General features: G+C 65.5%; 34 protein-coding genes and 10 pseudogenes. 20 read left to right on the forward strand and 24 right to left on the reverse strand.

Features of this window, described 5'->3' with window-relative positions:
• Positions 1–1,163: Hint domain-containing protein (locus tag IZR01_RS14990; protein ID WP_228559508.1), on the forward strand; the 1,163-nt coding region annotated here is incomplete at its 5' end.
• A 39-nt stretch (positions 1,164–1,202) separates the two neighbouring features.
• Positions 1,203–1,769, forward strand: coding sequence for a hypothetical protein (locus IZR01_RS14995; protein ID WP_194924206.1), 567 nt, complete (start codon positions 1,203–1,205; stop codon positions 1,767–1,769).
• 94 nt (positions 1,770–1,863) lie between these two features.
• Here IZR01_RS14995 and IZR01_RS15000 read toward each other — a convergent pair whose 3' ends face one another.
• On the reverse strand, positions 1,864–2,931 hold the full coding sequence (locus tag IZR01_RS15000; RefSeq protein WP_194924207.1) for an integrase core domain-containing protein: 1,068 nt from the start codon (positions 2,929–2,931) through the stop codon (positions 1,864–1,866).
• Between the two features lie 33 nt (positions 2,932–2,964).
• On the opposite strand from IZR01_RS15000, the gene IZR01_RS15005 reads away from it, so the two are divergent.
• Positions 2,965–3,765, forward strand: a complete 801-nt coding sequence (locus tag IZR01_RS15005; protein ID WP_323746067.1) for a site-specific integrase — start codon at positions 2,965–2,967, stop codon at positions 3,763–3,765.
• A gap of 186 nt (positions 3,766–3,951) precedes the next feature.
• Here IZR01_RS15005 and IZR01_RS15010 read toward each other — a convergent pair whose 3' ends face one another.
• Both IZR01_RS15010 and IZR01_RS15015 read right to left on the reverse strand, forming a co-directional pair.
• Positions 3,952–4,350: an IS3 family transposase gene (locus IZR01_RS15010; protein WP_194924208.1), complete on the reverse strand. Its 399-nt coding sequence runs from the start codon at positions 4,348–4,350 to the stop codon at positions 3,952–3,954.
• Complete coding sequence (locus IZR01_RS15015; protein ID WP_194891437.1) at positions 4,344–4,670, reverse strand: transposase; 327 nt, start codon at positions 4,668–4,670, stop codon at positions 4,344–4,346. Before IZR01_RS15015 ends, IZR01_RS15010 begins: the two co-directional genes overlap by 7 nt.
• Positions 4,671–6,380: 1,710 nt before the next feature.
• On the opposite strand from IZR01_RS15015, the gene IZR01_RS15020 reads away from it, so the two are divergent.
• The 5 genes and pseudogenes from IZR01_RS15020 to IZR01_RS15040 form a co-directional block, all read left to right on the forward strand.
• A complete protein-coding gene (locus IZR01_RS15020) occupies positions 6,381–12,308 on the forward strand; it encodes a DUF6531 domain-containing protein (protein ID WP_194924209.1) in 5,928 nt (1,975 codons plus the stop codon).
• Positions 12,309–12,442: 134 nt separating this feature from the next.
• Positions 12,443–13,249 (forward strand): hypothetical protein, encoded by an 807-nt coding sequence (locus IZR01_RS15025; protein ID WP_194891434.1) that lies wholly within the window; start codon positions 12,443–12,445, stop codon positions 13,247–13,249.
• 13 nt (positions 13,250–13,262) lie between these two features.
• A pseudogene (locus IZR01_RS50515) lies at positions 13,263–13,781 on the forward strand (transposase); the annotation flags it as partial.
• Between the two features lie 86 nt (positions 13,782–13,867).
• Positions 13,868–14,569: pseudogene (locus IZR01_RS15035) on the forward strand (IS30 family transposase); the annotation flags it as partial.
• A 7-nt stretch (positions 14,570–14,576) separates the two neighbouring features.
• Positions 14,577–14,864: pseudogene (locus IZR01_RS15040) on the forward strand (transposase); the annotation flags it as partial.
• A 302-nt stretch (positions 14,865–15,166) separates the two neighbouring features.
• On the opposite strand, the pseudogene IZR01_RS54770 reads toward IZR01_RS15040, so the two are convergent.
• From IZR01_RS54770 to IZR01_RS15065, 6 genes and pseudogenes are all read right to left on the reverse strand, one after another.
• Positions 15,167–16,528 (reverse strand): annotated as a pseudogene (locus IZR01_RS54770) (ISL3 family transposase).
• A 107-nt stretch (positions 16,529–16,635) separates the two neighbouring features.
• Complete coding sequence (locus tag IZR01_RS15050; RefSeq protein ID WP_194924212.1) at positions 16,636–17,328, reverse strand: tyrosine-protein phosphatase; 693 nt, start codon at positions 17,326–17,328, stop codon at positions 16,636–16,638.
• Positions 17,329–17,333: 5 nt separating this feature from the next.
• Positions 17,334–18,431 carry an integrase core domain-containing protein gene (locus IZR01_RS15055; protein WP_194891433.1) on the reverse strand — a complete coding sequence of 366 codons (1,098 nt, stop codon included), beginning with the start codon at positions 18,429–18,431 and terminating at the stop codon, positions 17,334–17,336.
• A gap of 478 nt (positions 18,432–18,909) precedes the next feature.
• Positions 18,910–19,431 (reverse strand): hypothetical protein, encoded by a 522-nt coding sequence (locus tag IZR01_RS15060; RefSeq protein ID WP_194924213.1) that lies wholly within the window; start codon positions 19,429–19,431, stop codon positions 18,910–18,912.
• Positions 19,432–20,325: 894 nt separating this feature from the next.
• Entirely contained in the window at positions 20,326–20,457 is a 132-nt protein-coding gene (locus IZR01_RS52330; protein WP_267254815.1) for a hypothetical protein, read from the reverse strand.
• 553 nt (positions 20,458–21,010) lie between these two features.
• Complete coding sequence (locus IZR01_RS15065; protein WP_194924214.1) at positions 21,011–21,274, reverse strand: amidohydrolase family protein; 264 nt, start codon at positions 21,272–21,274, stop codon at positions 21,011–21,013.
• A gap of 255 nt (positions 21,275–21,529) precedes the next feature.
• Between IZR01_RS15065 and IZR01_RS15070 the strand changes: the two genes are divergently transcribed.
• A complete protein-coding gene (locus IZR01_RS15070) occupies positions 21,530–22,555 on the forward strand; it encodes an LLM class flavin-dependent oxidoreductase (protein ID WP_194924215.1) in 1,026 nt (341 codons plus the stop codon).
• Between the two features lie 106 nt (positions 22,556–22,661).
• Here IZR01_RS15070 and IZR01_RS52335 read toward each other — a convergent pair whose 3' ends face one another.
• The 7 genes and pseudogenes from IZR01_RS52335 to IZR01_RS15105 form a co-directional block, all read right to left on the reverse strand.
• Complete coding sequence (locus IZR01_RS52335) at positions 22,662–22,910, reverse strand: integrase core domain-containing protein (protein WP_267254817.1); 249 nt, start codon at positions 22,908–22,910, stop codon at positions 22,662–22,664.
• Positions 22,887–24,169: pseudogene (locus tag IZR01_RS15080) on the reverse strand (IS1182 family transposase); the annotation flags it as partial. The pseudogene IZR01_RS15080 and the gene IZR01_RS52335, both read right to left, overlap by 24 nt.
• 243 nt (positions 24,170–24,412) lie before the next feature.
• Complete coding sequence (locus tag IZR01_RS15085; protein WP_194924216.1) at positions 24,413–25,336, reverse strand: NADP-dependent oxidoreductase; 924 nt, start codon at positions 25,334–25,336, stop codon at positions 24,413–24,415.
• A 98-nt stretch (positions 25,337–25,434) separates the two neighbouring features.
• Positions 25,435–25,839, reverse strand: coding sequence for a MerR family transcriptional regulator (locus IZR01_RS15090; RefSeq protein WP_194924217.1), 405 nt, complete (start codon positions 25,837–25,839; stop codon positions 25,435–25,437).
• Between the two features lie 495 nt (positions 25,840–26,334).
• A complete protein-coding gene (locus tag IZR01_RS53245; RefSeq protein WP_323747011.1) occupies positions 26,335–30,054 on the reverse strand; it encodes a caspase, EACC1-associated type in 3,720 nt (1,239 codons plus the stop codon).
• Positions 30,051–30,416 (reverse strand): effector-associated constant component EACC1, encoded by a 366-nt coding sequence (locus IZR01_RS15100; RefSeq protein ID WP_194924219.1) that lies wholly within the window; start codon positions 30,414–30,416, stop codon positions 30,051–30,053. Before IZR01_RS15100 ends, IZR01_RS53245 begins: the two co-directional genes overlap by 4 nt.
• Before the next feature lie 107 nt (positions 30,417–30,523).
• Positions 30,524–30,697: pseudogene (locus IZR01_RS15105) on the reverse strand (DUF397 domain-containing protein); the annotation flags it as partial.
• 338 nt (positions 30,698–31,035) lie between these two features.
• Here IZR01_RS15105 and IZR01_RS15110 point away from each other — a divergent pair.
• Positions 31,036–33,279 carry an ATP-binding protein gene (locus IZR01_RS15110; RefSeq protein ID WP_194924220.1) on the forward strand — a complete coding sequence of 748 codons (2,244 nt, stop codon included), beginning with the start codon at positions 31,036–31,038 and terminating at the stop codon, positions 33,277–33,279.
• 34 nt (positions 33,280–33,313) lie between these two features.
• Here IZR01_RS15110 and IZR01_RS54775 read toward each other — a convergent pair whose 3' ends face one another.
• Positions 33,314–33,688, reverse strand: a complete 375-nt coding sequence (locus IZR01_RS54775; protein ID WP_194924233.1) for a DUF397 domain-containing protein — start codon at positions 33,686–33,688, stop codon at positions 33,314–33,316.
• Between IZR01_RS54775 and IZR01_RS15120 the strand changes: the two genes are divergently transcribed.
• The 4 genes and pseudogenes from IZR01_RS15120 (at position 33,659) to IZR01_RS52350 (ending at position 36,948) form a co-directional block, all read left to right on the forward strand.
• Complete coding sequence (locus IZR01_RS15120; RefSeq protein ID WP_228559512.1) at positions 33,659–35,980, forward strand: tetratricopeptide repeat protein; 2,322 nt, start codon at positions 33,659–33,661, stop codon at positions 35,978–35,980. The two genes, IZR01_RS54775 and IZR01_RS15120, sit on opposite strands and share 30 nt — an antisense overlap.
• Positions 35,981–35,982: 2 nt before the next feature.
• Positions 35,983–36,378: a hypothetical protein gene (locus tag IZR01_RS15125; RefSeq protein ID WP_194924222.1), complete on the forward strand. Its 396-nt coding sequence runs from the start codon at positions 35,983–35,985 to the stop codon at positions 36,376–36,378.
• A 242-nt stretch (positions 36,379–36,620) separates the two neighbouring features.
• Positions 36,621–36,806 (forward strand): annotated as a pseudogene (locus IZR01_RS54230) (hypothetical protein); the annotation flags it as partial.
• A gap of 13 nt (positions 36,807–36,819) precedes the next feature.
• Positions 36,820–36,948: a hypothetical protein gene (locus tag IZR01_RS52350; protein ID WP_267254816.1), complete on the forward strand. Its 129-nt coding sequence runs from the start codon at positions 36,820–36,822 to the stop codon at positions 36,946–36,948.
• A 462-nt stretch (positions 36,949–37,410) separates the two neighbouring features.
• On the opposite strand, the gene IZR01_RS15135 is transcribed toward IZR01_RS52350, so the two are convergent.
• The 5 genes from IZR01_RS15135 to IZR01_RS15155 form a co-directional block, all read right to left on the reverse strand.
• Complete coding sequence (locus IZR01_RS15135) at positions 37,411–38,628, reverse strand: CHAT domain-containing protein (protein ID WP_194924224.1); 1,218 nt, start codon at positions 38,626–38,628, stop codon at positions 37,411–37,413.
• Positions 38,629–38,848: 220 nt separating this feature from the next.
• Positions 38,849–39,397, reverse strand: a complete 549-nt coding sequence (locus tag IZR01_RS50530; RefSeq protein ID WP_228559514.1) for a hypothetical protein — start codon at positions 39,395–39,397, stop codon at positions 38,849–38,851.
• A 662-nt stretch (positions 39,398–40,059) separates the two neighbouring features.
• Positions 40,060–40,278 carry a hypothetical protein gene (locus tag IZR01_RS15145; RefSeq protein WP_194924225.1) on the reverse strand — a complete coding sequence of 73 codons (219 nt, stop codon included), beginning with the start codon at positions 40,276–40,278 and terminating at the stop codon, positions 40,060–40,062.
• Positions 40,275–40,925, reverse strand: a complete 651-nt coding sequence (locus IZR01_RS15150; protein WP_323747012.1) for a sigma-70 family RNA polymerase sigma factor — start codon at positions 40,923–40,925, stop codon at positions 40,275–40,277. The genes IZR01_RS15145 and IZR01_RS15150 overlap by 4 nt, the downstream gene beginning before the upstream one ends.
• Before the next feature lie 43 nt (positions 40,926–40,968).
• The gene (locus IZR01_RS15155) at positions 40,969–41,265 is read right to left on the reverse strand and encodes a putative quinol monooxygenase (protein WP_194924226.1); all 297 of its coding nucleotides are present in this window, start codon (positions 41,263–41,265) and stop codon (positions 40,969–40,971) included.
• A gap of 488 nt (positions 41,266–41,753) precedes the next feature.
• Between IZR01_RS15155 and IZR01_RS15160 the strand changes: the two genes are divergently transcribed.
• From IZR01_RS15160 to IZR01_RS54235, 3 genes are all read left to right on the forward strand, one after another.
• Positions 41,754–45,011, forward strand: a complete 3,258-nt coding sequence (locus IZR01_RS15160) for a glycosyl hydrolase family 18 protein (RefSeq protein ID WP_194924227.1) — start codon at positions 41,754–41,756, stop codon at positions 45,009–45,011.
• 1,528 nt (positions 45,012–46,539) lie between these two features.
• Complete coding sequence (locus IZR01_RS15165) at positions 46,540–47,340, forward strand: site-specific integrase (RefSeq protein WP_194924228.1); 801 nt, start codon at positions 46,540–46,542, stop codon at positions 47,338–47,340.
• A gap of 368 nt (positions 47,341–47,708) precedes the next feature.
• A complete protein-coding gene (locus IZR01_RS54235; RefSeq protein ID WP_369125485.1) occupies positions 47,709–48,479 on the forward strand; it encodes a hypothetical protein in 771 nt (256 codons plus the stop codon).
• A gap of 15 nt (positions 48,480–48,494) precedes the next feature.
• Here IZR01_RS54235 and IZR01_RS15170 read toward each other — a convergent pair.
• Positions 48,495–50,996, reverse strand: a pseudogene (locus IZR01_RS15170) (ATP-binding protein); the annotation flags it as partial.
• 659 nt (positions 50,997–51,655) lie between these two features.
• Between IZR01_RS15170 and IZR01_RS15175 the strand changes: the two are divergent.
• The 3 genes and pseudogenes from IZR01_RS15175 to IZR01_RS54880 all read left to right on the forward strand — a co-directional run.
• Positions 51,656–53,254 (forward strand): hypothetical protein, encoded by a 1,599-nt coding sequence (locus IZR01_RS15175; protein WP_194924230.1) that lies wholly within the window; start codon positions 51,656–51,658, stop codon positions 53,252–53,254.
• 12 nt (positions 53,255–53,266) lie between these two features.
• Positions 53,267–54,544 (forward strand): S53 family peptidase, encoded by a 1,278-nt coding sequence (locus IZR01_RS15180; protein ID WP_194924231.1) that lies wholly within the window; start codon positions 53,267–53,269, stop codon positions 54,542–54,544.
• 458 nt (positions 54,545–55,002) lie between these two features.
• Positions 55,003–55,294 (forward strand): annotated as a pseudogene (locus IZR01_RS54880) (tyrosine-type recombinase/integrase); the annotation flags it as partial.
• Between the two features lie 308 nt (positions 55,295–55,602).
• Here the strand turns inward: IZR01_RS54880 and IZR01_RS50535 are convergent.
• Positions 55,603–55,840: pseudogene (locus tag IZR01_RS50535) on the reverse strand (hypothetical protein); the annotation flags it as partial.

Genomic DNA, 55,840 nt, shown 5'->3' on the forward strand with positions numbered 1-55,840 from the left:
GTGGGGACGGAGGTTCCGGCGAAGGCGGAGACTCCTCCAGCGAACAAGGTAAGAGCGGCAACAGCGACGAGAACAGCGACGAAAACGATGACAACGTCCAGCCGGTAAGCAACGACGACGACGGAACCTCCGCAACCGAACCGTGGCGCAGCAACAAGAAGTTCCCCAAGACAGGAAGCAGTGGAAGCTCTGAAGAAGGACAGCACAGCGGGGAATCTGGCAACGACGAACAGAAGGGTAAAAGCGAGAAGAGCGACCCGACTGGGAAGCTCGACTGCGAAGAACCGAACAGCTTTGTAGGTGACACGCCTGTCCTTCTTGCCGACGGTTCCTCGGAGCCAATCAGTCAGGTGAAGGTGCGGGACAAGGTCGTCTCCGCAGTGCCCGATGGCTACGGCACTCAGACTCACACCGTCACGACGCTTCACGTCACCGACACAGACCGGGACTTCACTACCCTGACGATCAAGTCAGGCAAGTCGGTCGGGAAACTCACCGGCACATCGCACCACATCTTCTACGACCTCACCGCCAAGGCCTGGGTCCCTGCTGGCGATCTCAAGCCCGGCGACGTGCTGCAAACCCCGGGCGGCACCGCAGTCCTGCTGGCTGTGAACAACTTCACCCAGTCCGTCCGTACCTACAACCTCACCGTCGACGGACTCCACACCTACTATGTCGAAGCGGGCGCTATACCCGTCCTGGTCCACAACTGCGGTCCGGGCTCGACCATGGATAGGGCCGACGACCTAAATAAGACACGAGCTCCGAACTCAAAGGGCGAGAAGAAGACGACAGTGGCTGTAGCCAGGGTCAGCCCTGCTGTCGGAGGTGATACGGAAATATGGGTCGCCACGGAACTACCGGACCTTCCGGCAGAATGGAATCCAGATCTTGGCGGGATCGACCCGCTTGGAGAAGGCGAGGAGTACATTAACGGCGAAGGTCACGCCGAAGATACCCTCGCCGAGGAAATGCGCGAAAGGGGATATGTGCCCGAAGAAGTTGGCTCTTCGACTAATATGTGTGAGCCTTGTAAATCTAGTATTGAGGACTTTGACCTCGTTGATAGCGATGTTGGCGCCAGGCTCTCCTCTCGAGGCTATACTAACTATCGCCTAATGGTGGCCCCAGGGACCGAGTATGATGTGCCAAGATGGTAGATAAGTGTCGTTGGCCGGCGGGCATTAGAGAGGGATGGGATGGGTACAATTCCGCGCCTGGAGCTCATTGATGAACCGTGGAAGTTCAGGGCTTACAGTGCCCTGTGTGGAGCTCGGTTGTCGCGAGTCGGGCTATTGGGTCAGTTTCCAGTAGCCCTTGAGCTGGATCGCTACCTTGAGACAGTGATGTCGCGGCTGGATTCAGATTTATCCGTTCCGGAGGAGTTGAAGCGGTTTCTCTACGGCTATCACGTTGACGATGTTGGGCGGGTGGAGTATTTCCAAGGTGCGTCCGTAGCGCTCTCAACGTGGTCGATTTCCAGCGTCGATGATATTCCTAGCGAGGCGCGGCTCGTCATGTTTAACTCGTTCAACGCATGGACGAGTCTTGATGCGTTCTGTGACGGTCCAAATCCACCGGGCATCAGGGGGGCGCGATTGTCGCGGGAGATTGATTTCCAGCAGAGAGATATCGAGGTCATTGCAATTGTGAATCCCAGTGAGGCGGAACTTTGGGGTAGCCTCCTTCGCGGTGCCTGGGAGAATGGTGGGGTCGTAGCCGATGATCTGCGCGGGTTTGCTCATGATAGAGGTTGGCATGTGTGACGCCCCGTAACTGCTTAGGAAGTTACACGGCTGTGGGCCGTGTACTATGCCAAAACTCCGCTATAGCTGTTGACCTGGCGATTCATTCGGCCGGTCAAGCAGCTCTCTGATACTCATTAATGAGGCCTCCGAGTCTCTCGCGGCGGCGGATCGCAGCATCCAGAGGGATCACGACAGCCTCGTCGTGGTCGGGCGGCACGTTGCCGCGACCTTGGTGGGGCCGGTGGGTGTTGAAATGCTCGGCGTATTCGGCCAGGACCGTGACTGCGTGCCGTTCGTTGTAGATCAGCATCCGGTCGGTGCACTCCTCGCGGACGCTGCACACGAAGCGCTCGGCGTACCCGTTGGCCGCAGGAAGCCGGGGCGGACTCCGTTTCACCTCCACGTCCTCGGAGGCGAACACGCCATCGAAGGCGTCGGTGAACTGGCCGCCCCGATCGCGAAGCAGGTACGTGAACTCACTGACGCGATCGCCCAGGTCCGCCAAGAGATTTCGGGCGGCCTGGGTGGTCCAGGCGCCGTCGGGGTTCGCGGTGATACCAAGGATGTGTACGTGGCGGGTCCGGACTTCCATCACGAACAAGACGTAGAGCCTGCGCAGGTTGATGGTGTCGATGTGGAAGAAGTCGGTGGCCAGCAGGCCCTCGGCTTGGGTGGCCAGGAACGTCTTCCACGACGGATCGGCGTGCGGTCGCGGAGGCGTCCGGCGCCGCGTGGTTGCGAGGATCCGGCGGATGCTGCCGATCCCGCCCCTGTGTCCGAGGCCGAGAAGTTCGCCTTGAATCCGTTTATAGCCCCATCGGCGATTTTCGGCGGCCAGGCGCAGGACCAGTGCCCGGATCTCCTCGGTGACGGCCGGGCGTCCGGGCCGGTTCGGGTAGGTCCACTTCGTCGACACCAGCCGCCGGTGCCAGGCCAGCAGCGTCGCCGGGGTGACCAGCCGATGTCGGCGCAGCTCACGGGGCAGGAGCCGGGTCAGTGCGGACAGGATCGCCCGATCCGGCCAGGTGAGCTTCGGCGGTCTCGGGTTCGCCCGGCGCAGCACCGCGATCTCGTGCCGCAGCACCAGTATTTCCGCGGTCTTGGCTTTGTCGCCGCGGGTGAGTAGAGCGAGCCAGCCCAAGACGCGGACCAGGGCGAAGTACAGCAGGCGGAACAGCACAGTTCAAGATCATGCATGCATCCGGCTGGGATCGTGAAACCGCAGGTCAAGGAAGGCGAGCCGAGTTCTGGCATAGAACAGGCCGGGATTCGAGACCACCGGCTGTACGCGGTGCTCCACCTGATCGCCTTGCGCGGGCTGCGGCGCGGCGAGGCCGCGGGGCTGCGCTGGTGCGACCTGGATCTGGACTCGGCGACCATGTTCGTCACGCACCAGGTACAGAACATCGGCGGCCGAGTAGTGCAGTGCCCCACCAAGACGCCAACGTCGCGACGGGTGGTGGCGCTGGACCGCACCACCGTGGCGGTGCTGCGCAGACACCGGGTGCAGCAGCAGAGAGAACATGAGCAGCTGGGTGTTGCACCGTCGGGGTTCGTGTTCACGACAACCGCCAGCACGCCGCTGACACCGGACCGGCTGACCCGGGTCTTCTTGAAGCTGCTCGATGACTCCGGGCTGCCGCCGGTGCGGCTTCACGATCTCCGCCACGGCGCGGCGTCACTGGCGCTACAGGCCGGGGCGGATCTGAAAGTGGTGCAGGACCAACTCGGGCACTCCTCGATCGTTACTACCGCTGACACCTATGTCAGCGTGCTGCCGGAGGTGGCCCGTAAGGCCGCCGAGGACACCGCCTCACTCGTCCTCAAAGCCGGGCGTCTGGTTCCTGGCACCCGACGGATCCGCCGCGCCGACAAGCCCGACCACCGTGCCCACCGCGGCGCATCGAGCCGCGGCCGGAGAGCACGTGGAAACCAAATCCCCATAAATGCCCAGCAGCCTCACCCGGTCAAACCTCACGATGACGGCCCGGAGTCAGCGATGGCCGAGGTATGACAGCCTTCTGACTGCCGCAATCGGACTGAAATCTCACGATTTGAGACAAGTGGTCTCGGGTGGTGCGCTGGCGCACCCCGGCCCCACCCGGGACCCACCGGCCATCGGGAGAGTAGTGCGATTAGTGCGAAACGCCCAGGTCGGGCGGGGAGAATCCGGGGGAGACTTGGACTCGAGACCCGCGGATTAAGAGCGGACGTAGGTGATGTCGGACACCCACCAAGCGTTCGGCCTGGTCGCGACGAAGTTGCGGTCGACCAGGTCCGGTGGTCGGGGAGCGGTCGGCTCGATTATTGTGGTCCGTCGCTTGCCTCCGCGGATCAGCCCGGTCAGGCCGGCGTCGCGCATCAGCCGCTCCACCGTGCAACGGGCGACTTGGATACCCTCGCGGTGCAGCTGCTTCCAGACCGTGCGGGCCCTGTAGACGCCGTAGTTCTGCTCATGGACCCGGCGGATTTCGACCAGCAGCTCGGTGTCGCGCAGGCTTCGTGCCGACGGCTTGCGGGTCTTGCGGGCGACAGTAGTACGTGCTGGGCGATACCTCCAGCACCCGGCATATGGGCTCGACCCCGAAGCGGTCACCATGAGTCTCGATCATGGTCACGACTTCGTCCGGGACGGTCGAGTTCCCTGGCGAAGAGCGCGCTGGCAGCCTTCAGGATCTCGTTGGCCCGCCGCAGCTCCCCGACCTCGGCCCGCAGCCGCTTGAGCTCCTCGCGCTCGGCCGTGGACAGCAGGTCGGGCCGTTGCCCGCGATCAGCCTCGGCCTGGCGGACCCATCCGCGCAGCGCCTCGCGGTGCACGCCCAGATCGTCGGCGACGTGCGCGATCGGGCAGCCGGATTCCTGGACCAGACGCACCGCGCGCTCACGCAGCTCGTCCGGGTACTTCCGTGGTGCAGCCATCGTTCTGTGGATCCCTTCAACCCGGAAGATCATTCCAGGTATCGGGGCCTCCATCAGACCCGGGGTGGATCAAACCTGCGGATTAGGATTTGGTTGGCGGGACGTCCCTGCCTATGGCGGTCCAAGCAAGGGCTCGGGTCCGGTCGGGGGACCTGAGAAGCATTCCTCGCCTGTGGGGCGGACGTGGCTCGCCGTCCCGCGGTTATCAGGGGCCGAAGACTATTTTACTGAGTCTTTACGTGTGACGTGCGCACTGAACGTTCGATTCTCTAAACCGCTGCACGACGGACCCTCCTGCCGTAAGGGTGTGTCGGAAATCGCACGGTTCTAACGCGAAGCGGCTACGCAGCGTGGCGATCTCATTCGCGTAGAGCGTTGAGGATTGGTTGACACGGTGGCGAGTGATCGCGACGATGCGTTTGCAATCTCGAGCGTCGCAGAGTTCTTAGATGCTTCGCATGCCGGGTGGCTCCGCTCTGGACAGCGGGACCACCCGTGTGCTCTCTCCGCACCACCGCACGGCAACGGCCCATTGGTAGTACGGCAAGAAAGAGCAGTGGCAACATGCTACGACAGAAAGTCAAGCGCCTGACTATCGCCGCGTTGACAAGCCTCGCCGTCGCGGCGAGTGCTGTCACAGTTGGCGGAGCGGCGTCTGCCGACGTTGGTGCTTCAGTCGCAGCCGGACATCACGGCGGTGGTCCTCGACCGATCGCTTGGCTTCCATCCTCGCCGCGGCGGGTTGATCCACCGCCGAAGCCAGTGACGCTTAAAGAGCGCCGGGCGCAGGTGGCCGCGGATCAGACTGCTATGGGTCCAGGCGGAAGCCTGGTCGCCGGCGAGCGGGCGAACCTCAAGCCGTTGGTTTCATCGAAGTCTGTGACGCCTCCTGTCCCCGTGTACGCGGCTCCTGCTGTCGCCGCGCGAGAGCCGAAGGTCCCTACGTCTGGTGTCCGCTACCGGGGAGGCGGTGCGTCGGGCCGTGTTATTCCGCTAAATGGTATAGATCAGAAGACTAAGGCCACTGCTGCAACCGGGCCGGCTCTGGGGACGGTTGCTGTTGATCCCAAAAACACGACACCGGGGTCGGGGCTTTCGGGTGAAACCCCGTCGTGGGGTGTGACGGTCACTTGGACTGATCCGTCGGTGACAGGAATACTTATCAGCCTGTACAGCCCTACCGGGACCTACATTTTCGGTGAGTGCGCTTATCCACAGCCCTCAAGTACGTCTGCGGACGTCACCATCTACTCTGATGGGCAAGGTGGCGCATCGAGTGCGGTCCAGCTCGGTGTCAGTTTCTATGCGACGGTGGCAGTGGCGAATGGTTCCGGCTGTGAATATATCGGTCCGGCCGTGACCACAGCGTCTAGCCCGGCAGGCTATCGTATTCCTCCGGTTCCTGTGCAAACCCCGACGCCTATTGCGGCTCCTTTCGAATACGCTCCGGGTTACACGTCATGGTTCGCAGGGTTCACTACGAGCGCTGATGTCCTCGACGGAACGCTCGGCTACCACGTGGAGGTGGTGCGAGCCTCAGATGGCGTTACCGTGTTTAGTGATACCGCGCTAAGAACACCTTCAGGCAGCGGCAGCTTCACCTGGGGTTGCGTCTCAGGCGCGAATAGCCTGCCCGGTACTGCGGTGTCTTGCCTGGTGTGGTACGGCGATCCGGGCACGGATCCAAACACAGCAGTTCTTAAGGTCGGGGTGCAGTATTATCTCAAAGTTTATAAGTACCGTTTTGATGGCAGCCAGAGTACCGAGGCCGCGGGCGCGCCCATTGCAGCCGTTTACACTCCTGGGCTGCCTGCGTCGCTGATGGGTCAGTGCACCTGCGAGGACCAGCAGTACGCTGGTGATCCGGTGAATACCGCGACCGGTGTCGTTACCGAGCAGGCCACTGATGCATCGGTGCCTGGTCCGGGGATGCCGTTCTCCCTGGCGCGGTCGTATCGGTCGGACGCAACAAACACGACCGGCTTGCTAGGTCAAGGCTGGCGGCTGCCGTTTGAAGCGTCGGTGTCGGTCAACGCGACCTCGGGGGCGGTGACACTGATTGACGGCGATGGTGCGCAGGTGATGTTCACCAAGAACCCCGACGGGTCCTACACGGGGCCTGTGCCGGTGCGGTACACGCTGGCTGCTGTGGCCGGCGGCGGTTTCACGGTGACGGCGCTGGACAATTCGGTGCGCACCTTTGACGCGTCGGGCCGCCTCACTTCCATGGTGGATGTCTCTGGCAAGGGTCTGATTTTGGGATACACCACTGGGGTGTTGTCGTCAGTCACCGATGCCGCGGGCCGTGCGGCCGCTCTCACGGTGTACCCGGCTGGGGACCCGGCCGCCGGTTTGCTCGAGCAGGTGACGCTGGCAGATGGCCGATCCGTGTCGTATTCGTATACCAACCGGCAGCTGACCGGGGTGAAGGACGTCACCGGCGGCCTGACCCAATACAGCTACGATGCCGGCGGCCGGCTGGCAAAGGTCACTGATCCGAAGCAGCAAGTCATCGAGCAAAACACGTATGACCAAACGACCGGCCGAATAACCCAGCAGATCGACGCCTCGAATCAGACTTGGAAATTCGCCTGGACGCCGACGCCCAACGCCCCGGCCGGTTCGGGAGAGTCCGACGTCACGGATCCAGCCAACGGCATCTGGACGGATGTGTATTCGGCTGGCGTGCTCATGGGCCACTACAATCCGTATTTCAACGGCTCGGCGCGGACCGTCGACCAGAACCTTGATATTTCTGGGTTGCGAGACGGGAACGGCACCACCGTCAACTACACTTACTTCCCCGATGGCGACGTCGAGACCGAGACGGATCCGGTGTCTGGTGCGATCGAATCGTGGACCTACGATGCGCCCGGGCTTGTGCACTCGCACACCGCCCCCTTCCGGGGTAATACCACCATTGACGATCATGATCCTGCGACGCACCTGTTGACCAATGAGATCGACCCGCTGGGTAGCAAGACCAGCTACACATACAACGCTGCCGGGCAAGTGCTGACCAAGACGTTGCCGCTGGGTAACGTCGCGGGTGCGACCGCGGTGACGCAGGCGCTGTACACCACAACCAACACGTACGACTCTTCGGGAAACCTGCTGAGTTCGACCGATGGCTTGGGTAACAAGACCAGCTACACGTACTACCCGACCGGGCAGGTGGAGACGACCACTGATCCGCGCGGGAATGTTGCGGGTGCTAATCCGGCCAAGTTCACTACCAGCTACACCTACGATGCGGCTGGGCGGGTTCTGACCACGACCGACCCCGACGGCAACGTCACGACGAATCATTACGACGCTGATGGTAATCGTGACTGGTCGGAGGATGGCCTTAACCAGCGCACGCTCTACACCTACGACGCGAGCAACCGGTTGACCGATACTGTCGACCCCTCCGGGGCGAAGACGCATACCGACTACTACGACAACGGTCAGGTGAAGGACACCATAGATGGCAACGACCATGAGACGTCCTACACCTATGACTCCGCAAATCGCCTGGCATCTACGGTAGCTGCGCGCGGGAACCTCCCAACCACGGACCCGAACTACTCGCCGCCGGCGAACTACACGACGACGTACAGCTATGACGGGAACGGCAACCAGATCCTGGTCACCGACCCGTTGGGCAATGCCACCCGCACCGAGTACGACGCGGACAACCGGCCGTGGCGTGTCACAGATCCGGTGGGTACGGTCTCAAGTAGTGCCGGGGCCGCTGTGCCGGGACATCAGAAAGTCACCAAATACGACGCGAACGGCAACACGATCGAGGTCGACACACCGACCGGTGACGGCACCACCAACGCGGTGACGACGACGCACTATGACCTCGACAACCGGGTGGACTACATGGTCGAGCCGCGGGGCAACCTGACCTCGACGCCTGACATGACGTACGCGACTCACTTCTCCTACGACGCCGACGGCAACAAGATCAGTCAGACGCTGCCGATGGGGGAGCAAACCCAGTGGGTGTATGACGCCGACAACCGCCAGGTGCAGACGATCGATCCGCGAGGCACTGCCAACAACAACGCGTTGGCGGCGCAGTACACGACCACGAACGTTTACGATCCGGCCGGGCATCTGATCCAGACCACCGACGGGACTGGCGCGGTGACCCAGTACGGGTTCGATGGCGCCGGCAACAAGACATCGAAGGTCGACCCACGCGGACAACTGTCTGGGAATACACCGGCCGACTACACCACGGTCTACGGGTACGACGCCGACAACCGTCAAGTCTCGGTGCTGGCTCCGAAGACGGCGTCGGTTCCCAATCCTGTTGCTGCGGTAACTACCTATGACGCGGCCGGGAACGTGGTCGCAGTGGCGGATGCTGCAGGCAACACAACCACCTTCGGCTACGACCAGGCGCATCAGAAAACGTCGATGACCACGCCGCGCGGTTTCAAGGGTTTGGCCCAGGCGGGGGACCCGAACTACACCACCACCTACGGCTTCGATCCCGACGGCAACCAGATCACGGTCACCGACCCGGAGACGGCTCAGGTTCCGTCTCCGAAGCCGACCACCACGGCTTTCGACGCCGACAACCACGCTCGCACCGTCACCGATCCGCTGGGCAACCAAACCACGACCGATTACAACTCCCTGGGCCAGCTGGACTGGACCAAGGACGCGCTGCAGGGCCAAACCAAATACGGGTACGACACCGCGGGCAACCAGACCTCTGTCACCACCCCGCGCGGCAACACCACTGCCACACCGGACCCGAAATACACAACGGCCTCGGTCTTCGACTTGGCCGGACACAAGGTCTCGCAAACCACCCCGCAGGGCGATAAGACCACCTGGGCTTTCGACAAGGACGGTCGTGTCTCCTCGACGATCGATCCGCGTGGATACGCGGCTGGTGTGTCCGATCCGACTGTGTATCAGACCACCTACAGCTATGACGCGGCCGGAAACCAGAGCGCCATCACCGACCCGCTGAAGAACACCACGGCAACCACATACGACGCCGACAACCGCGTCATCGCGGCGACAGATGCGTTGAAGAAATCAACGACCACCTACGCCTACTGGCCCAACGGTGCTGTAGAGACGGTCACCGATCCGCTTCAGCACGCCACCAGCTACACCTACGACCAGGTAGGCAACCTCACCACGCGCGTCGATGCGAACACCCACACCACCACCTACGGATTCGACAGCGCGCGCAAGCTTCGGCAAGTCACCGATCCATCGGGCCACGGCACCACCTACGTCTACGATGCCGACGGCAACCTGGCCACCACCACTGACGCCCGTGGTACCACCAGCACCGTGACCACCGACGCCCGAGAACTGGCTACCGGGATCACCTACTCCGACACAACCCCCGCGGTCACCTTCACTTACGACAGCGACCACCAGCAGGTCGGCATCACCGATGCCACAGGCACCAGGACCGAAACCTACGACCAGGACGGCCACCTGCGAACTGCCAGCATCCCGGGCGCCGCGAACCCGTTCGCCTACAACTACGACGCCGACGGAAACATCACCTCACGCCAATACCCGGACGGCGAAACCGCGGCCTACACCTACAACCCCGACGAACAGATGGCCACCCAAGCCGCCGACGGCACCACATCGACGTACTCGTACGACCCGGCCGGCCACTACACCGGCTACGTCGCCCCGAACAGCGCAGGCGCGCCGATCGCCGCCGAGACCCGGACCTACGACGCCGCTGGCAACCTCGCATCCATCGGGACCGCCAACGCCGGCGGTACCGTGTCCTCTTGGGCCGTCACTCGCGACGCCGACAACCGGCCTACCGGCATCACCGCCACCCGCACCGGCCAGGCCACAACGTCCAAGGGCTACACCTACGACCTGGACGGTCGTCTCCAAAGCGAATCCTGCACAGCGGCAACCGCGTCGTTGGACTGCCCCGCAGGCTCGCAAAACACCGCCTGGACCTACGACAACGTCGGAAACCGGCTCACCCAAACCACAGGCGGCACTGTCACCAACTACAACTACAACAACCTCGACGAACTCACCACCAGCACCACCGGCGGTACAACCACCACCTACAGCTACGACACCGACGGCAACCTCACCGGTGACGGCACCAGCGCCTACACCTACGACGCCAACAACCACCTCACCGGCGTGACCACAGGCAGCACCACAGCCGCCTTCACCCTCGACGCCCAAGGCAACCGCACCGCCATCACCACCGGCAGCAACACCCAGAACCTGATCTGGGATCCCAACAGCCCGCTGCCCCAGCTCGCCTACCAAACCGGACCCGCTGGCGACCTCGGCGACTACCACTACGACCCCACCGGCACCCCGCAGTCCATCAAAACAGCAACCGGAAACCTCTTCCTGGCCCACGACGACCAGGGCTCCGTCACAGACCTCATCGACCAGAACGGCACCCTGCAAGCCCAGTACGCATACACCGCGTTCGGAATCGAAAGCCCGTCCAGCACTTCCAACCAAGCTGATCTGGCGAGCAACCCCTTCGGATACACAGGGCAACTCAACGATTCGGCAATCAGCGGCGACCAAGACCTGCGTGCACGGGACTACGACCCCGCAACCGGCCGTTTTGGCGGTCGCGACCCCATCGATATCCGCGTCAATGATCCCTATGTGGCGCAGTACATCTACGCAGCCGATGCATCGACATATATCGACGATCCGTCAGGACTCTCGCCGACTCCAGAAAACGATACTGGCATAAGCGCACAAGACATCGCGGAGGAGCTGTTCGGGACGTTGCAAGATCTGGCAGAGAGTGCGAATGATTGCGACGGCATGGATGACGCCAACTTCTGGAAGGTGTACTGCACCGGCCACGCGACGACCGTAATGACGATGGCGTGGCAGATCAACGAGCGGAACATGTCGAACTGGATCGACTCATCGTCCGATTCTCCCAGTAATGTCGACGACCCATTGAACGTTTTGCTCTCCGGGAATCGCGTCACCACGCAGGCGTGCGATAACACTATTCCGAATGCCGCGAAGGATGATCCAAAATCGGGGCTCGAGAAGGATCGCGGGAATGGTATCGCGGACATCATAAACTGGGAGCCGGAAAAGGTTCAAATATGGGAAGTCAAACATTCGAACTCTAAGATCCCCGGGGTTATTGGTACGGCTAACGACGAGCTTCGCGTCGCGCCGGCGCAGATCGCCCGTTATGTGCAGAAGTTGCAGCTGAAGCTTCGCAATGATGGCGATCCGCGGATGGTGGAAGCCGGCGATAACCTGAGGCCTGAGACAGCTCCAGACCTCTTCAACCCCGCAATGATGGTCGATATGTGGTCTTCTCCCATCGCGCAGGGGGTCATCGCCTATCATGAGCGGTTCAAGACGGATGATGAGAAAAGAGCTGGCGAGCCTGACCGGCAGCAGCAACCGCAAACGGTTCCCGCCGGCTGTACGTCGCCGATAGCAATGGGCGGGGGGAAGGGCTTGGGTGCGGTAGGGCCCTACGCTGATTCTGCTCTGGCCGCCGCTTGCCCGCCGGGCTACATTTGGGCGGGTGGTGGGATCGTGAACCCGGTCTTGCCCGGCCAGCAGGTTCCGGCTCCTGAGCCCGTCGAACCACCTATATTCGTAGGGGGTCCTGTCTTCGGGATGCCCTAGGCATCTGGAAGGCTGTCTTCTTGAACTAGATATTCGAGGTGTTTTATGGGCCGGGTTATCGGTCCCATAAAACACCTCGATTCAACCTCCCCAACGATACGCGCAGATGTCACTCTGAATCTGGAGACCGGTCGGTGAAGAAATTTGTACTTGAGTTGTCAATTGGACCTCTCACGCCCGAATCGAAGGGGGAAGTAGCGCGATACTGGTTGGACGGTGCCCTGAGCAAGCTCCGCCCCGAAATGATTGCCAGACTGGACTCGCAGTCGCCGATTCCATCGACAGATCAACCGCTACCGGAGATGTTTGTCGGTGGGAGCCTCGCGCTGATCACCTGGAAGCCGAGACGTGGAGGAAGAGGTGACGGGATCACAAGATACTCGACCGCGCAGTGGAAGAAATTCATGACAGGGCTTGATGATGACTATATGCACGCCTCGCTTGCGGCATACGCGATCAGTAGTCCGACTACAGTTTCGTCACCCTATTTCGAGGTCAAGGCGCAGGCGATTCCAGAAGAGCCTGATTGGGTCCACTTGGTTGTCGCAACGACGGTTGAGGAATTCAATTACGAGAACGAATCGCAGCTCTGGATTGACTTTTGCTTCGATGCCGCAAATGCTCTGAGTCCGATCTTTGGTCATTCGACAGACGATTCTGAGGATCTGCGAACGATGCAAGAGCGAGAGCTTAGATGGTTCCCGTTTGAGACGATCCCGAACGGACACGTCAAACTTCGTGGCGAGTCGTGGATAACGGTGATCCCCAAAAGTCTGGTATCGCGGCTCGGCGGAGTTAATGGAATTCGAGAGTCTGGTGCGTTTTACGACGTTCGGGAGCTTGCGGGAGGAGGAGCCGTCGTCCAGGCTTCTCGATACTTAGAGGAATATCCTCAAGTGCGTGCACGGATTCGCGAGGTTCTTCGACCGGTTTTGATCTAGCGCGAAGAACGAGATCGGGGCACGCAAGCGGTTCTCCTCGGCGATCCTGTCACCGTGGGTGCGCAAGACACCGAAGATCTCTGAGATGCTGCCGCTGCTGTATCTGCACGGACTGTCCACCGGGGACTTCGTGCCGGTGCTGGAGCAGTTCTTGGGCTCGACGGCCGGGCTGTCGCCGTCCACGCCCAGCCGCCTGACCGCGCAGTGGTCCGAGGACCACCAGCCGATTCAGCGGCGGTGGCCTGTCCGGGCTGGACTCCGTCTACGTCTGGGCTGAGGGGTGCACCTGAAGGTGCGTCTGGATGGGGCCAACGCGTGCGTGCTGATCATGTTCGGTGTCCGCGCCGACGGCAGCACACAGCTGGTAGCCCTTGATGAGGGCTACCGGGAGTCCGGTGGGTCGTGGGCGAACCTGCTGCGTGACCGCGAACGACGCGGGATGCGAGCCCCGCTGCTCGCGGTCGGTGACGGAGCAATGGTGTTCTGGAAGGCGCTCCGCGAGGCTTCTCCCGACACTCGCGGGCAGAAGTGCTGGATTCACAAAACGGTTGATGTGCCCTGGGTTTGGGACAGTTGGGATGCTGGACAGTTGTTGATACAGCACCCTGGGAGGGATCTGTGCAGGGCCGGGGTGCGCTCAAGCGCGAGCTGGTCGCGTGTCTGCGCACCGGCCGGGCGCTGCGGGTGCCGCGGGCCCGGTCCAAGCGCAAGGCGTGGGCGCACGTCACACCCGAGGTGATGATCAGCGAACGGCCGGCCGAGGCCGAAAACCGTGCCGTGCCAGGGCACTGGGAAGGCGACCTGCTGATCGGGCTTGAACGCTCGGCGATCGGCACCCTGGTCGAGCGCACCACCAGGTACACGATGCTGGTCCACCTGCCCCGCCAGGACGGCTTCGGGACCGTCCCGCGCACCAAGAACGGACCGCCGCTGGCCGACTACGGCGCCGTGACAATGAAGCACGCGCTCACTGCCACCATCGGCACTCTGCCCGAGCAGCTGCTGCGGTCGCTGACCTGGGACTGCGGCAAGGAGCTGTCGGCCCACGCCCAGTTCACGATCGAGACCGGCATCCCGGTGTACTTCGCCGACCCGCACAGTCCCTGGCAGCGCGGCACGAATGAGAACACGAACGGCCTACTGCGCCAGTACTTCCCGAAGGGCACGGATCTGTCCCGCTGGAGCGCCGAGGAGATCGCAGCGGTAGCCGCCACCCTCAACAGCCGACCCCGCAAAATCCCCGGCTGGAAGACACCCGCCGAGGCCCTGAACGATCACCTACTATCGATCCAACAAGCCGGTGTTGCGTCCACTGGTTGAGTCCGGCCAGTTCACATCCTGGGCCTTCACCAAACGTGCGCGCGACTCGGGCCTGGTGCCATCCATGGGCTCGGTCGGTGACTGCTACGACAACGCGCTGATGGAGTCGTTCTGGGGGCGGACGCAGACTGAACTGCTGAACCGACAGCGTTGGCGAACCCGCCTGGAGCTCGCCAACGTGATCTTCGAATACCTGGAGATCTTCCACAACCGCCAGCGAAGACACTCCGCACTCGGCATGCTCAGCCCCATCGAGTACGAACTACTGACATCGACGATCCAGTCAGTAGCCTAGAAACCAGCAACTCGACTCGACCAAACCCGGGGCACATCACCGACTTCGATGCCGAGCTATGGCGCCAGTGGACGATGGGTTCGCCGTTCACGCTGCACGCACAGGCCGGTGATCTGCTGGGTGACCGGGCTCGTGAACTGCTCAACCGGCGGGAGAAAGGCGCCACGCAGGAGCAGCGCGAGAGCGCGATAGCCGACCTGCGGACGTTGGTTTCCGCCTGCGAAGGGCCCACTGGGGTCTTCGGTGATCTCTGCGATGACCTCAGCGAGGCATTGTGGCTCTTCGAAGTTGAGCGTGCTTGGTCATCGTGGGGCTCTGGGCTGGGCGTGACGGCCGCTGGTCTGAGCCGTGAGGTGGCCGCGGGCGCGGCGGGTGGTGGCACAGCGGGCTCTGAGCCGCTGGTTGGCGGGGTTGCGGTAGCCGTAGGCGCAACGGGCGTCGGTCTTGATCGCGCGGTTTATGCCCTCGGAGGCGGCGTTGGTGATGCCGGTGGCGATCCCGGCGAGGATCTGCGGCCACCAGGTGGAGACCGTGGTTGCCAGGCGCACCATCTCTGGCAGTCCGGATGCGGCGGCGTTCTCGTAGAACCGGGTCAGCAGCCTGCCGATCTGCTCGCGGGTGGGGTTAGTGCCATGCAGGTCCAGCAGGTCGCGCAGGTCCTCCTTGACGTTCCAGGCCACAAGGATCGGCGCTCCGATTTGCTTCGGGAGGTCTTCCAGATCCGCGACCATGGGGTCGAGATGTTCGGCGTGCATCTCGGAGGCCGCGCGCGTAAGCCTGTTTCGCAGTTCCCATTCGCGATTGCCCTTGCGTCCGCGCCGGCCCCGGGTCTGGAGCGTGACACGACGACGGACCTCGGTGACCGCGGCGTTGGCCAGTTGCGCGACGTGGAACAGATCCACAACCAGCGTCGCGTGCGGCAGACTGTCGCGGACTGCAGCTTTGAACACGGTGCACATGTCGATCGCCACGACGCGGACCCCGGCCCGCCAAGCGGCGGATTACCGGGCGAACCACTGGTTGACCGAAGTCGCATTGCGTCCCTCGACCTGCCCGAGCAGCCCGGCGCCGCCGGTTAGATCAACCATGCCGATGTGCCACCGGTCGGTGGCTACTTCCCACACGTCACCGCCATCGGGCCCTTCGACGAGCCGGAACCGCGCCTTGCCGCGGCGAGTCTCGTCGATCCCCAGATGCTCCACGGGCGGCGTCGTTTCCGGAAGCACATCCATGGCCACCTGCGTGAACGCCGCGTTCGCGACCGGCCAGGACACCTCGTGGTCCCGTGCGGCCTGCACCACAGTGCGGCCGCCGTTCGCGACCGACTCCCCGATCGCGATTCGCAGCCTGGTCGTCAGCCGGGACCGCGGCGGGATCGTCGGTAGGGCTTCGGTGAACGTCCTGCGTCGGCAGGAGGGGTTCTGACACCGCCAGCGCCGTTTGCTCCACCGCAGGTCGGTACGCTGCCCGGCTACTGGCAGATCCCTGGGCCGGGTTACCACCCACGAGTGCGGATGTTCCGAACGCACACCGCACGCAGGGCAGCATCGAGCCTGCTCATCAGCGGTGACCAGGGCCAGTATCGGGATGTCGTCCTCGGCGACGTCGACGCCGACCACCTCCACCCCGCCCAGGCCGAACAGTCGGGTCGTATCGTTGGACAAGCCCGTGGCCCTCCTTGTGATCCTTCAAGCTTCGCAACTCGAATGATCACCGAGCGCCACGGGCGCCTCGCATCCATCAAGGTCCTGATTTTGATGCCTGGTTGCGTTCAGCTGGTCATTCGAGCATGCAGGGCGGCGATTTCGGCTTCAGACAAGCCGTTCTCCAACAGGAAGTCGGGCATCGCCAAAGACGCGATCGTCGAGGTGAGCGATGCTTCGATGGTGGTGTGATGGTTCGCTAGGATCTCCGTCACCGCGACAAGCTGGTCGCGGGCGCCGAGCTCGTCATACCGCTGTTTCATCCGGTCGTAAGTGAGCAGGTAGTCGGCGATGATTTCCTCTGCCGTCGCTCCGGCCAGTATGAGCAGTACCAGCGCGAGCAGCCCGGTCCGGTCCTTACCGCCCGCGCAGTGGAACACCACGCAGCCGGGCGCGGCGTCGGCGATCGCCCGTGCTGCGGCTGTCACAGGCTCCGGATGCTCGGCCAGCAGCGCCGGGAAGTACAACGGTGAAGCCAAGTTGTCGATCTTCGACCAGCGCTCATAGAACGGGGTGCCGACCGGATCCAACGGCACCCGTACGGTGGTGATCCCTGCTGGCCTCAGCGCGGCGTCCGGGCAGCACTCATCGGCATGGCGCAGATCGACGACGGTGCGGACCCCATACGCCCACGCCGCCGCCCACCCGGCCTCGCTCAAGCGCGTGGGGGCCTCCATGCGCACGACGGCACCCGGTCTGACCTGCCCCAGCCCGCCCAAATCCCGAACATTGACACTGCGCCTGCCGACAATGTCGTCCATGCAGGTCAGGCGGCATGTCGGTACTCGTGGATGCTGCCGCCGAGTCGGTCGTGTCGGCGGATGTCGAGGTCGGTGATGTGCTGTGGATCGGCGATCGGGGTGGGCACTGCACGTAGTGGTGCGGCCTGCCGCATCGCTTGGTGAGCGCGGTGGCTGTTGTAATGCGTTTCGTACTCGTGCAGGGCGTGCTGCAGGTGAGGCTGGTTCCAGATCAAGGTGCGGTCCAGCAGCTCGCGGCGGCAGGTCTGCACCCACCGCTCCATGACCGAGTTCATCCGCGGCATGCGGATGCCGCTGAGCACGACCTGGATCCCGGCCTGTGCGAGGATCTCGTCGAACAGCGGTGGGAACTTCGCGTCCCGGTCCCGGATCAGATACTTGACTGCGGCTCCGGCATCTTCCAAGTCCATGACCAAGTTCCGTGCCGCTTGCGCGACCCAGGCAGCAGTGGGATGGGCCGTAGTGCCCAGCACGCGGACCCGCCGGGTGGCGTGCTCGATGACGGCAAGGACGTACTGCCGCTGCCCGGTCAGCGTCACGGTCTCGATGAAGTCGCATGCCAGCAGTGCGTCGGCCTGGCTGCGCAGGAAGTCGGCCCATGTCGTGGCCGTGCGCTCGGGTGCTGGGTTGATGCCCTCGTCCTTGAGGATCTCCCAGACGGTCGAGGCCGCGACCTTGATGCCCAGCGTGGCCAGCTCGCCGTGCACTCGGCGATAACCCCAACTCGGGTTCTCCCGGACCAGGCGCAGCACCAGCCGCCGGATCGAGGCGACCGTACGCGGGCGCCCGGTTCGCTTGGGCCGACACGTTATCGCGTGGCGCTGGCGCATCAGATCGCGGTGCCATCGCAGGACCGTGTCCGGGCTGACGATCAAGTGCAGCCGACGCAACGAGGCACGAGATAGAGGTTGCAGGAGCGCTGCGAGGAAGGCCCGGTCTGCGGGGGCAAACCTGGCCCGTGCTGGGCCGAGTTGCCGCTGCAGGACCGCGAGCTGATGGCGCAGGGCCAAGATCTGCGCGTCCTTGTCCCGGTCGCTCATCGGCAGCAGCCGCAACGCGGCGAAGGCGTTGGTCACGGCGAGATAGGTCAGACGAAGCAGCACAACCGGCCATCATGCCCGAGACTCTGCCGAGACCACAGCACGAGATTCGGTGCCGGGCCGACAACCTCCATACCAAGCCTGCATATGCAGTTGACCTGCACGGACGAGGAATTCGGCAGGCGCAGGGCCGGTCCGCTATCTGGTCGGCGCCCGAACCAGGACCTGTCTGTAAGTGGACGCTTGGACGATCCGCTCTGAAATCAACTGCAATCGTATGGATTGTGGCCGGAGGCAAGAACCTGCGGGGACACGGGCGTCGGGGGCTGGCGCACTCGGCAGCAAGTACTCGACGCCGTTGCCGGGATCCAGTCACCGCCCCGCCGAACCCTTTCGGCAGTCGATGACGGCGGCTTTCAGCGCCTTGTCCCCCTGGAACGGGTTGCGAGTCCGGTAGTCAGATCCTCGTGCTGGGCGAACAGCAAATCGGCGCTACGGCGAGAACAGGGGTCATTGCCGACAACCTCCTGTCGGGCGACGGCTAAGGAACACACCCTGCCTCAATATCGATATCTACTCTGCTTGCATCACCGACAGGGTCGTACGACACGCTGACCTTCTCTAACTTATCCGCTCCACCGTAATATTTGGTCATACCTTCGGCGCCGCTATCGTCGAACGCTTGCCCTCGCAGATAAGCCTTGAGCGTGCTCTTCATGCGATCGACATCCGTCAGGTTCACGGCGCTAAAGCCGACAAAGACCTCATAGTGATAGCCATGAATGGTCCCGAGGCCGTCATTGCATCGCTCGCCGGTCTGGAGTGCTTCGGCCACCGGCTTGTCGGGGGTGCGTCCGGCTGCTCGAACGACATCATTCGCCAGCTGCACGGCATGGGCTTTGGCGTCAGCCTTCTCGGCGTCGACATGCCCCTCGTATCGGCCAACCAATCCGCCAACAGCAACCAGGATGACAGCCAGGGTGACGACCGGGATGATCACCATGGGGTTGCGCACCACACGCCGTACGATCGACCTCTGCACCCGCACTTCGTCGTCCGTCATCAGCCTGCCGTCACGTTCGAATAGTCGTCGGTGTTCCACCGAACAGTGACCGCAGCCTTGCCAACGTACTGCGACACACCGCCTAGGTAGACAGTGCCCACATTCAAACCGTGGACCGTCTGCTTCTGAACCTCCTGCGCCAGGCCGAATCGGCGCTTCATCGACGCCGCCTAAACGGCAACCCACTGCTGCCGATCGAGGGCGATGGGACCGAAGTCCGGCGACATCCATGAGCCGGGCCTGAGGATTGAATCCCAAGGGCCGTCAAAATCGAGAATGGCGATGCGTTCTGCACAAACGTGCGGTGCAAATCGCTCAACCGCTTTACCGGAACCGCGATCCCCTCCAGGGCCACTCCGATGAATCGGAGCCCACCATCCCGGCCATGCCGAACCCCTGATGGGTAGACAGCCCGTTGTCATTCAGGACAGACGCTACCAGCGGTTGCGCAATGGATCAATGGACAAGTAGGGCGAGGTAGTGGACGCGGATCCGAGGCTCCTGCACCGCGACGGATGGTTCTCACCGGACCTCTCCTGACTCGGTACCAAGATAAGGTCGCCGACGCCGAGCAGGGCCTACACCCGACTGCCGCACTCCGGCACTAGGCTGTAGTCGGCGCCATCACCCACGAGGTAACCAGCACAGCCATCGAAAAAGCCTGACTACGCTCCTCGGTGCCACGGAACGGCCGAGCTTTAAGCCATATTTTTAAGGTCCAGTGGGCAGGACCGTAATCCGCCCCAAAAGCCTTGAACAAAGGCTGGGCCACAGCACGGACAGGGCTCACCGAAATACAGTTCCTAAAGCCTATGCGGAGGCTGAGAACCGGTGCCCAGATACGCGACGGCGGAGCCCTGCGACAGCAGGGATCCGCGAAACTGTCGTGAGGTGTCACTTGTTGCGGACGACGGGCATGACCAGGCCGAAATACTCCGCCCTTGCATCCTCGCCGTAGACCACGATCGGCGCGCTGGCCTTGCCGGTGAGCTCCAGGATGACCCTTTCCTGCCGTATCGGGTTCACGATCGATAAGTAGTTCGCGACACCGACCTCGAAAGCATGCCGACGCCCTTCGACGATGGCTTCGGCAGATTCTGCACGCCGGCTACCTGGCCCTCGCCTGCGGTGAGGGACAGACGGCCTGCGGGATCCAGGACGAAGGCCGCAGGCTCGCCGTCGCGGCCGGCGCAGCGATGCGCGACGAAGGAGGTCGATCAGGCCGCCTTTTGCCATGCGTACCTGGGTGGAGAACTCCGCGGGCTTCGGCGCCGTTCAGCGTTGTTGTGCCGGGATGCGCTAGTGAGAATCTGGCCACGGTTTCTGCAACCGCCCGCGTATTGCGGTCGGCTTCGGGCGTGTATGCGAGGTCGTCAGCGTGACGAATGAGCGGCGCACGGAGGGCGGCGTAGTGATTGCCAGGGTCGGGACGAGTGAGTTGGAACCCGGTCGACGGCGAGGGGCGTTGGCGTGACTGGCAACGGGGGCCGTGGCAGTTCCCACACCGCCTCGACTCCAGCGATCGTCCGCCGCTGACACGGGAAAGACTGTTAGAACGTTTCTAGGGGCGGAACAGCTTCTATGCGTTCAGGTGCGTCATCTTCTCCCTGTCCTCGTCGCTGACGGGCAGCTTCTCGATGAATGCACGCGTCCCGTCCAACGCCAGGTACGGGTAGTCGACAGACCAGATGATCCGGTCGGCGCCGATCACTTTGTGGACGAACTCGAGGTGCGGAGCAGCGCTGGCTGAGCGGGCGGTCGGAGCGGCTGTCTTCCATCTTGCACAGCAACCATCCAGGGCTCCGGCTCCCACGCTGCGGGCACTGGAGGCGATGGTTCCCATGGACGGGGACCGTCCGCCCCTCCACGCTCAGGCAGGCTGGACAGCGGCCGGCGAACCGATTCGAGCAGATGGCGGGCCGCTGACGTGGTCGAGATGGCCGGCGACCACTACGCCGTGCTGCGCGACCCCGGCGTCGACGAACTGGCGGCAGCGATCGCCCGCCGCTGACGGTGCGGGGCCCCATCGCAGAGCGGGGCGCCCGCCATCGCCAAGTGGTTGAGGAATCAATCAAACTCCCGCCAGGTTGTCCCGACCATGAAGAACATCGGTTTCCTCTCCTTCGGGCACTGGTCCGACACGCCGCACTCGCGGACCAGGACGGCGTCGGACGCGTTGCTGCAGGCCATCGACCTGGCGGTGGCCGCCGAGGAGGCGGGCGCGGACGGTGCCTACTTCCGGGTGCACCACTTCGCCCGGCAGCTGGGGTCGCCGTTTCCGCTGCTGGCGGCGGTCGGCACCCGTACCTCGCGGATCGAGATCGGCACCGCCGTGATCGACATGCGATACGAGAACCCGATGTACATGGCGGAGGACGCCGGAGCGGCGGACTTGATCTCGGGCGGCCGGCTGCAGCTCGGAATCAGCCGCGGGTCACCCGAACAGGTCATCGACGGGTGGCGGTACTTCGGCTACCAGCCGGTTGACGGCGAAAACGATGCCGACATGGCACGCAAGCTTACAGAAGTGCTGTTGAACGTGCTGGACGGCGAAGGGTTCGGGCAGCCGAACCCGCGGCCGATGTTCGCGAACCCGCCAGGGCTGTTGCGGCTGGAGCCGTACTCCGAGGGCTTGCGAGAGCGGATCTGGTGGGGAGCGAGCTCCAACGACACCGCGGTGTGGGCGGCACAACTCGGCATGAACCTGATGAGCTCGACGCTGAAGACCGACGAGGGCGGCGGCGTGCCCTTCCACATGCAGCAGGCGGCGCAGATCCGGGCCTTCCGCGAGGCGTGGAGCGAGGCCGGATGGGAGCGCGAGCCCCGCGTATCCGTCTCGCGCAGCATCTTCGCGCTGACGAACGACACGGACCGCGCCTACTTCGGCCGAGACGGCGAGAGCACCGACCAGATCGGCTATATCGAAGCCGACAAGCGGGCGATCTTCGGCCGCACATACGCCGCCGAGCCCGAGAAGCTGGTGAAGCAGCTGGCCGAGGACGAAGCGATCGCGGAGGCCGACACACTGCTGCTGACCGTGCCCAACCAGCTCGGCGTCGACTACAACGCCCATGTGATCCAGAGCATCCTCGCGCACGTGGCACCGGCGTTGGGCTGGCGCTGATCCGCTTGTGATCGGCATCCGGCAATCCTTGTTCGCCGACTCCACATCACGGGTGCTCGGCCGGCCCACTCCGACCTGTCCTTGCCGAAAAGCTCATCCGTGCTGGTCAGGCGGCTGGTCGGTATTCGTTGATGACGCCGCCCGCGCGGCGGGTTCGTCGGATACGTAAGGTGTCGAGGTCGGTGACGTTCGGCGGCAGCGGCTTGAGCGGGGCGGCTGCTGACAGGCTCATGTGCGGCCGGTGGCTGTTGTGGTGGAGTTCGTAGTCGTGCAGGATCTGGCGGAGATGTTCGTGGTTCCAAATCAGGGTGCGGTTCAGGAGTTCGTGGCGGACCGAGCCGATCCAGCGCTCCATGATCGCGTTGCGGCGGGCGTAGGCGGCGCGTCCGGGTTTGGCGCGCAGCTTGCGGGCCATGCGCTCGCGGGCCGTGGCGTCCTTTGGTATGCGTCCGCGTGGAGCGGCGGGGACCTGCTCGCCGTGGGCCAGCCGTCCGGTAGCCATGAACGTGTCGGTGCCGTGCTCGTCCTTGCGCGCTGCTGCGGCGGCAAGGTTCGCCTCGGAGCAGTAGCCTGCGTCGACGAGAGCCTGACGTGGGTGGATGCCCGTGTTCGCCGCCGACTGGTCGAGCATGTCGGTGTAGTTCAGCGCGTCGGCGGGTTGGTGGTCACGTCGGCGGCGGTGATGATCTGGTGTGCGTCGTCCACGACGGCCTGGGCGTTGTAGGCCTGGATGTAGGCGCCGTCGCTGTTCTTCATGATCCGCGAGGCGGGGTCGGTGAAGTTGGCCTGTGCCTTGTCCTTGGGACGGGCCTTGGCCGCAGCCGCATCCCCGACGGCTTCGACCGCCTCGGGATCGTCGTGGCCAGACCGCTGTTGACGTCGGCTTTCCTTGTCTTCGGCATGCTTGCGGGCCCGCTCGGCGGCGTCAGCCTCGATCTGCGCGCGGGCGGCCTGCAGCCGGGCCAGGCGCTTCTCCCTGCGATCCAGCTCGGCGGGCAGGTCGGCATCCTTGCCGTTGGCCCCGAACTCCGCGTCCTCGGCGGCGTCGGTCGCCGCGGCGTCGGCCAGCAGCGCAGCCGCCGCGGCTTCCAGTTCTGCGATCTCCGCCTCGATGCGCTGTTCCCTGTCCACCAGGCGGGGGTAGCTCATCGCCTTGTGCCTGGAGGTGTTCGCCTCCAGCTTCGTGCCGTCAAGCGCGACCCGGCCCATCTTCACCATGCCCAGCTTCTGCGCCAGGTGCAGCGACTGGGTGAAGATCTGCGCCAGGGCGTCCAGGTGCCGGGCACGGAACCGGGATATCGACCGGTAGCCCGGACCCTGCCCTGCCGCCAGGTAGCGGAACGCCACGTCATCGGTGCACTTGCGCTCGATCGCCCGCGAGGAGCGCACCCCGGTGGTGTAGCCGTAGATCAGCAGCCGCACCATCAACCTGGGGTCGTAGGGAGGCTGCCCACGCCTCTCGGTATAGGACGCCAGAATCGGGCCCAGGTCCAGCACCTCGTCGACCAGCTCGGCGACGAACCGTGCCAGATGTCCCTCCGGCAGCCACTCATCCAGCGACGGCGGCAGCACCAGCAGTTGGTCCGGGACGAAGGCCCGGAACGTCTTCTTCACCAGCGCCGCCGGCATGGCCTTCGGTCCCGCCACCACCGCCGGATCTATCTCGAACAAGCCATCCCCACCAGACATACCGAGATCTTCCCATATGAAAGATCACGAATAGCTGGTGGGTGTCGGCGTGCGCCTGGACGTGCTCAGCCCCGTATAAGGTGAACGTGCTTACTCGTTGCTGCGCTGACCACGAGCTCTCGTCCGTCTGTTGTGGCCGGTTGACGGCGTCGGGCGGCCGGGCACTTCTCATGCCACGTTGATGACAACCTTGCCCGCAGCGTGACCGCTCTCGACGGTGGCAAGGGCGGCAGGGGCGTCGGAGAGCGGATGGACCGCGGTGATCACGGGTGCGAGGACTCCGTCGAGGGCCAACTGGGCGGACCGTTCCAGGTTCTCGCGGTCAAGGCGACGCTCGACGAAACGCCCACCGAGATCGGGCACGGACATATCACCCACTGCGATGACGTTGCGGGGCTCTCGGGCCAGCGGGGCGACCGTCCGCAGCGAGGCACCTCCGGCCAGGTCGACGATCCCGTCGAAGCCGTCCGGAACCAGCTCGCGTGCCGCGGCGACGACGTCCTCGGCGGTGTAGTCGATGAACCGCACTCCGATGGCCTCGGCGTGCTCGCGCTTGGCGGTACTCCCGGTGCCGATCACACGCAGCTTGCGCCCGATGGCCAGCCGGGCGACGGCGAGGCCGACCCCGCCCCCGACCCCGTTGACCAGGACCGTGGCGCCGGCCAGGAGGCCGAGCTGGTCGAGCGCGTCCACCGCGGTCGTCCCGGCCACTGGAAGCGTTGCCGCCACGGTCGCGGACAGGCCCGCCGGAATGTGCGCGGTGTTGAGCGCGGACAGCACCGTCGTCTCGGCGTATGTGCCGCCACCGGTGAGTGCGAAGCCGAAAACCGCGTCACCCACCTCGAGCCCTTCGACGTCTCCGCCCCGAGCGAGAACGGTTCCCGCTGCCTCGATGCCCAGCACTCGGGGAAACGGACGCCCGCCGTCGAGCCCGGGGACCAGACCCGAGCGCAGCAGGTGGTCGAGGGGGTTCACGCCGGCGGCGTCGACCCGGATCAGCACCTCGCCGCGCCCGGGGACGGGATCGGGACGATCGAAGAACTCCTGCACCTCGGGCCCGCCATGCTTGCCGAAACCCCACGCCTGTCCCATTCTCTGCCGCCTTCTGGATGACCGACCCGGTGATTCCGGGCGCTGTCGCCATCCTCACCCCTCACATCGATGTAAAGGACAAGCTGCTGAGATGCAGATCACAGCGCCAGGGGCGGCCCTGCCGCCGATTCCGGCGTCGTGGACAGCCCCGCCCGGTGCCGGCTGTTGGCCTTGATCAGCACGTCGAGCGCATCCCGGGTCTCGATCAGGTGCGCGATGTCGGCGTCGATCCGCTCGCGCTCGCGCATCATCGCCGTGAACGTCTCCTCGGCGACGCCTAGGTCACTGGGGAGGTCCACACACGGCAGCACAGACGCGATCACCCGGCTGGACATACCCGCGTCGAACAGCTGTCGGATGAGCGATACGCGCTGGACCTCGGCATCGGAATAGTGACGCTGCCCTGTGTCGGAGCGTGAGCTGGTCAGCAAGCCTTGCTCTTCGTAGTACCGCAGTGAGCGCGGACTCACGCCCGTGCGCTTTGACAGCTCGCCGATCCGCATTCCTGAGAGCCTACGCCCGCGTGCTCCAGGTCCAGACCGCCGGCGAGTTCATGGACACCCGCGGACACTGCCACGGCCAGCAGGGCTGTCGCCCCGGCCCCACGACTGAGCAAATTCGTCCGTACACGACTGAGCCTTTTCTCAGTACGCCGACAGTGGGGTTGGTGTTACTGACCCGCGCTCCTAGTGGCTTAGCCAGCGGCCGCGGCCGTGCTTGGCCCTTCTGCATACCTCGGACGCCGATGGCGATATCGCCGGGTGTCGAGCAGAACTCGCCGGCGTGCCGGATCGCACCTGGACCCTGTCCCAGTGAGTCCATCGGTCGGCCAGGGTCCGATCGAGTTCGGCCCGGGTCTCGGCGCGGAGCTGAAAAGTGATCCGCCATTCGGGTCGGCGGGCGCGAAGTTCACGATCCCGTCGGGCTCGCCGAGGTCGACTGTGGCGAGGACGACCCGGCGGAGTCCGCTGAGTGGCGGCCACCCCAGCCCAGTAGTTCTAGTTCTGTGCCAGAGCACTGAGGAACTGTGCGTCATCCGCATAGACACGCCAGGCCGGGAGCCGTACGGCGGTGTCGCCTGCGGCACTGATCTGAGCGCGGACCAACTGGCGACGCAGGTAGCGGCCGCAGTCCTGGTCTGCTTGGCCGCCGGTGTCGAGCATGACCGCGATCGGCTGGTCGGCTAAGACGAAAGTCGCGTCGAGCACGATTCCCTGTCTAGTCGTGCCCAGGTCAATGTGCTTAGCGCCGACACGTTGAAGCTGGCGATAAAGCAGATTCCGTAGTTCCTCACCGTGCGGCCACGGCGCGTCCTGTGTCGTGAAGGCGTTGATGCGGGCCCAGAGTTTGCCGCCCAACGCGCCGTGGCGCTGCCAGAAGTCACCGTGGCCGACGACGAGAAGGTGGGCTCGGGCGCGGGTGATCGCCACGTTCCAGAGGTTCTCATCGCGGTCGAAGAAGCGAAGGCCGCCGCCGGACATGGTCGGCGTGGCGACCAGGGAGAAGATGATGGCGTCGCATTCGCCGCCCTGAAACGTGTGCACGGTGCCGACCCGGACCTGCTTCGTGAGATCGCCCAGCCGTGACGCGATCAGCTGTGCCTGGGCGCGGAACGGGGTCACTATCCCGACGGATGCACCCGCGGGTAGCGTATCGAGCAGCCACCGGGCGCGGCGCGCAGCGGTATCGGCCTCGGCCGGGTTCAGCCAGGAGCGTCCGCCTGGGCCGGGAACCGCCCGGCCTGCGACGTCGTCCCACGCTACGCGCGGCCGAGTCGAGTTCGGGACGGAGCGTTGAGAACGCGGATCGGTGAGAATCGTCAAGCGCTTACCGCGCGGGGCGTAGAACAGGTCGTCGGCGATGGTCGCGATCTGGGGGTGGCAGCGGTAGTGCTCGTCGAGCAGCAGGCTCTCCCCGGCGCGGGCCTCACAGGCATCGAATGCGGAATACCGCTGGTAGGACAGCCTGCGGTCGGCCAGCCAGGCTGGATCCAGACCGACACTCTCGGCGGCGGCCGCATCCTGCTCGGGGCGCAGGCTGGCAATGTGACGCAGCTGCATCGGATCGCCGACGATCAGCGCGGACTTCGCACGAAACAGCAGCGGCAGGACGGCGGCGATCGAGCACTGGCTTGCCTCGTCGATGATCACCAGATCGAACAAGCCCGGTTGCAGCGGGAAGTTCCTGGCCGTCAGTGCACTGACAGCCCAACCCCGTACATGCGGCAGCACGCGGGGATAAAAGGTCCAGCTGTTCCGGCTGCTGCCGGGCTGCAGGCTGCCCAGCAAGTCTTGAATGTGCTGGACGCCTGCGGCCGCGCCGGCGGCTACCTGACCGGAAGTGAGCGCCCTGCCTGCGCCGCGCAGTTGGTCGGCGGTCACCGCGAGCTGCGCGGTCAGCGACGCGTCGCTGGGATGCCGCTGCTTCATGAGGTGCCGCCACTGCGATTCGTTGTCGAACGTGTCGCGCACCAGTGCGCACACCGCGGCGTGATATTCCTTATCGACGCTCAGACCCAGACTGTGCAGCAGACGGCGCCGGCGCCACCGGCCGAAGAAGACTGTGTCTGCAACACGTGTGATCCGTGCCAGCGTCCGCCGTAGCTGATCGTCGTTAAGCGCGGCCCAGGCTGGCAACGGCTCGACACCGAGTTCCGCCAAGCCTGTTAAGGCCGCCTGCCGCGCGTGTCCGCACCTGAACAGCTGCTGCTCCCAGCCGGCTTTCGCCGACACTGCCGCGAACGCTTCCTCGGATTGACGGGACTCCTCAACGTGAGCGGCGGCCAGTGTGGTCGTCGAAGACTTCCGCGGGCTGTCGGCGGTTCGGAGTAAGCCGGTGAGCGCGTCGTGCTCCACCTGTCGGTAGTCCCGATTTCCGGTGCGAACGACGAGTCCCGGGACCCGCTTTTGGCAACGTCCGTGGACTTCGTCGACCGCCTGGTTGTTGGTGGAAGCGGTGAGCGCGGTCTTGTTCGAGCACACGGCGGTGGCCACCAGGTTCGCGATCAGCTCGCTCTTGCCGGTCCCGGGAGGTCCGGTCGCGACGGTCAGTCTGCGGCTCACAGCGGTGCGCAGGACGGCCAGTTGGGCATCGTTCGACTGGCCGATCAGGACCGGTTGAGTCTGGTCATCAGCTGCGCGAGTGCTCGGCGATTGGTCGAGCAGGGCACCGAGTGCGGTGTTCTGTATCTCAGAGAGATGGTTCTTCCTCAGGTCTTCCAGATCCTGGATCAGACGTGCGGACGCGCCGTCGTTGCCCGGCATCAGAGCGGCCGCGTTCCGTGCGCCATCAGTGGGGGTGGCCACGTCGATGCCCGTCTTCAGGGCTTCGGGCCGGAGGGGTTCGACTTCTTCGAGGGCGAACTCCTCGCGTAGCAAGTACCTGATGTCCTTGGCCATGTCGGCGTGACCACCGGCGATCCAGGTCGGCCGGTAGTCCGCACCGAGCTGGGTAGCGGTATCCGGGTCCAGTAGTTCCCGGGCGAGCGCGGGATTGACCTGGGCGGTGCCGTATGGTTGCAGCCGGGTGCCGTCCGCCGCTTCGACGACCTTCACCGGGCGGATCAGGAGCGGAGCGCACTGCGGTCGGCGGTATGGCACTCCCTTCGAGTCTCGGTGCAAGACGACCATCGGGTACCCATATAGAAGGTCCTTCTTGGCAGCGCGAGCCTTGTCGGCCATCTGAGCAGCCTCAGGAGGAACGACGATGTCCGCGCTGTCGTCGAGAGCTCCGCTGAGCAGCCGTTCCGGGCCGGCCAGGCAGACATACCCGAGTGCGTTCGGTCCGGCGTCCATCAACTGCGCGCCGGACTGCTCGGTGACGACGGCTTGCCGGTAGTACTCCAGCAACTGGTCCCAGGAGACGCTTCGCTGCGGCGGGTGGGACCCGGTGGCGCCTCGCTGCCGATCACCGGCCGCGCCGCCCGCAAACGGTTTGGACCGCTTGATAGGGGCATGGGCTAGATGGATCTCGCCGCTGGCCTGCAGGGTGGACTTGACCGGGGTCTGTGCCTCCGGCTGATCGACCGCTCGGAGCAGATCGCTCGCATAGCGGAACAGTTCGTCCACGCCGACGGACCCGTCGCGGTCGGTGTCCGCTTCACCTGTGGCGAGGCCCTGAACGATTGCGCCCGTGAAGAGCGATGGATCCTTCGAGGTCTTTCCCGAGAACGACGCCTCGGACAGTCTCGACGAAGACAACACGTAGACGCCCGTCGTCTCAAGCACGGGTTTCGGCCGCGACGAGGGCTCGGCGGACTTCTCGTCGCGATCGCGGAATCCCAGCGCGAAGCCACCGCTCATGCAGCAGTCGAGGATCGCTACCTTGCGTTCCGCACGGCACTTCTCCAGTGCGCGGTTGACGAATCCACCGGATACCGCGGTTTCGGTGAAGCGATCGGGGTCGGTGTCGGAGGCGACGAAGTACAGCTGGCTGTCGACGCGGGTGGCCCGGACGCCGTGGCCGCTGAAGTACAGGACCACCAAGTCGTCTGCTTCGCACATGCTCAGAAAGGTGCTGATGCGAACTCGGATATCCTCGGCCGTCGGTTGTGGGCCGAGGTCGTCGATCACTTGGTCGAAGTGTCCGATGTCGGGCTGACGCAGGACTTTGGCCAGTTCACGGACGTCCACGCCGACACTCGGCAGGTCTTTGTACCGGTCGCTGCGATATTCCTGCACCCCGATCAGGAGCGCGAGGCGTCGGCCGCCGCGTATCACTGCTCGTCCGGCCCGTTCAGCACCGCGAGCATCAGCCTCTCTTGGGCCGGGGTCGGATCGCCGTCGATCTCGACGCTATTCGTGCCGACGGTCAGGCGCACTCGCGCCCGGCCTTCCTTGTGCAGCCACGCCTTGACCGCCTCGGCCAGGAGCGGGGCACCCAACGGCCAACCCCAGGTCGCGACCACGTCCAGCACCTCGGACAGCACCGAGCCCTTACTCCCAGACGGCGCAGTGCTTGTGAGATCCGCGTAGTCCACCGAAATCCCGTCGACGTTGTCCAGCTCACGTTTGAGCGCCCGGGTCAGACGTTCCGCCCGCAGCGCGTCGTCGTCGATGACCTCGACCCGAAGACTCGCCATTGCCCCCACCTCCCGTGCCTGCGCGGACACTGTCCGGAGTCAGGTGTGTCAGGGTACTACATCTCGGCTCACAGCCGGATGGTGGGCGCGATAGTCGTGCGGCGTTCTCACTGCCCGAAATCGTCGAACTCGCCCGCCTTGATCCCCAATATCAGGGCTCGAATGGCCTCATGGTCGAAATGCAGCTGAGCGCCGACCGCGTCCCTGCTGTTCCTCATGGCCGCGCCTCCTGGCGTCGGTCGCAGTTCAACGCAGTTGTTTGAGTTGTTGCTGTAGCTCGACTTGCGCCATCTCCCGACGGACGACGGACGACGGACGACGGACGACGGACGACGGACGACGGACGACGGACGACGGACTCTCGTCCACTATCAATTATCTTGTCGTTGATGCCCGATTCTGGGATGCCTGTCGGCGTGTCCACGGACTTCACTCGATCGTGTTCAGTGCGACTCACTGGACTTCGGACCTCCTCTATCTGGGCGGGAGGCTAGCCGTGATCGGGATCTGGGTCTAGCGCTATGTCAGACTTTTCCTATACTCCTGTCGTCGGGTTCGTCTTGGCACGGGTGAAGCGAGCGATGGGGGAGTAGTGCCGGAAGCGGGGGATGGCGGCGAGGTGCGCAATGAGGTGTCCGGCTCCCAGCATTCTGTCGTGCAGGCCGGGCACATCGATGTGGTGAACATCGGCGCGGCTCCGCGCACACCCGTGCTTCCGCCTCCGCAGCTAATGGTCGCCGCGCCCCGGCGCTTCGTCGACCGGGACGAGGAGGTCGCCGCTCTCGACGACGCGGTCTTCGGGACGTCGGCGGGGGACGCGGGCGGCGTGTTCGTCGTCGACGGGACCGCTGGCGTCGGGAAGACGGCGTTGGCGTTGCATTGGGCGCATCGGGTTCGGGATCGATTCCCTGACGGCCAGTTGTATGCAAACCTCAACGGCTACGCCCCGGGCGCTGTCACCGATCCCGCCCGGATCCTGCGCCGGTTCCTCCGAGCGCTAGGGGTCGATCCCGCGGCTGTGCCTGCTGACGCCGAGGAGTGCGCGGAGCTCTACCGCTCTCAAATGGCTACCAGGCGGACCCTCGTGGTTCTCGACAATGCCGCGGACAGCGATCAGGTGAGGCCTCTGCTACCGGGGTCCGGGGCCTGTCCGGTTCTGGTGACCAGCCGTAGTTCGCTGCGTAGTCTGGTGGTGCGCGAAGGGGCGTGGCGAGTAACGGTGCCCCGCCTTCCGATGGAGCATTCGACGGCCTTGCTGGAACAGGTCATCGGCGCGTTCCGACCTGCCGGCACTCCCGGGCAGCTGAACCGCATGGCCAAGCTCTGTGCCCGGTTGCCACTGGCTCTGCAGATCGCCGCTGAGCGGATCGCACGGAGCCTGAACCAGGATATCGACGACGTCGTTGCTGAGCTGGCCACCGAGAGCCGGCTGTGGGAGCTGTTGTCGAGCGATGATGATGAAGGTCAGGCGGCACACAGCGTGTTCGCCTGGTCCTATCGGGGCATGGAGCCGCAAAGCGCCCGTGTCTTCCGGCTGCTGGGCTCGCATCCCGGCGCCGATTTCTCAGCGACTGCGGCTGCCGCGTTGTGCGGGATCGAAGTCTCGGCCGCCAAGCGGCAACTGGCCGTGCTCGCGGGGTTCCATCTCATCGAGGAGATCGGCACAGACCGGTTCCAACTCCACGATCTCCTCAGGGATTTCGCATCCGACCTGAGCCGGGACGAGGACGACCGGCCGACGATCCGCGACGCGCTCGCCCGAGTGACGACCTGGTACGCCTGGAGCGTCAAGGCAGCATCGAAAGCCATGTTCATGGACACACTGGATCTAGACTTGGGGAACCGGCCGACAGGCATCGCACCGCTGGTCTTCGCCGACCCAGAAGGCGCGACAGTGTGGTTCGAGCGTGAGCGTGTGAATCTCGTTGGGGCCGTGCTCGCCGCAGCCGACGCCGGGCTACACAGCGAAGCCGCTGTATTGGGTGCGGTGCTGATGGAACCCTATGCGCACCACTTCGCGGTCGAGGAGTGGCAGGAGGTAAACCACCGAGCCTTGGTAGCGGCGCGGCAGGCAGGCGACCGGCGCCTGGAAGCAGTTGTTCTCGAGAGCATCGGGAAGCGCCATCGAGCGCTTCATCAGCTCAAGGAATCCGAAACAGCTCAGAGGCAATCCTTGAAGATCCGAACTGAGCTTGGCGACCTGCGTGGCCAAGCGCGGTCGCACAACGCAATCGGATTGGTGCACTGGCGTCGTGAAGACATGGAAGCGGCGACGAACTGCTTCCTGCGTGGCGCGGCCATCGCCGAACCAGCCGGAGCTGTTGCCGAGCTACTGTTCTGCCGGGCCAATCTCGGTGGAGCACAGGCCCAACTCGAGCGTTTCGACGACGCAGTCTTGGTCTTGGCGGACGTCCTGTCGCCGCTCCGGGAGACCGGCCAACGATACGTCGAACAGAACGCCTTGCAGGACATGGGCGTCGCGCTGCGCGGCCTCGGCCGCCTGGACCAGGCGGCGGTCGTCGGAGAGCGCGCGGTCGAGCTGGCCCGCGAATTGGGTAGCAACGTGTCCTGTGCCCAAGCCCTCATTGAACTTGCCGTGACCTACCGCCTCATGAACCATCCCGAGCAAGCGCTTGAGTGCTCCCTGCAAGCCGGCACCATCAACCGCAGGCTGCACGACCGGCATCGTGAAGCGACCGCCTTGAAAGAGTCCGGCAAGGCTCACCAAGCACTGGGCCGACACTCGGACGCCGTGGCCTTCATGGACGCCGCAGCACGCCTACTCAGTGATCTGGATGCTTCCCCAGCGGAAAATGCTGCGACACCCTCGTGCGCACCGGAAGTCTCGGGGCAGGATCAGTGACCGGCATGTTGCCTGAGGGAATGCGCGGCAGGCATCAGAGCTGGTCGAACTCTCCGTGGCGCGCGCCGTCGAGGAAAGCGTCGAATTCGGCTTCGGTGAACAAGAGGCTGGGGCCGTCGGGATCCTTGCTGTGTCGGACCGCTATGCCATCGCGGACCCGTGCGACCTCGACGCAGTTGCCGCTATTGCCGCTCTTGCTGGCCTTGGTCCAGGCTCGTCCGCTCGTCCGCTCGTCCGCTCGTCCGCTCGTCCGCTCGTCCGCTCGTCTTCGCCGATTATATTCACCGGTTGACCTGCGTGCGGGACGTGCTTCGGCATGTCGCCTCGTTTCACTCGAAGGTGGCCGTGCGCCAAGGCGGCGCCCCGGGATGGATCGTATATGCACTCTGATGAAACCGGAAGTTTGCATAGGGCTGACTTCGAAGGGGTGGGGACGTTGACCGACTTGGGCGACGGCGCGGCGAACGCTCTGTCCGGCTTCTCTGGCGCCGAAGCACGGATCGTTATGGTTAACGGGAATGTCGCAGGTGGGATTAACCTGCGTCCCGGCACGATGGTGCCACGGCAGCTTCCCCGAGCCCCAGCGAACTTTGAAGACCGTAATGGGGAGCGGGCCAAGCTGAAGCAGGTGATGGTCGCAGGCGGGCGCCCAGGCAGTTGTCCGGTTGCTGTGCTGTCGGGCCCTGCCGGCGTCGGAAAGACAGCTCTGGCACTGGCCTGGAGCCATGACGTGGCCGACCAGTTCGCAGACGGACAGTTGTATGTGAATCTCCACGGATATGACTATGCCGATCCGGTTGCTGTCTCGACGGCTGTGCGGGCTCTGCTGCTCGGAGTCGGTGTCGACAGCTCAGCGATCCCAAGCGGCCTCGACGAACGCGCGGCCTTATACCGCTCGGTCATGGCGAGAGGTAAACGTCTGGTGCTTCTGGACAACGCCTCGTCGCCGAATCAGGTTCAGGACCTGCTTCCTGCGGCCCCTGACAGTTTCGTACTCGTGACCAGTCGCAGTGCCTTCGGTAGATGGGAAGAGGCGCATACGGTGAATGTGGGATTGCTTCCGGACGCCGCCGCTGTCGCGCTCCTGCGGAAGGTGGTCGGAGACGTCCGCGGCAACGATGATTCCGCGTCTCTGACAGAACTAGCGAAGCTATGCGCATTTTTGCCTTTGGCCTTGTGGATCGCTGGCGAACGACTTGCGGCGGAGCCGTCGACGCCGCTGGAGGTCCTTATCGGGGAGTTGCGTGACGAAGCCACCCGGCTGGACGCGCTCACGAGCCACGCACGACCGCCGGTCCGTGTTGTCTTCGACTGGTCGTATCGGACTCTGGATTCGGATACGGCGGCAGTGTTTCGGGCGCTCGGGGTACATCCGGGCATTGACTTCACAGCCGCATCCGTCGCCGCCTTGACTGGGCGGACTGTGCGCCAAACCGGCACGACGCTCGACGCCCTGGTGCGGGTACACCTGCTGGATCGCGACCCTGGCGGACGGTACGCCTTCCACGACTTGTTGCGGGCCTACGCTGCCGAACTCGCGCAGCGGGTAGACGGTGTTGATCGGACGGCACAGTGGCAGACGGCTGTGATCGGTTGGTATCTGGGCACAGTTTGCCAGGCAGCCAGCGCCATGGGGCTGGACAGTCTGAAGCTTCCCGAGGCGTTGGCGACCCCTTTTATCGCGGCCTTCGCAACGTTCGAGGACGCCGGCGCGTGGTTCGAGACTGAGCGGCCCAACTTGGCCGCAGCCGTCAACGTTGCCGCCTCGAATGGCCACGACCGTCTGGCCTGGCATCTGGCCGGAGCCCTGCTGGGCGTGTACGAGGTGAACAATCACCTCGACGAGTGGGCCGCCATCTCTCAACACGGACTCGAGGCCGCGCGACGGCTGCCCGATGAGTTCGGCGAAGCAGTCATGCTGGAGAGTCTGGGCAAGGTTTGTTGTGCCAGGCACGAACTCGATCTGGCTGAGCGGTACCAGAGTGAGTCGTTGGCTTTGCGCGAGAAGATCGGCGATGTGGGAGGCGTTGTACGGTCGACGAACGCTCTCGGTCTCGTCCACTGGCGTGCGCGCCGCTACCAGGAAGCCCGTACTGCCTTCAGACATTCGCTTTCGCTGGCGCAGCGGTCAGGCGACATCGCCTTCCAAGCGTTTGCGCTGCAGAATCTCGGCGGAGTCGATGTCGAAGACGGGCAGTTCAGCGATGCGATCGAGCCGCTCACTACAGCTTACGAAATCCTCCGCGATGCTGGTATGCGGGTCTACGAGGAGAACGCGCTCCAGGACCTGGCCGGGGCCCTTCGCGGCCTCGGTCGGTTTGACGACGCGCTGGCCGCCGCCCGTGGCGCGGTCGATCTAGCCACTGGCCTGGGGAACTTGCCGGCAGCGGCTAGGGCCCTGGTGGAGCTGGCACGCGTCCACCGGGCAATGCGGCAGCCTGATGCGGCGCTGGCGGAGTACGCGCAGGCAACCGCCCTGCACCGTCGTCTTCGCGACCATAGCCGTGAGGCGATTAGCCTGGACGAGGCCGGCGAGGCGCAGCTCGAGGCGGGCCGCTATGAGCAGGCCGCCGAACTCCATACGATCGCCGCGGTAATGCACCGGGACCTCGGCGACGCCAGTCGCGAACAACGGGCACTGGCGAATCTGCAAGTCGCCCATGAACGGTTAAATGATCCCCATCGTGGGGAGATGGAGTAGTCATGGACTTCTTGTCTTTGCTCATGCCAGGGGCCCAAAACCTCGCCACGGCGATGCTGGGTGACGCATGGAACGTGACGCGTGATGCCATTGCGCGGCGTTGGGGCCGCGGGGACCAGACCGAGACCGACAAGGTCGCTGGCGAACTCGACGAGTCGCGATCTAATGCGCTGGCAATGCTTAACGGCGGCCAAATGGATGAGCGCGAGCTCAAGGCGTTCCTTGCCGGATACATCCTGGCGTCCAGTCACAATGACCTGGCACGTGTACAGGTACTGATGGATCTGCAGGCCACGCCGAATCCTCCGACTGTCCGACGCGTCGGCAACCTGAACAACGGCAACGTGGAAAAGCTCACACAGATCGAAGGTAATGTTCATGGGGGTATCCATATGTGAGATCGGCGTTGCAAGCTCTGAACCGGAGCACACCGGATCGGAGCAACGTCGGCTGAACCGGCGTATGCCATCCCCATGGGGGCACACGCCGGTACGTCGCTAATTCGGTTCGAGTTCATGCCTCGGGGCTTCCCACACAGTTGCAGCTCGCCGCAGCGCAAGGCACCGTCGTCGGGCAGCAGGTGACCGTCATTGTCGTCACCCCCACCGTGCCGCTCCACCAGCTCAACGCCCAGTTCGCCGTGTGGCTGCCTGCTGCTGGCCGTGCCCGTCGTGCTGACCCTTGGCGCACGCGCTGTTTGGCTGATCGTCGGCCGGTCGCTGCGCCTCGTCGAACGGAACGGATTAGACGCGCTGTTACCGAGATCACCTCCGCGGACCTCAGCTACAGGGTCCCCGAGCCGGGCACGCCCGACGAGATCGGGCACCTGGCTCACACCAATGAACGACATGCTCGACCGGCTCGACGCCTCAACCCGCAGGCAGCGCCGACTCGTCGCCGACGTCTTCCACGAACTGCCCACCCCGCTCACCGCGTTCCGCACCACCCTCGAAGTTGGCATGGCTTAGGTAGTCGTCCGCGCCGACCTCGTCCCACGGAGGCTGGCTGATCCCTGCCGGTCGGACGCTGAGCTGGTCGAAGTCCCACAGCCGGGTCACAGCGCCCAGATGTAGCTGGACGTTGGTCCAGCCGGCAGGGCGAGCCAGGCCCTGTCGGTCCAGGTGAGCTTCCGGGCCAGGTGTGGATCCCGGCGCTGGTCGACCGCGAGCTCATGCCGAAGGATCAAAATCTCGACGTCTTTCGCAGTCGAATCCCGGGAAGCCAAGGTCAGCCACGCGAAGATCCGAGTCGTCAGCAGATAGATCGACCCGTAGCGTCACGACGAAACATGATCCCAGCTCGGAGGGGTTATCGGCACCCTCAGGATGCCCGACCCGAACTCTTTGAAGCTTTCTGATTCAGTGGTGCCAGGACTGGTGATTCGGCACTGTCGGATCGGTGCTGTCTGCTGGCGTGTGACGGTCTGGTGTTCACGCTCCTGCGTGGATGTAGGGGGCCCAAAGCCAGGGCGTGGCGTTGAGGTCTTGCTCCCTTATCAGGGTCCTGAGTGTCAGGTGTAGTGCGATGGAGGCTCGGTCTGTGTCCATGGCGCCGTCGTCGTCGCGAAGGGCCGTGTAGAAGCCGGTGGCGACGTCGACGGCGAATTCGTCGTCGATGGGCCACAGGGTTCCGATGACGTGGGGGAATCCTGCGAGTTGGAATGCGCCGGCCAGATGGATGGCCTCGTCGAGCAGAGCCCCGGCCGTGTTGGCGGCGGTGTTGCAGGCCGACAAGTAGGCCAGTTGTGCCCGGTCGAGGTTGATGGGAGCGAGGCTGGAAACGGTGAGGGGCTGGTCTCGGTGGTCGTTCAGCAGCAGACGGCTTTTCGAGGGGTCCTCTGGGTCGCTGGTGCCGTGGCAGGCGAAGTGCGTGATCGCGTGGTTCGGCAGTTCGGCCAGGACGCGCCGGCGCGTGGGTGCCTCGGCGGGGGGAGCGCCTGCCAGGTCCTCGGGCCGTGCGAGCATCGCGGGTACCGGGCCGGTCAGAGTCAGCGGATGCGGCAGTATTGCGGCCAAGCGTCGAGCTTCGTCGGGGACATGGTGCAGCGGCGCGCCTTGAAGGGCTGCGGGCAGGTCGGGGGTGGTGGGCATGGCGACGATCAGCGATGACGTGGCTGCCATCGCGGGTGCAGGTCGGGCTCTGCGGGCGTGGCCCAAGGCTCGGACGGTGGGAGTGTGGGAAGACACCACACGGTCCGCGACGCTGCGCCGCTCCGGGCTTGGCGGGTCGTCGTGGTGGCCTGCGGCGTGGAGGGGCAGCAGGCCCAGCTGTCCGCCGGTGACCCACCAGACCCGCGGCCACGGCCGGCCATCGGCGGCGGGTGCGGATCGGTAGCCGAGTTGGTGCACGACCGGCGCTGCGGCCTGGTCCCACAGCCATGCCAGGGTCTCGGTGAGGACTTTGTTCGCAGCACGTCCGCCCTGTGCGCCGTGCACGTCGTTCAGCGCCGTGTGGAAGGCGTTGATCTGCTCGTTGAGGGCGTCGGGTGTCAGACCCGGCAGCGTCACGGCGGTGACGTTGTGGGCGGTGGGGACCAGGGCAGCGCTGCAGTGAACGCTGACGATGAAACTGACGACCGGACCAGCGGCAGCCTGCGCGCGCAGCTGGTCTATCGAGGGAGGCAGCCCGAACATTTCGAAGCCGGGCAACCCACGTACCTCTTGCAATGTCGCAGCCAACTCATCAGCAGCGTGCGCGCACTCGTGGCCCTGTGGTAGTCAGAAGCTCGGCCACCGGGGTTGACCAGGGCTGTTATGTGGCAGTCTCGTACTCGTTGATCAGTCCGCCGAGGACGCGTTTGCGGCGTGTCTGGTCGACCTGGGCCGGGAACTCAGATCATGTTCGGGTCGTCATCCGGGGCACGCAGGCTCAGGCCCTCGCCCTGGTGGCTGCGGCCGGCGTTGTAATGCGCGATGTAGTGGCCCAGACGACGCCAAGATGGCGTTCGCCGGCGATCAGCATCCGGTCGGTGCACTCACGGCGTACCGATCCGACGAACCGTTCGGCGATAGCGTTCATCCTTGGTGCTTGCGGCGCGGTCATGATCGCGGTGATGCCAGTCGCGCTGAACACCCCGTCGAACGCGGCGGTGAACTTGGCATCGCGGTCCCGGATCAGGTGGGTGAAGCGATGCCCGGCGGCTTCCATTTCGGCGGTGAAGTCCCGGGCCAGCTGGGTAGCCCAGGCACCCGTCGGGTACCGGGTGACCCCGAGCAGGTGGACCCGACGAGTGGAGTGCTCGATGACAAACGCGACGTAGACCCTGGTGAGGGTGACTGCACAGTCGACGTGAAAGAAGTCCGTGGCCAGGAGGGTCTGGGCTTGGGCACGCAGAAAGGCGCGCCAGGAGTCGTCGCGGTATCTCGGTGGCGGGATCCGATGGGTGCGCAGGACCTTGCGGATCGTGGCCGCGGCCACGTGGTGTCCGAGCCGGCGCAACTCGTCTTGGATCCGTCCCGCGCCCCGGGTGCGGTTCTCCCGAGCCGTGGTGACGATCAGCTGGACGAGCTGGTCGCTGGTCGGTGGCCGACTCGGCGTCTTCGGTTGGCGCCACTTGTTCGCGACCAGACGCCGATGCCGGCGAAGCAGCGTGCCCGGAGTGACGATCCGGTTGCCGCGCAGTGCCTTGGGCAGGGGGCTTCGACAGTGCCGCGAGCACCGCACGGTCGGTCCAGGCCAGCCTCGGCCTCGGGTTCGTCCGGCGCGGCACCGCTACTTCCTGGCGTAGCAGCCAGTATCTCGGCGTTCTTCGATGCCTGCGATCGGGCCAGCAGCGCCAGCCAGGATAGGAGGTTCACGAGGATCCGGTAGAGCAGACCGACTGCCACAGATCTCGATCATGCCACGGGATCACCCGAGGTCAGGCCCGTTGGCCGACTTTCTGACCAGGACAGGGTGGTAGTCGCGAGCAGGCCGTCGAAGTCGTTTCCGCACGGGCCGCACACCACCGGCCCCAGGCTGATTGCGCGCGTAGCCGTGGAAGGGCGGGCTGCGGATGCCGGTGGCTTTCCCGCTACGCACCTGGTTCGACGCGGGCGTGCCGGCGTTGGACGGTGTCGGGGAAGAAGATGCCGCTGGCCTCAGGCCCCGGCCGTGACCGCTTCCAGCAAGCCCTGGAAATCCTCACCGCACGGACCGCACGCGGCCAGGTGCGCGGCGACGCCGGGGTACTCGCGGGCGGCGTCCTTGTCCGTTGCGATCATGTCGGCGTACATGTGCAGCAGCGCGATGGCCTGTTCGCACCCGACGTCCGCTGGATCCGTGGCGAGCACACGCTCGAGCTGTTCACGGTGATTCACCGCCCTTGCCTCCTCTCGTCCAGATATCCGTTGGCGATCAGGAATAAGCGGATCTTACGGCGAGCGTCGAAAACGGCTTTGTAGACCGCGTTCCGGTTCAGTCCGAGCTGGCTCACCAGCGCGTCCAGCGGCACTTGGTTGACCACGATCGCGGTGAACAGGCGCCGCTGGTGATCGGTCAGCGTCTCCTCGACGGCCCGCTGCACGGCCTTCACCAAGTCGGCCCGCTCGGCGTGCTCGCCGGGGTCGACGCCGAACCTGTCCGGCAGCCGTTCCCAGTCCTCGGCGTCGAGCAGCGTGGTGGGATGCCTGCGCCAGTAGTGCCGCCCCAGCTTGCTGGACACCTCCAGCACCACGAACTTGTACGCCCAGGTCGTGAAGCGGCTTTCGCCACGGAAGGTGTCCAGCTTGTCCAGGATCGCCAGCATCGCGTCCGCGGCGCACTGATGTGCCATGTCGTCAAGCTCCGCGCCGGTCACCGCGGATGAGGCCTCGCGGCGGCGCAGCTCGTGTACCGCGACACGGATCAGAAGGCCGTGCAACCGGGCCAGGCCCGCCTCGCGATCCCGTCCGGCCGCGGTCAACGCGCTGATCCACTCGGCGGACGCCGGGTCGAGTACCGGTGCATCGTCGTCATGCGGTATCACGAAGCCACGCTATCCGGCCGGGGCGCGCGCAGGGACGCGGCGCCTATTTCACCGCGATCACCCCGACCGGCCGGATGGACGGCTCGGCCGCCAGCAGGTCCCCGGCGACAGCGGCGAGCGCCGCGGGGATATCGCCGGCCAGATGCGCGGCGCGTGCGTCTTCGGTCTCGAAGGTGTCGAAGATGCCGTAGTGGGTCTGGTCGATCTGGAATGCGTACCACGTCACGGTCCCCTCCTCGGCGAGCGCGAGCTCGCGCCCCGCGCGCAGAAACACGCCGAGTTCGTCGCCCTTGCCCGCCTTGGCCTCCAGCGTCGCGAGCAATCCGAGCTTCACGGTCATGACCGTTCTCCTTGTTCGGGTCCGAGCGTGGCGCGTGTCGGTGCGCGCCGCGCTACGTCGTATCAGCGGCGCGTCGTCCGCTGGTCTTACCTCGGCTCCGACTCTGACGCCCTTTACGCCCTTCCCGCGGGAGGCGCGCGGTCCTAATGACAGATCAGGTATTACGAATTTGTGACGTGCCGCCAAGGCGGGGTGGTCGGGGGTAAGACCGGACAGCGGGCGGTCGCTGAAGGAGTGTCTCAGCACAGGGCACTCGCATGCGGATTTCACCTACGAAATCCATACGGTCGTTTGCTTGGCGGCTGAACCAAGAGCTGTGGACAGAAGTAACACGATCTGCTCACGCCATCCGCCGAACCGATCACTGCCAGGCTCCGTGTCGGAGATAGCGGTCCGCTTCGTACGCATGCTGATATGCCAGGCGCGCCTGGCATGCATGGCATATCAGCGTAAAGGTCATTACATACAATTACAGATAGGAGATTCTCGTGCTCGTCTCGATGAGACGGCGGCGGGGACGCCCCGGCATCCTGCTCCTGGTGGGGGCGATGGTGGCGAGTGTGCTCACGGCGCTGGGCGCCGCGCCGGCGCACGCCCTGGTTCAAGATCGCCCGGCCTGGACCTGGAACATGCAGGGCGCCACGGCCGACGGCCAGAACAAGTGGAACACGGTAGTGGGTCCCATCCTCAACCCGAATCAGGGTGGTGGTCAGCCGCCGGTCGTGGCTCTGCAGGAAGTGGGTTCCGGGCCGCCGACGGCAGCGCCGGGCACCGTCAATGTTCAGATATCGGGGAACCAGCTGACCCCCCTGCCCGCGGGCATCTTCAACGACGTGCCGGATATTCCGGCCGCCCGGACGGTGATCCACAGCCAGTGGCGGTCCGGCGGGGTCAACCACGACGTCTACTACCTGCAGACCGACGCGAACAACGGCGCGTGGACCGGTGGCCGGGTCAACCTGGCGATCGTCACGCCGGGGGCGGCCAACGGGGTGGCGATCATCCCGTCGCCCGGAGGGATCAACACCGGCGGCGCGTTGCGCCCGGCTCTGGGCGTGCTCATCGGGACCACCTGGTACTTCAGCGTCCACGCCGCATCGGGGGGTGGAACCAACGCGCCGGGCCTGCTGGCGAACATCAACGCGTTCGTCTCCGCCCGCAACGCCGGCAACCCCCTCGGGGAAGAGGGCCTGGTCCTCGGCGACTTCAACCGCGAGCCCGGAACCCTTCCCGCAGTGACCACCCAGCAGATCGTCGCGCCCACCATGCCCACGCAACGCCAGGGCAGCGTGCTCGACTACGGGGTCATCGTCGACCCGGACCGCATCTTCCCGGCCGGCCTCACCGCCACCCTTCCTATCCCCACCCAGGCCTCCGATCACCAGCCCGTGCGGATCCAGCTGACCTCGACGCCCACGCAGGGTCCCTCGGCGGTCCCGTTGTACCCCACCGCGCGCGTCATCGAGAACGTGCAGGCCGGCGGCGTGGTCGACGCCTTCAACCAGGGCACCGCGAACGGCACCCTGATCGACAGCTTCGCGCGCAACGGGCAGAGCAACCAGGCCTGGACCGTGCTGGGCTACCCCGACGGGTCACTGCAATTCCAGGGTGTCGGCAGCAACCGGTGCATCGACATCACCAACAGCACCTCCAGCCCGGGCTCTGGAAGAGCGCTGTCGCTGTTCGACTGCACGAGCCAGTTCAGCCAGCGCTGGCTGCCGGTCTACCAGGGCAACGGCGAGTTCCAATTCCAGAGCGTGCTGGTGCCCTTGCTGTGCATGAACGTCTCCGGAGGCCAGAGCGTCCCCACCACCGCCAGCGGGCTCATCCTCTTCGCCTGCGCGAACGTCCCCAACGAGCGGTTCTTCTTCGGCCCGGCCACCCCGGCCACCGCGACCGATCCGAACGTGGACCCGGTGTCCTATCTGCAAAGCGTCGGCCAGTTCACCATGGAGAACCTGTTCAACGGCGGGGTGATGGACGTGCAGGGCAACGCCACCGCGAACAACACCCTGGTCGACTCCTACTCGCGCAACGGACTGGCCAACCAGGCCTGGACGGCGATCCCGAACGGCGCCAACGGGACCGTGAGCCTCAAGAGCGTTTCCAGCGGACGGTGTGTGGACATCCACAACAGCACCGTCGCCACCCTGGGCAGTGAACTGGTCATCTTCGACTGCTCGGGCCAGGCGAGCCAGCAGTTCTTCCCCATAGCGCTGAGCGACGGACAGTGGGAGTTCCAGAGCGCCAGCACGCTGCCCGCGGTCAGCGGCGCGTGCATCGTCACCGCGAACGCCACCAGCGGCAACCCGCGCTCCGGCAACGAGTCGGTCAACGCCTGCAACAACGCCGGCAGGCAGTTGTTCACCCTGACCCCGTACGACCCCACCGGCACCCCCACGCGGCCGACCGATCCGGACTTCAGCCATTCCCAGGAACTGATCGCCGTGCCCAACGCCGCGGTGCCCGCGCAGCGGGTGGGCTACTACACCAGCTGGTCGACCTACGCCAACGCCTTCTACCCGAAGAACCTGGACACCGAGGGCATCGCCGGCAAGCTCACGGTCCTGAACTACGCGTTCGAGAACATCGACCCGGTCAACCTGACCTGCCTGGAGGCGAACAAGGCCTCGTCCAGCGTCGAGACCGACACGACCGGCAACGACGGCTCCTCGGACGCCTACGCCGACTATCAGAAGGAGTACACCTCCGCCACCAGCGTCGACGGCACCGCCGACACCTTCTCCCAGCCGCTGCGCGGCAACTTCAACCAGCTCAAGGAACTGAAGGCCAAGTACCCGAACCTGAAGATCCTGCTGACGATCGGGGGCTGGACCTACTCGAAGTACTTCTCCGACGTGGCCGCGACCGACGCCTCCCGCAAGAAGTTCGTCGCCTCCTGCATCAACATGTACATCAAGGGCAACCTGCCCACAGGGGTGAGCAACGACCCGGCAGGCGGGGTCGGCGACGCGGCCGGGATCTTCAACGGGTTCGACATCGACTGGGAGTTCCCCGGCAGTAGCGACGGCCACCTCGGCAACCATGTCTCGGCCCAGGACGGCGCGAACTACACCGCGCTGCTGAATGAGTTCCGCAGCGAACTCAACGCGCTCGGCGGCCAGCACTACCTGCTCACCGCGGCCCTGCCCGCCGGCCCCACCGAGATCGCCAACCTGAACATCCCCAGCCTCGCCGGAGCGCTGGACCTGGGCGACGTGGAGGCCTACGACTTCCACGGCGCCTTCGAAACCACCGGACCGACCAACTCCCAATCCCTGCTCTACGACGCACCCGACAGCCCCGCCTTCGGCACCAAGTTCACCGCCAACGACTCAGTCAGCGCCTACATCAGCGGCGGCTTCCCCTCGACCAAACTCACCCTGGGCGTGCCGTTCTACGGACGCGGCTGGACCGGGGTGCCGGCCGGAAGCCAAAACGGCCTCTACCAAACGGTCACCGGCCCCACCGCAGCGTTCCCGCTCTCCGTGGCACCGGGGGTCGCCGACTACAAGGAACTGGAGTCGGCAGGCAAGCTCACCAGCGGCAACCTGTTCTACGACAGCGCCTCCGAGAGCACCTGGGTCTACGACGGCACCAACTTCTGGAGCATCGAAACCCCCCTCACCCTGGCCCTCAAACGCCAGTACATCCAACAGGCCAACCTCGGCGGGATCATGATGTACTCCCTCGAAGCCGACGACCCCACCACCACCCTCACCAACGCCGCCACCGGCATGAACTAACCCAACCCGCCAACCCTGGCGCGCCACCCCCGGGACCGCGCGCCAGGACTGTGAAACCAACGGCGGACCTGATACACCCCGCCCCCGGTAAGGAGTCGTTTCCGAACGCCGGTGCCCGGCCGAGCCCGACTCGGCCGGGCACCGGCACCCCATCGCACCGACCACGTCCTCGCGGCATCCCAGGCGGCGTTCGCTCCTCATGGCATCCAGCTCCGCGCGTCGCACTACGATCCGCTCAGTGGCCTCGGAATCCGCGTATATCAGAGCATAGGGGGTGCAATCGGCATCGCGGGCGTTGCATCTACGCGCTCCGTCCGGTCGTCACGTCGTGTTCATTGCTCGGCGGTCAACGGGCGTCGGCACCGGGACGCCCGGAGTGGATCATTTCGGTGACGGCCGATGTCCAGCTCGCACGGCACTGGCCAGGTTCCAGGTCGAACGCCTGCTCGCTACCTTGCTCGCCCGGGACTTCGCCGAGACCCCTGCGCTGATGGCAATATGTGCAACCACACACCAGTCCCCGGTCATACAAGAACCCTGGCACGCCTGCACAGCGGCGGTCGTTGCCAGACCCTACGATGCGCCACCCGGGACACGCAGTACGACTGTTGAGCTACCGGGACGATGTGGCGTGACGGGCATCAAGGTCGATCACCGCGGGCACACGGACGACGCTATGGCGCGGCTGCTCTCTGCGGATGGTCCCGGGCTGCTGTGCGTTGACCAGAATGTAGATCTTCTGTGATGTCGGAGACCAGCGGGGATACGGGCTCTACCCGGACGGTCAGGGGGCCCTGGCGGCCGACCGCGTCCCGGGCGAACGCCGAACTCTCGCGCACCACCGCCCAAGTCTTCCGCCCACTTGCCGCCGAGGACCGGCAAGCTGCACATCGCCTGTAACGGTGGAGCGAACTCAGAACACATAGTTACGTCGGTCAACAGACCGGCGGCCTCAATGAAGGGTTGACCACGATGTCAGCAAAAGTCTTCGCCCGCACCATGGTGCTCGCCGCCGCTGTCGCGGGGGCAGCCGCACTCGCCGCCCCGACGCAGGCGACAGTCACGGGATCGGGCAGTTTGCAGTCGTCTGGCGGCGGCTCGAAATCGTGAACTGCCCGCCGATGTTCGTCGCACCACAGTGACCGACTCGGTAATGCACCGCTGAGCACCAAGCTGAACACCGACTGAACACCCGCGGCGCGGGGTAGCCGTAGTCCACGTCGAGGGTCTCGCCGTTCAGCCGTAGCGCGAGCAGGTCAGCGAGTCGCGGCCGCATCTGGGTCGGATCCCGCTGGCCCGGCTGCACATCAGGCATGTCACGGCGGTGATGGCCGCAATCGAACGGCAGACCGCAGCGGACGCGGCGGCGAACGCCGTGCGGCGGGACCTTACGGCGGCGAAGTAGGCGGCCTGGCACCAGGGCGACATAGACGCCTGGGAGGAACTGCGGGATCGGCTGGATGCGGCGGCACTGTACCGTGCGCCGGTCACGCGGTCACGCGGTCACGCGCACGCGGATCCGGCCACGTTGAGCTCGGCGCTGTCAGCGGCCCAAGCCCGGCAGCTGATCACGATCAACGTGGCCGCGCTGGCGGACCTTTCGTCCGGGCAGGCTCCGAAGGCGCTGGTGTGGACTGACGCGCGGGTGGAACGCTGCCGGGCGACGGGGGAGCGGCAGTCGCCGGTAATGGTGTGGCCGCCGGAGCAGACGAGGGTGTTCCTGGACAGGGCGAGCCGGCATGAGCTGGCGGCGGTGTTCTGGCTGTTGGCGTTCACCAGGCTGCGCCGGGGCGAGGCGGTCGGGCTGGGCTGGGATGACATCGACCTGGCGGCGGCGTTCTTGGCGGTGTCCGGCAGGTGGTGCAGATCGGCTGGGCGACCGCGACCGCCCCGAGGAGCGAATCGTCCGTGCGGAACGTCGGCACTGCCGCGTCTCTGGTCGGCAAGCTGGTCGAGCACCGGGCACGGCAGGACGCCACCCGGGCCGCGGCAGACGACGGGTGGTTCGATACGGATCTGGTGTTCGCTCGGCCAGACGGGACCGGCATCCACCCCGGACGTCGTCAGTCGCCAGCTCAAACAGCTGGTCCGGGAGTCCGGGCTGCCGCCGATCCAGCTTCATGGCCTTCGCCGTGGCGCGGCCTCGATTGCGCTGGCCGGCGGCGTGGATCTGAAGGCGGTGTCCGAGATGCTCGGGCATTCCTCGACCAAGGTCACCGCCGACATCTACACGTCGGTGTTCTTCAGCCTGAAGCTCCTGGCGGCCGACGCGATCGGCAACGCGTTGACCCGACCAGATGCACTGGAACCGGTCGCGAAGGCGGCGTAGGCTGAACGTGACGGAGCAGGAGAGACAGGCCGCGTAGACTGAGACGCCGAGCTGGAGTCGATGAACCAGCGGATTGAAGTCCGCGGGCATGGGCCGGACCAGCGGATGGGAATCTGCGGAGCGGGCCTGCGGGGCAGGGTCGTGAGACTCGGCGGCTGTACCGATCTTGTACTGGCCCTGGACCAATCCTGGACAACGTGGCTGACGGCTGTCAGGATGTCTAGGCCTCTTAAAGATCCAAAAAGCAAAAGCCCCAGCTCACGCTAGGTGAACTAGGGTCCGCTACCGGTGCGCCGCCAGAGACTTGAACCCCGGACCCGCGGATTATGCGGCCTCTGATTTCATCCCCCGGCGCTCATCGACGTTGTGTGACGAACACCAACGAACAGCCCGGGGACGCCGTCTGTCAGGTCTACTCCTGCCGCCTGCCGCTGTCCACGAGATGCGTCAACTACGTCGCCGATCTGCTGCGCAAGCATCTCAAAGCGATCGGATCGCGGTGGCGGTCCCGCACGGCGGGCCAGATCGCGGTGTTGGTACTGGCCGTGCCGCGCCACGACCAGCGCGCCGCCGACCTGGCCGGCGGCAACCAGGTCTCCGCCGCCACCATCCGCCGCTGGACCGATGAGGTGATCGCCCTGCTCGCGGCCAAAGCCCCGCGCCTGGACCGCGCGCTGAAACGAATCACCCGAGCCGGCGGGGAAGCCGTGCTGCTGGACGGCACCCTGATCCGCACCCGCCGCCGTTCCGGGAAAGCCAACCGCAAGAACTACAGCCTCAAGCACAGATCACACGGCCTGCTGTTCCTCGCCCTCACCGACGAAGCCGGCAACCTGATCTGGATGGTGCGATCCCCATCATTTCTCGCCCGTTGCCTCGGCCGCCATCGGTGCTTGAACGGCCACCGTATCGATCTACGAGGGCTTGTTCAGATGCGCTTGGACATGTGCGGCTTCGGTCTTCAGGCCGAGTTGCTGGAACATGTCGAGGGCTTGTTTGAGGTGCGTGCTGCTGTCCCCGATTCTTCCGAGGTGCTGGTAGCACTGTCCGATGCCGGCGTGGGCGGCGGCTTCGACGGCGGTCATGGTGGTTTGGCGGGCCAGGTGCAGGACGTCGTGGTAGAGCTGCAGGGCGCGTAAGTGGTCGCCGGTTGCGGCGACGGTCCCGGCGTAGAGGTCCAGCGCCCAGGCTTCGTTTCCGCGGGCGCCGATACGGCGGAAGATCTCAAGGGCGTTTTGGAGATCCGGGAGCCCGTCTTCGGGGTTGCCGGCGAGCCGTTTGAAGTATCCGAGGTTGCCCAGTGCGTTGGCTTGGCCGTTAGGGTCGGCGAGGCCGCGGAAGAGTTCGAGTGCTTGTTGCGCCGCGTCGATGGCGGCGTCGTGGTCGCCGGCGTGTGCGTAGGCCTGTCCGAGCCCGAGGAATGCTCTGGCTTGGCCGATCCGGTTGCCGGCTCGGCGGTGCAGGTGCAGGGCTTGTTGTTGGTAGCCGGTGGCGGTGGGGTAGTCGCCGGTGGTTTCGCGGACCACACCGAGGTTGGACAGGGCGGTGGCTTGCCCCTCCTGATCGCCGAGTGCCTCATAGCCGGCGAGGGCGATGTTGAGGTCGTGTTCGGCTGCTGGGTAGTCGCCGTTGAGCCGGTGCACGGTTCCCCGTTGGGTGAGGGCGTTGGCCAATCCGAGGTGCTCGTTCAGCTGCCCGTACCGCTCGATCGCGTGGTGAAGGTGCTGTTCTGCCGTGGCGCGCTCGCCGGTGAACGCGCTGATCTGGGCCAGCAGGGTCAATGCATTGGCGTGTCCGAGGGACGCGTCGGCCTGCTCACAATGGTGCAGAGCGGTTTCTAGGTCGGTGGCCGCGCCGGTGAAGTCTCCCGTCAACGCTCGCAGGTAGGCCAGGTCGGTCAGCGTGGTACCCAGGACGGCGGGCAGCGGCAGCTGTTCGGCCAGGTTGGCGGCTGTGGTGTGCACTCTGATCGCTTCGTCCCAGGGGCCGTCGGCCGCCAGCAGGGTCGCCATCGCGCCCGCGAGCCGTACGGCCCGCAGCCAATCGTGGGTGGCGGCGTGGCTGAAGGCGGCCAACAGGTTGGAGCGTTCGGTACGCAGCCACGTCCGGGCGGAAGTCCGGTCGGTCAGCGCGGGAGCGAGCTTTGGCGCGGGTCCCTTGACCGGGAGCCGAGGAATCGAGGTCACGAGAGCCTGCGCGCACCAGGCGGTGTGCTGGTAGTAGTCCAGCAAGCGGGCCGCGGCGGGGCCTTGTTCGTCAGGTGCCTGCCGGACTGCCAGCGTCCGGGCGAAGGCGCGTACAAGGTCGTGCAGGCGGTAGCGGCCGGCCTGGTGTTGCAGCAGCAGGTTGTGATCGAGCAGTGATTCCAGCAGATGCTCGGCAGTACGCACGTCGCCCAGGTCGGCCAGATTCGCTGCGGCGTAGGAGTCGATGTCGTCGCCGGGAAGAAGGCCGAGCAGGCGGAACAGGCGCTGCTCGGCGTCGGGCAGCCGGGCGTAGGAGGTGGCGAAGACCGCGGTCACGTCGCGATCGGTGTCGCGCAGGTGGACGAGCCGGTCGGTCGCGTCACGCAGCTGCGTGATCAGATCCTGGACGCGCAGGGCCGGTCGGTGCCGCAGTCGCGCTCCGGCGATCCGCAGCGCCAACGGCAGCCGTCCGCACAGCTCCACCAGTTCGGCGACGGGGTCCGTCTCGTCGGTGCCGATCCGGTGCGGCCCGGCTACCTGACGCAGCAACGTTGCGGCCGGCTCGGCGTCGAGCACCTCCAGGGTCAGGGTGTGCGCGTCGTCCAACCCGGCCAGGCGGGTCCGGGACGTGATCAGCACCAGGCATCCGGCCTCACCCGGCAGCAGCGGCCGAATCTGGGCGGCATCGGCGGCGTTGTCGAGCAGGATCAGCGTGCGGGTACCGGCCATCCGGGACCGGTACAAGGCGGCACGCGCCTCCACATCAGGCGGGATCGCCTGCGCCGGCACACCCAATGACCGCAGCAGCGTCTCCAGGGCGTCGGCTGCGGACCTCGGCTCCCACCCGGCCGAGTGAGCATGCAGATCCACGAACAGCTGGCCGTCGCCATAGCGGTCCTTCAGCTGATGCGCGGCGTGGATCGCCAACGCGCTCTTGCCGATCCCGGCCATCCCGTCCACTGCGGCGATCACCAGCCAGCCCGCGGAATCCGACGCGGTGGCCACCGCCATCAACTCTGCCATCTCGCGCGAACGGCCGGCGAACAACCGTGTCGCGGCCGGCAACTGAAACCGCGCGCCACCGGCATACGTGCCCGTCGAGTCGTCACTGTCGTTGCCGGGGCCGGACGCCGCACCGACGGCTGTGGGGCTTTGATCCTGTGCCATCTGCTCGACACCGAGCGCCCCGGAGATGCGACGCATCGTGTTCGGATGCGGTCGCCGGGTCCGGCCGCGCTCGATCTCACTGATCGCGCGCACGCTCACCCCCGCGCGCGTCGCCAACTCCTCGATGGACAGGCCCTTGCCCCTGCGGAGGGCGCGGAGGTCACCGCCCAAAGACTCCGCCGTCATCGTCGTCCCTCCGCCCGCGGCGCACCCGACGCGATCAGCCCAACGGCGGAAACTGCCTGGTATTCCGCCGGAAAGCATCATCCGACTCATCATGGTCGGCGGCAAGTGCGTGTACATAGGGTGACAGCGGGCGAACCACAGGTGTTCCGCTGACCAACGGCGGAACTGGACGGCACCAAGAAATGCCGGCAGGCAGCTGGGTCTTGATAGGTCGGCGTGTCCCGCCACACGCGGCAGCCGACGGAACGCTCGGGCATTCCCTGTGCGGTTCACACGCTTTCAGGAGGTCTTGCTAGTGAGAGCACTGCCATCAACGTCGATCCGACGACTCCGAAGGAGTGGCCGCGGTAAGGCTTGCCTCGCGCTGGCCTGCGCGGCCGGAGTCGTGCTGGCCTCCGTGGCCGGCAGCGCGCCGGCCTACGCGACGCCGTCGGCGAGCGCCTCGCCGCCGCCTGGAGTACCGCTCCCGGGCGCGGTTCCGACTTCGAGCATCACCCTGCCGGGCGGTGACCGTGTCGTCCTTCAGGGGGCGAGCGGAAGCCAGGCGTACGACGTGGTCGGGCGCGACAGCCGGACCGTGCCGTTCCTGAGGTTCGATCCGGGCAACGGACATGACTACGTCATCCCGGCCTCCGCGCTGTCCAACGTCGCGTCGCTCGACACCGCGCAGTACGACGTGCCGCAGCTGTCCCATTCCGCAGCACCGGCATCACCCCCCCACGACGCAGGCGCCACACAGTTATCCGCTGCACATCGTCCAAATCAATGCGAAGGACTTGACCTCGGCGCCGGCGCAGCACGCCCTGAGCTTCGTGTTGAACGTCGACTCGAGGGCGAAGTTCGCCGCGGTGATCCCGGACCTCGGCGGGGTGTCCCGAGTGGCCGTGCCGGTGGGGAACTACGCGATCTACACCGGGTTCGCCGAATATGACACGAGCGGGAATCCCACCGGCGTGCGCCTGGTGCTGCAGGACAACCTGGTGATACCGAACTCCAGTGGCGTCTCGATGGTCACCGCCGACGAGCGCGCCGCCACCGCCCAGGTCTCGGCGGCCACGCCGAGACCTGCGAAGTCGGACAACGTGACGCTGAATGTGATCCGCACCGACGCCGCCGGCAACGTGGTCCCGATCCAGGCCGTCGCGTCAGGGAACGTCTTCGTCTCCTCGCAGGGCGCGCCGAGGATCGGGAAGCTCGGCTCCCAGGTGGCGTGGGACGGGGAGAGTCCGGCGGGTACCGGCTTGCCGTACCGCTATGACCTCATCTTCCCGCAGGCCGCCAATGTCCCCACGAACGAGACGTTCCCGGTGCCGGCGAGCGGGTTGGCCTCGCTCCACTACACGTTCGACACCGACGCGTCCAACACCGCCCACACGGGCCTGTACGAGATAGGCATGCGCAGCGGCCAGCTCGGAGGCATGTTCGCGTTCTATCCGGTGACAGTGCCCGAGAGTCTCACCGACTACGTCACCGCACCTCTGCCCACCGGTTTCTCGTGGCTCCAGAGTTACTTCGCGGAGCTGGGCAAGGCGCCGGACGAGGGGTTCGCGGGCCTGCAGGCAGGCAACGTTCCGAGCTTCGCCAGCGGGCAGCAGGTGTGGCGTACGTGGGGGCACGGACCGCTGGGCCCGCAAGTCGGCCAGTTCAGCGGCCCGAATTTCTGTTACTCCTGCGTGGCCGGCACGACGATGGGCATCGCCTTCAACGGCGACTTCACTGACAGCGAACCTGAGACCCCGGGCTATTACGAAGTCCCCTTCGGCTACCTCAACCCGACCGTCGAGAACTTCGTGGTCTATCGGGACGGCCAGCAGATCGACGCTGAGCCCGGCATAGGCGCATGGTTGGACAACGTCCCGCAGCAGACCGACACCTACCGCGCGGTGCTCGATGTGGACGCGAGCGGGATCAGCTCGGTGTCACAGGCCACGAAGACCCACACGGACCTGACGTTCGTCTACCACCCGGCCGGCGACCCGCATTCGACGCTGCCTCCGGGTGACTTCTGCGACGAGGCGGGCGGCGATCCCGCCTCGTGCCAGATCCTCCCGATGCTGAACCTGAGCTACCAGCTGAACACTGATGGGAGCAACACCAGCCACGCCGTGTCGGTTCTGAATCTGACAGTGGGTCACGAGAGCTACGACGGGCAGGGCTCGCAGGCCCAGGCCGCCTCGGCGAAGGTCGAGGTCTCCTTCGACGGCGGCGCCACCTGGAAGCCGGCCGCCACCATCCCCACCGTCCAGAACCACTACCTGGCCATCTGGCCCGACACCGGGGCCAAGGGGAGCATGCCGTCGCTGCGGGTCACCGCGACCGACTCGATCGGCGGCTCCATCACCCAGACCATCGCCAACGCCTACACCATCGGCTGACGGGAAGTAATCATGAGGCTGATAACCAGATCCCGTTTCCGCCTCGGGGCTGCCGCGGCAGGCGTGGCGGCCCTGACGGCGACCGCCTCGATGGCGGCCCTGTCCACCACGGCTTACGCGGGACCGGCCGGATCCGGGCACACCGTCTCGCCCACCGCGTCGCCCACGGTCCGAGATGTGTGCGGTGCGGCGCAGGCCGGGTACGACCGCTGTCTGGCCGAGGTCCGCACGGACGTGCACGAGGGTTTGGGTGTGCGGGGGAAGGCGGCCGCAGCCGTCACCGGCCACGCGGCGGCGTTGCCGGCCGGCTTCGGTCCAGCCGACCTGCAGGCGGCCTACAAGCTGCCGGGCACCGGGGGCGCGAGCCAGACTGTGGCGATCGTCGATGCCGGAGACGACGCGACTGCCGAGGCAGATCTCGCGGTCTACCGCTCCACCTACGGCTTGCCCGCGTGCACCACCGCGAACGGCTGCTTCAAGAAGGTGAACCAGACCGGCGCCTCCGCACCGCTGCCGGCGGATCAGGGCTGGGGCATCGAGATGGCGCTGGATGTGGACATGGTGTCTGCGGCCTGTCCGCAGTGCCACATCCTGCTGGTGGAGGGCGACGACGCCCACTCGAGCAACCTGGCCGCCTCCGTCGACACCGCGGTGAAGCTCGGGGCGACCGAGGTGTCCAACAGCTACGGCGCCACTGAGGGCAATGGCATCCAGGCATTCGCCGGGGACTATGCCCACCTGGGAGTGGCGATCTTCGCCTCCTCCGGCGACAGCGGCTACGGCCTCGGCATCCCGAATGTCCCGGCCGCCTACAGCTCGGTGATCGCGGTCGGCGGCACCTCGCTGACCAAGGACTCCAGCGCGCGCGGCTGGAGCGAGAAGGCGTGGGGCGGGGCCGGCAGCGGCTGCTCGGCCTGGATCGACAAGCCGGCGTGGCAGACCGACCCGGACTGCCCGGGTCGCATGCTGACCGACGTCTCGGCGGACGCCGATCCGAGCACCGGCCCCGCGGTCTACGATTCCGATCCCAACGACGGCGCCCCCGGCTGGACCGTCGTCGGCGGCACCAGCGTCTCCTCCCCGTTCCTGGCCGGCGTGGTCGGCCAGGCCGGCAACCCGGCGAAGTTCCCGAACGCCTCGGCGTTCTACGCGCCGTCGGCCGCCGCCGGTCTGAACGATGTGGTGGGAGGGGCCAACGGATCCTGTGGCGGGGATTACCTATGCACCGCCGTCGTCGGGTACGACGGCCCGACCGGCATGGGATCGCCGAACGGTCTGTCAGTCTTCTGACAGGTCGGCGGTGCGATACAGCCTCAGGCTCTGTGGACGACGTCCACGGAGCCTGAGGTGCTACGAACGAAGCATCGCCTTGGACATCTGCCACAGACGCGGCGCATCCTCCTCGTCCAACGCGTGGGCCACACGCCGTGCCTGGCAGTCCGGCTCGGCGCAACGGAACGCGGTGCCATACAACTGCTTAGCGGTCGCGTCAGTCGGCCACGCGTGCTCGATCGATTTCGAGGGCGGGATCGGTGGTTACCTCGGCCTCGTTGCAGTCCTCGAATTAGCGGGCTGAAACACCTTGGACCAAAGGCTCCGCAGCAGGGGTCGGCGTCTGCTCTCGGTGGTTGCGTCAGGCGCTGCGGCCGGGTGTTCTGCGTACAGCGGCGGACCCGGCCGCCGAGGTGGTGATCGACCTTGCCGCGTCACCGCCCGACCGTGGAATACCGCAGCGCGGACGACCGCTTCTGGTCAAGGAGGCGGACCTGTCGCCGATCCGGCTTCATGATCTGAGGCACGGTGCGGCCAGTGGCCTTGGCGGCTGGGGTGGATGCGAAGGTGGTTTCCGAGATGCTCGGGCACTCTACGACCACGCTCACCCGGGACACCTACACCGCCGTGTTCGACGAGCTGAAGCATGCCGCTGCGGCGGCGATCGATGCCGCCATCAATGGCGCCCGCCCCGGCGCAAGGGCGCCGGGGCGGGCGCACAGGCTGTGTGAGCCGCCTGGTCGCCGACAGTTCGGAGGTTTCGCATAATCGGTGTCCCAATTGGCGTGGTGGGAAATGGCGGGGCAGTCGGCTTGGCGGCCCGACTAGCTCTTTGCACAGGTCGCGTCAGGTGTTTGGGGTGACTCCCTGGACCACACCCTGGACCATCGATCAGGGGCGGGCAGCAGGACCGGCGATTCTGTGGGCCGAAAATCCACTGCACCGGACTCGGCAGTCAGAGCCCATACACGCTGAGCCGGAACGCAGTCGTGTCCTTTCCGGTTGAACATTGCCAGTCGCCAGGCTTCTGACCTGGCGATGGCAAAGTAGATCCGGTCGGCGTGGCAGGGTTTTGTTCAGACTAACCTTGCCGTTTCGGCCGGATCGGGCTTGAACCGCTTTGCGGTGCGCTGGCTGTTCCAGATGCTGCCGTCGAAGTTGTCCATGGCGGTGGACCACTCGCGGATGAGGACGGGTTGACGGTGCGGTGGCGGAGGATCACGTTGCCGGGGCGGCGTTTGCGGCGGAACCAGATGATGGCCTTCTCCTGGCGGATGACGGCGTGTCCGTCGCGCCGGGTCAGCTGGCTGGGTT

The sequence above is a fragment of the Catenulispora pinisilvae genome (genome assembly GCF_015356865.1).
Taxonomy (GTDB): domain Bacteria; phylum Actinomycetota; class Actinomycetes; order Streptomycetales; family Catenulisporaceae; genus Catenulispora; species Catenulispora pinisilvae.

Excerpts from the sequence above, each read along its gene's own strand:
- IZR01_RS15180 (WP_194924231.1), top strand. The coding sequence starts at position 53,267 with ATGAGGCTGATAACCAGATCCCGTTTCCGCCTCGGGGCTGCCGCGGCA.
- IZR01_RS14995 (WP_194924206.1), top strand. The coding sequence starts at position 1,203 with ATGGGTACAATTCCGCGCCTGGAGCTCATTGATGAACCGTGGAAGTTC.
- IZR01_RS54775 (WP_194924233.1), bottom strand. The coding sequence starts at position 33,688 with ATGCAAACTTCCGGTTTCATCAGAGTGCATATACGATCCATCCCGGGG.
- IZR01_RS15100 (WP_194924219.1), bottom strand. The coding sequence starts at position 30,416 with ATGGCGAGTCTTCGGGTCGAGGTCATCGACGACGACGCGCTGCGGGCG.
- IZR01_RS15060 (WP_194924213.1), bottom strand. The coding sequence starts at position 19,431 with ATGACGGACGACGAAGTGCGGGTGCAGAGGTCGATCGTACGGCGTGTG.
- IZR01_RS15070 (WP_194924215.1), top strand. The coding sequence starts at position 21,530 with ATGAAGAACATCGGTTTCCTCTCCTTCGGGCACTGGTCCGACACGCCG.
- IZR01_RS15010 (WP_194924208.1), bottom strand. The coding sequence starts at position 4,350 with ATGGTGACCGCTTCGGGGTCGAGCCCATATGCCGGGTGCTGGAGGTAT.
- IZR01_RS52350 (WP_267254816.1), top strand. The coding sequence starts at position 36,820 with ATGAACGACATGCTCGACCGGCTCGACGCCTCAACCCGCAGGCAGCGC.
- IZR01_RS15155 (WP_194924226.1), bottom strand. The coding sequence starts at position 41,265 with ATGACCGTGAAGCTCGGATTGCTCGCGACGCTGGAGGCCAAGGCGGGC.
- IZR01_RS15065 (WP_194924214.1), bottom strand. The coding sequence starts at position 21,274 with ATGGGAACCATCGCCTCCAGTGCCCGCAGCGTGGGAGCCGGAGCCCTG.
- IZR01_RS15090 (WP_194924217.1), bottom strand. The coding sequence starts at position 25,839 with ATGCGGATCGGCGAGCTGTCAAAGCGCACGGGCGTGAGTCCGCGCTCA.
- IZR01_RS15050 (WP_194924212.1), bottom strand. The coding sequence starts at position 17,328 with ATGGACGACATTGTCGGCAGGCGCAGTGTCAATGTTCGGGATTTGGGC.
- IZR01_RS52335 (WP_267254817.1), bottom strand. The coding sequence starts at position 22,910 with ATGGAGCGCTGGATCGGCTCGGTCCGCCACGAACTCCTGAACCGCACC.
- IZR01_RS15120 (WP_228559512.1), top strand. The coding sequence starts at position 33,659 with ATGCACTCTGATGAAACCGGAAGTTTGCATAGGGCTGACTTCGAAGGG.
- IZR01_RS15125 (WP_194924222.1), top strand. The coding sequence starts at position 35,983 with ATGGACTTCTTGTCTTTGCTCATGCCAGGGGCCCAAAACCTCGCCACG.
- IZR01_RS15015 (WP_194891437.1), bottom strand. The coding sequence starts at position 4,670 with ATGGCTGCACCACGGAAGTACCCGGACGAGCTGCGTGAGCGCGCGGTG.
- IZR01_RS15085 (WP_194924216.1), bottom strand. The coding sequence starts at position 25,336 with ATGGGACAGGCGTGGGGTTTCGGCAAGCATGGCGGGCCCGAGGTGCAG.